This window comes from Collinsella sp. SGI.184, assembly GCF_050313415.1.
GTDB lineage: Bacteria > Actinomycetota > Coriobacteriia > Coriobacteriales > Coriobacteriaceae > Collinsella.
Genome location: NZ_JBNPLJ010000003.1, coordinates 1 through 57,098, shown reverse-complemented (window position 1 = coordinate 57,098; position 57,098 = coordinate 1). Strand labels below are relative to the sequence as shown.

General features: G+C 58.4%; 48 protein-coding genes. 22 read left to right on the top strand and 26 right to left on the bottom strand.

Features of this window, described 5'->3' with window-relative positions; translation table 11 throughout:
• Positions 1–318 precede the first annotated feature (318 nt).
• Positions 319–2,262 carry a hypothetical protein gene (locus ACQRAJ_RS01570; RefSeq protein WP_427747535.1) on the top strand — a complete coding sequence of 648 codons (1,944 nt, stop codon included), beginning with the start codon at positions 319–321 and terminating at the stop codon, positions 2,260–2,262.
• 558 nt (positions 2,263–2,820) lie between these two features.
• A complete protein-coding gene (locus ACQRAJ_RS01565) occupies positions 2,821–3,351 on the top strand; it encodes a flavodoxin family protein (RefSeq protein ID WP_427747534.1) in 531 nt (176 codons plus the stop codon).
• Between the two features lie 109 nt (positions 3,352–3,460).
• Here the strand turns inward: ACQRAJ_RS01565 and ACQRAJ_RS01560 are convergent, their stop codons facing one another.
• The 5 genes from ACQRAJ_RS01560 to ACQRAJ_RS01540 form a co-directional block, all read right to left on the bottom strand.
• Positions 3,461–4,555, bottom strand: a complete 1,095-nt coding sequence (locus tag ACQRAJ_RS01560) for an ATP-binding protein (protein ID WP_427747533.1) — start codon at positions 4,553–4,555, stop codon at positions 3,461–3,463.
• A 249-nt stretch (positions 4,556–4,804) separates the two neighbouring features.
• Positions 4,805–7,045 carry a DNA gyrase subunit A gene (locus ACQRAJ_RS01555; protein WP_427747532.1) on the bottom strand — a complete coding sequence of 747 codons (2,241 nt, stop codon included), beginning with the start codon at positions 7,043–7,045 and terminating at the stop codon, positions 4,805–4,807.
• Positions 7,046–7,090: 45 nt separating this feature from the next.
• Complete coding sequence (locus ACQRAJ_RS01550; RefSeq protein ID WP_427728388.1) at positions 7,091–9,088, bottom strand: DNA gyrase/topoisomerase IV subunit B; 1,998 nt, start codon at positions 9,086–9,088, stop codon at positions 7,091–7,093.
• A 254-nt stretch (positions 9,089–9,342) separates the two neighbouring features.
• Positions 9,343–13,701, bottom strand: coding sequence for a hypothetical protein (locus ACQRAJ_RS01545; RefSeq protein WP_427747531.1), 4,359 nt, complete (start codon positions 13,699–13,701; stop codon positions 9,343–9,345).
• Between the two features lie 155 nt (positions 13,702–13,856).
• Positions 13,857–14,861, bottom strand: a complete 1,005-nt coding sequence (locus tag ACQRAJ_RS01540) for a helix-turn-helix domain-containing protein (RefSeq protein ID WP_427728383.1) — start codon at positions 14,859–14,861, stop codon at positions 13,857–13,859.
• 297 nt (positions 14,862–15,158) lie between these two features.
• Here ACQRAJ_RS01540 and guaA point away from each other — a divergent pair, with 297 nt between their 5' ends.
• The 3 genes from guaA (at position 15,159) to ACQRAJ_RS01525 (ending at position 20,500) form a co-directional block, all read left to right on the top strand.
• Positions 15,159–16,139: a glutamine-hydrolyzing GMP synthase gene (gene guaA / locus ACQRAJ_RS01535; RefSeq protein ID WP_427728381.1), complete on the top strand. Its 981-nt coding sequence runs from the start codon at positions 15,159–15,161 to the stop codon at positions 16,137–16,139.
• Between the two features lie 279 nt (positions 16,140–16,418).
• Positions 16,419–17,003, top strand: a complete 585-nt coding sequence (locus tag ACQRAJ_RS01530) for a DUF5714 domain-containing protein (protein ID WP_427728379.1) — start codon at positions 16,419–16,421, stop codon at positions 17,001–17,003.
• A 242-nt stretch (positions 17,004–17,245) separates the two neighbouring features.
• Positions 17,246–20,500 (top strand): ATP-binding cassette domain-containing protein, encoded by a 3,255-nt coding sequence (locus ACQRAJ_RS01525; RefSeq protein ID WP_427747530.1) that lies wholly within the window; start codon positions 17,246–17,248, stop codon positions 20,498–20,500.
• A 491-nt stretch (positions 20,501–20,991) separates the two neighbouring features.
• On the opposite strand, the gene ACQRAJ_RS01520 is transcribed toward ACQRAJ_RS01525, so the two are convergent.
• On the bottom strand, positions 20,992–21,480 hold the full coding sequence (locus tag ACQRAJ_RS01520; RefSeq protein WP_427747529.1) for a hypothetical protein: 489 nt from the start codon (positions 21,478–21,480) through the stop codon (positions 20,992–20,994).
• A gap of 468 nt (positions 21,481–21,948) precedes the next feature.
• On the opposite strand from ACQRAJ_RS01520, the gene ACQRAJ_RS01515 reads away from it, so the two are divergent.
• Complete coding sequence (locus ACQRAJ_RS01515) at positions 21,949–22,902, top strand: tRNA dihydrouridine synthase (protein ID WP_427747528.1); 954 nt, start codon at positions 21,949–21,951, stop codon at positions 22,900–22,902.
• Between the two features lie 144 nt (positions 22,903–23,046).
• Here ACQRAJ_RS01515 and ACQRAJ_RS01510 read toward each other — a convergent pair whose 3' ends face one another.
• The 5 genes from ACQRAJ_RS01510 to ACQRAJ_RS01490 form a co-directional block, all read right to left on the bottom strand.
• Complete coding sequence (locus ACQRAJ_RS01510) at positions 23,047–23,313, bottom strand: ribbon-helix-helix protein, CopG family (protein WP_154516940.1); 267 nt, start codon at positions 23,311–23,313, stop codon at positions 23,047–23,049.
• A gap of 8 nt (positions 23,314–23,321) precedes the next feature.
• Positions 23,322–23,588, bottom strand: a complete 267-nt coding sequence (locus tag ACQRAJ_RS01505) for a hypothetical protein (protein ID WP_427728371.1) — start codon at positions 23,586–23,588, stop codon at positions 23,322–23,324.
• Between the two features lie 57 nt (positions 23,589–23,645).
• A complete protein-coding gene (locus ACQRAJ_RS01500; protein ID WP_427728369.1) occupies positions 23,646–24,932 on the bottom strand; it encodes a hypothetical protein in 1,287 nt (428 codons plus the stop codon).
• 361 nt (positions 24,933–25,293) lie between these two features.
• A complete protein-coding gene (locus tag ACQRAJ_RS01495) occupies positions 25,294–25,539 on the bottom strand; it encodes a glutaredoxin family protein (RefSeq protein WP_427747527.1) in 246 nt (81 codons plus the stop codon).
• Positions 25,540–25,590: 51 nt separating this feature from the next.
• Positions 25,591–26,418 (bottom strand): TipAS antibiotic-recognition domain-containing protein, encoded by an 828-nt coding sequence (locus ACQRAJ_RS01490; RefSeq protein WP_427728366.1) that lies wholly within the window; start codon positions 26,416–26,418, stop codon positions 25,591–25,593.
• A gap of 141 nt (positions 26,419–26,559) precedes the next feature.
• On the opposite strand from ACQRAJ_RS01490, the gene tsaA reads away from it, so the two are divergent.
• Positions 26,560–27,297: a tRNA (N6-threonylcarbamoyladenosine(37)-N6)-methyltransferase TrmO gene (tsaA, locus tag ACQRAJ_RS01485; RefSeq protein ID WP_229770708.1), complete on the top strand. Its 738-nt coding sequence runs from the start codon at positions 26,560–26,562 to the stop codon at positions 27,295–27,297.
• Positions 27,298–27,409: 112 nt separating this feature from the next.
• Complete coding sequence (locus tag ACQRAJ_RS01480; protein ID WP_427728362.1) at positions 27,410–28,621, top strand: MalY/PatB family protein; 1,212 nt, start codon at positions 27,410–27,412, stop codon at positions 28,619–28,621.
• 96 nt (positions 28,622–28,717) lie between these two features.
• Here the strand turns inward: ACQRAJ_RS01480 and ACQRAJ_RS01475 are convergent, their stop codons facing one another.
• Positions 28,718–29,197, bottom strand: coding sequence for a pyridoxamine 5'-phosphate oxidase family protein (locus ACQRAJ_RS01475; protein ID WP_154516961.1), 480 nt, complete (start codon positions 29,195–29,197; stop codon positions 28,718–28,720).
• Positions 29,198–29,454: 257 nt separating this feature from the next.
• Here ACQRAJ_RS01475 and ACQRAJ_RS01470 point away from each other — a divergent pair, with 257 nt between their 5' ends.
• From ACQRAJ_RS01470 to ACQRAJ_RS01460, 3 genes are all read left to right on the top strand, one after another.
• Positions 29,455–29,880 (top strand): potassium channel family protein, encoded by a 426-nt coding sequence (locus ACQRAJ_RS01470; RefSeq protein ID WP_154516963.1) that lies wholly within the window; start codon positions 29,455–29,457, stop codon positions 29,878–29,880.
• Positions 29,881–29,916: 36 nt separating this feature from the next.
• Positions 29,917–30,450, top strand: a complete 534-nt coding sequence (locus tag ACQRAJ_RS01465; RefSeq protein WP_427747526.1) for a TIGR00730 family Rossman fold protein — start codon at positions 29,917–29,919, stop codon at positions 30,448–30,450.
• A 125-nt stretch (positions 30,451–30,575) separates the two neighbouring features.
• Positions 30,576–31,880 (top strand): chloride channel protein, encoded by a 1,305-nt coding sequence (locus ACQRAJ_RS01460; RefSeq protein ID WP_427747525.1) that lies wholly within the window; start codon positions 30,576–30,578, stop codon positions 31,878–31,880.
• Between the two features lie 83 nt (positions 31,881–31,963).
• Here the strand turns inward: ACQRAJ_RS01460 and ACQRAJ_RS01455 are convergent, their stop codons facing one another.
• The 5 genes from ACQRAJ_RS01455 to ACQRAJ_RS01435 form a co-directional block, all read right to left on the bottom strand.
• Positions 31,964–32,701, bottom strand: a complete 738-nt coding sequence (locus tag ACQRAJ_RS01455; RefSeq protein ID WP_427747524.1) for an SAM-dependent methyltransferase — start codon at positions 32,699–32,701, stop codon at positions 31,964–31,966.
• A 257-nt stretch (positions 32,702–32,958) separates the two neighbouring features.
• Positions 32,959–33,834 carry an EamA family transporter gene (locus ACQRAJ_RS01450; RefSeq protein WP_370450619.1) on the bottom strand — a complete coding sequence of 292 codons (876 nt, stop codon included), beginning with the start codon at positions 33,832–33,834 and terminating at the stop codon, positions 32,959–32,961.
• Positions 33,835–34,284: 450 nt separating this feature from the next.
• On the bottom strand, positions 34,285–34,983 hold the full coding sequence (locus ACQRAJ_RS01445) for an ABC-2 transporter permease (protein ID WP_427747523.1): 699 nt from the start codon (positions 34,981–34,983) through the stop codon (positions 34,285–34,287).
• Positions 34,980–35,861 carry an ABC transporter ATP-binding protein gene (locus tag ACQRAJ_RS01440; RefSeq protein ID WP_427747522.1) on the bottom strand — a complete coding sequence of 294 codons (882 nt, stop codon included), beginning with the start codon at positions 35,859–35,861 and terminating at the stop codon, positions 34,980–34,982. The genes ACQRAJ_RS01445 and ACQRAJ_RS01440 overlap by 4 nt, the downstream gene beginning before the upstream one ends.
• A 23-nt stretch (positions 35,862–35,884) precedes the next feature.
• Positions 35,885–36,265 carry a GntR family transcriptional regulator gene (locus ACQRAJ_RS01435; protein WP_427747521.1) on the bottom strand — a complete coding sequence of 127 codons (381 nt, stop codon included), beginning with the start codon at positions 36,263–36,265 and terminating at the stop codon, positions 35,885–35,887.
• 471 nt (positions 36,266–36,736) lie between these two features.
• Here ACQRAJ_RS01435 and ACQRAJ_RS01430 point away from each other — a divergent pair, with 471 nt between their 5' ends.
• The 3 genes from ACQRAJ_RS01430 to ACQRAJ_RS01420 all read left to right on the top strand — a co-directional run bounded on the left by ACQRAJ_RS01430 (position 36,737) and on the right by ACQRAJ_RS01420 (position 39,919).
• On the top strand, positions 36,737–38,350 hold the full coding sequence (locus tag ACQRAJ_RS01430) for a peptide chain release factor 3 (RefSeq protein WP_427719358.1): 1,614 nt from the start codon (positions 36,737–36,739) through the stop codon (positions 38,348–38,350).
• 156 nt (positions 38,351–38,506) lie between these two features.
• Positions 38,507–39,229, top strand: a complete 723-nt coding sequence (locus ACQRAJ_RS01425; RefSeq protein ID WP_427728338.1) for a VUT family protein — start codon at positions 38,507–38,509, stop codon at positions 39,227–39,229.
• A 9-nt stretch (positions 39,230–39,238) separates the two neighbouring features.
• Positions 39,239–39,919, top strand: coding sequence for an SDR family NAD(P)-dependent oxidoreductase (locus tag ACQRAJ_RS01420; RefSeq protein WP_427747520.1), 681 nt, complete (start codon positions 39,239–39,241; stop codon positions 39,917–39,919).
• Positions 39,920–39,969: 50 nt separating this feature from the next.
• Here the strand turns inward: ACQRAJ_RS01420 and ACQRAJ_RS01415 are convergent, their stop codons facing one another.
• Positions 39,970–40,695 carry a uracil-DNA glycosylase gene (locus ACQRAJ_RS01415; protein WP_154516983.1) on the bottom strand — a complete coding sequence of 242 codons (726 nt, stop codon included), beginning with the start codon at positions 40,693–40,695 and terminating at the stop codon, positions 39,970–39,972.
• Between ACQRAJ_RS01415 and ACQRAJ_RS01410 the strand changes: the two genes are divergently transcribed.
• Positions 40,601–41,062: a LysR family transcriptional regulator substrate-binding protein gene (locus tag ACQRAJ_RS01410; RefSeq protein WP_427747519.1), complete on the top strand. Its 462-nt coding sequence runs from the start codon at positions 40,601–40,603 to the stop codon at positions 41,060–41,062. The two genes, ACQRAJ_RS01415 and ACQRAJ_RS01410, sit on opposite strands and share 95 nt — an antisense overlap.
• 27 nt (positions 41,063–41,089) lie before the next feature.
• Here ACQRAJ_RS01410 and ACQRAJ_RS01405 read toward each other — a convergent pair whose 3' ends face one another.
• The gene (locus ACQRAJ_RS01405; protein WP_427747518.1) at positions 41,090–42,472 is read right to left on the bottom strand and encodes an MATE family efflux transporter; all 1,383 of its coding nucleotides are present in this window, start codon (positions 42,470–42,472) and stop codon (positions 41,090–41,092) included.
• A 178-nt stretch (positions 42,473–42,650) separates the two neighbouring features.
• Here ACQRAJ_RS01405 and ACQRAJ_RS01400 point away from each other — a divergent pair, with 178 nt between their 5' ends.
• A complete protein-coding gene (locus ACQRAJ_RS01400) occupies positions 42,651–43,466 on the top strand; it encodes a putative RNA methyltransferase (protein WP_427747517.1) in 816 nt (271 codons plus the stop codon).
• 129 nt (positions 43,467–43,595) lie between these two features.
• On the opposite strand, the gene ACQRAJ_RS01395 is transcribed toward ACQRAJ_RS01400, so the two are convergent.
• Positions 43,596–43,997, bottom strand: coding sequence for a hypothetical protein (locus ACQRAJ_RS01395; protein ID WP_427747516.1), 402 nt, complete (start codon positions 43,995–43,997; stop codon positions 43,596–43,598).
• A gap of 440 nt (positions 43,998–44,437) precedes the next feature.
• Between ACQRAJ_RS01395 and ACQRAJ_RS01390 the strand changes: the two genes are divergently transcribed.
• Complete coding sequence (locus ACQRAJ_RS01390) at positions 44,438–45,142, top strand: class I SAM-dependent methyltransferase (RefSeq protein WP_427747515.1); 705 nt, start codon at positions 44,438–44,440, stop codon at positions 45,140–45,142.
• Positions 45,143–45,190: 48 nt separating this feature from the next.
• Here the strand turns inward: ACQRAJ_RS01390 and ACQRAJ_RS01385 are convergent, their stop codons facing one another.
• Positions 45,191–45,487: a hypothetical protein gene (locus ACQRAJ_RS01385; RefSeq protein ID WP_427747514.1), complete on the bottom strand. Its 297-nt coding sequence runs from the start codon at positions 45,485–45,487 to the stop codon at positions 45,191–45,193.
• Between the two features lie 77 nt (positions 45,488–45,564).
• Between ACQRAJ_RS01385 and ACQRAJ_RS01380 the strand changes: the two genes are divergently transcribed.
• Entirely contained in the window at positions 45,565–46,053 is a 489-nt protein-coding gene (locus ACQRAJ_RS01380; protein ID WP_154517003.1) for an N-acetyltransferase, read from the top strand.
• Between the two features lie 118 nt (positions 46,054–46,171).
• On the opposite strand, the gene mscL is transcribed toward ACQRAJ_RS01380, so the two are convergent.
• Positions 46,172–46,597 (bottom strand): large conductance mechanosensitive channel protein MscL, encoded by a 426-nt coding sequence (mscL, locus tag ACQRAJ_RS01375; protein ID WP_154517006.1) that lies wholly within the window; start codon positions 46,595–46,597, stop codon positions 46,172–46,174.
• Between the two features lie 245 nt (positions 46,598–46,842).
• On the opposite strand from mscL, the gene ACQRAJ_RS01370 reads away from it, so the two are divergent.
• From ACQRAJ_RS01370 to ACQRAJ_RS01360, 3 genes are all read left to right on the top strand, one after another.
• Complete coding sequence (locus ACQRAJ_RS01370; protein WP_427747513.1) at positions 46,843–48,846, top strand: GTP-binding protein; 2,004 nt, start codon at positions 46,843–46,845, stop codon at positions 48,844–48,846.
• A 93-nt stretch (positions 48,847–48,939) separates the two neighbouring features.
• On the top strand, positions 48,940–50,058 hold the full coding sequence (locus tag ACQRAJ_RS01365) for an AAA family ATPase (RefSeq protein ID WP_427747512.1): 1,119 nt from the start codon (positions 48,940–48,942) through the stop codon (positions 50,056–50,058).
• Positions 50,051–52,564, top strand: coding sequence for an excinuclease ABC subunit UvrA (locus tag ACQRAJ_RS01360; protein WP_427747511.1), 2,514 nt, complete (start codon positions 50,051–50,053; stop codon positions 52,562–52,564). Before ACQRAJ_RS01365 ends, ACQRAJ_RS01360 begins: the two co-directional genes overlap by 8 nt.
• 111 nt (positions 52,565–52,675) lie before the next feature.
• Here the strand turns inward: ACQRAJ_RS01360 and ACQRAJ_RS01355 are convergent, their stop codons facing one another.
• The 4 genes from ACQRAJ_RS01355 to ACQRAJ_RS01340 all read right to left on the bottom strand — a co-directional run bounded on the left by ACQRAJ_RS01355 (position 52,676) and on the right by ACQRAJ_RS01340 (position 55,741).
• Positions 52,676–53,275: a tRNA (cytidine(34)-2'-O)-methyltransferase gene (locus ACQRAJ_RS01355; protein WP_427728310.1), complete on the bottom strand. Its 600-nt coding sequence runs from the start codon at positions 53,273–53,275 to the stop codon at positions 52,676–52,678.
• A 98-nt stretch (positions 53,276–53,373) separates the two neighbouring features.
• Positions 53,374–54,504 carry a GTP-binding protein gene (locus ACQRAJ_RS01350; RefSeq protein WP_427747510.1) on the bottom strand — a complete coding sequence of 377 codons (1,131 nt, stop codon included), beginning with the start codon at positions 54,502–54,504 and terminating at the stop codon, positions 53,374–53,376.
• An 86-nt stretch (positions 54,505–54,590) separates the two neighbouring features.
• Positions 54,591–54,932, bottom strand: a complete 342-nt coding sequence (locus ACQRAJ_RS01345) for an arsenate reductase family protein (RefSeq protein WP_055252194.1) — start codon at positions 54,930–54,932, stop codon at positions 54,591–54,593.
• 185 nt (positions 54,933–55,117) lie between these two features.
• Positions 55,118–55,741, bottom strand: coding sequence for a flavodoxin family protein (locus tag ACQRAJ_RS01340; RefSeq protein WP_427728306.1), 624 nt, complete (start codon positions 55,739–55,741; stop codon positions 55,118–55,120).
• A gap of 258 nt (positions 55,742–55,999) precedes the next feature.
• Here ACQRAJ_RS01340 and ACQRAJ_RS01335 point away from each other — a divergent pair, with 258 nt between their 5' ends.
• Entirely contained in the window at positions 56,000–56,869 is an 870-nt protein-coding gene (locus ACQRAJ_RS01335) for a patatin-like phospholipase family protein (protein WP_427719865.1), read from the top strand.
• The last annotated feature ends 229 nt before the right edge of the window (positions 56,870–57,098 follow it).

The window sequence follows — 57,098 nt, the reverse complement described above, 5'->3', positions numbered from 1 at the left end:
TGCCCCTCCGTTTTCGTCAGTACCGGGCTGGGTGGTTGCCTTTCAGCCTGCATGCAAGGTGAGCTCGGGCCCAGCGCCGTCTTTTTATAAGCGCTTTGGCGAAAACGTCCTGCTTATCAGAAGGATTTAGTCCCAATTAAGAAAGGAGCGGAAAGAGAGCCATATGCAATAGCAATGATTTTGCTATTGCATCTTTTGCTTGCATTTGCCTTAATAAATCCAATATTAAAATAAGACGCAATCGTATCCTTTTACCAAATCTGAGCAAGCGCATGCATGTCCCAGCTCAGATTCAAAAGACTTTGAAAGCGAGATGCCATGAGCAAAAAATGCAGGGTGCTAACCTTTATCGCTGCAGTGACACTCTGTGCATTGACTATGCCGATATCGGCCTTCGCGGCAACCACATTCGAAGTTGGCAGCGGAGAACAATTCAAAGAAGCGGCAGGCAAAGTAAACGCTGCCGCCGAGGGTGAGTACATCATTGAACTCACCAACGATATTCAAACTGGGGAAGTTGTGTTCTCCTCTTCGTGTCCTGTAAGTATTGTTGGCAACGGACACACCGTGACGGTTAATCCGAACAACAGGATTGCCGTAAATCGGAATGCTCAATTGAACTTGGGCGCGGCAGACGGTAGTGACACGCTAATAATTAGCGGTGGAAACGTGCAGTGCGGCGATGGACCTGGCATGTTGTATATCGAAGGCACGTGCAATATGTACCACGGCGTTACCATTGCCGACCGTATAGGCAATAACTACTTTGGCGGCGGCGTAACCGTACGGGGCGGCACCTTCCATATGTACGGCGGCACTATCGATAACTGCGGCATTACCGGCGGATCCGTTTGCTATGGTGGAGGCGTTGCGGTTATCTATGGTGGCTCATTCATCATGGACAGCGGCGAAATCAAGAATTGCTTCGTCACTTCTCCCTACAAAGACGACTCGATCTATCCCATTATCACGTCTGTCGGCGGCGGCGTATTCGTTTCCGGCGGATCTTCGTTTGTCATGACGGGCGGAACCATTTCGAACAACAAGGCAAACGAAATGGGAGGCGGCGTTGCCGTTGTTGCATCGAGAACAGAAGTCAGCAGAGGATGGGGCAACCTCGAGAGCTCCGCGCAAATCCTTGGCGGTACCATCAGCTACAACGAAGCACACGACGGCGCAGGCGTGCTCGCTTCCGCGTATTTTTACACCGATGCAAGGAACCTGTGCGCTTCCACCCCGAGCGTAGGCGCCGCCGAAAAGCCGGGTCTGTTCCTTGAGAACACCACCATAACCGAAAACACAGCGAATCAGGACGAAGGCTACGGCGGCGGTGTGCTTGTAGTGAGGATGAAATCACCTGCCGCAGCAGAAATTAGCGACTGCACGATAACAAAGAACAGCGCCGCTAAAGGTGGCGGCGTTGCATCGTATCTTTACGACACCAGCTTGACCGTCGACGGATGCACCATCACCGGCAACATGGCGTCAAATTACGGCGGAGGCTTTGCCGCAGAATCGAATTCCCGCGAAGGCGCAGGCACCACCATCACCAACACCAAACTGTGCAACAACAGCGCGGGTAAGGCGGGTTCCGACGTCTACCTGAGCGGCTCTGTTGCAAAATTGTCAGCCGCAAAAGACATGAACGAGCCTTACCTGGGCAAACCCGATGACGTGACTAACAAAAAGATTGATGGTTGGTATCTTGACAACGAAGGTGCCCGCTACACAACGCAGACAAAAGATCAGCGTAGCGAGTACTCCAACTATGCCAACATCGGCTCCGATGGCAAGGTTTATCTGGTTGCCGCCGCAAATCCGTCTTTGGTAAAAATCACCTTCGCGAATGAAGACGGCACCATTATCTATAGCGAAACCTTGTACGAGATCGGCACGAAAGCAGACGAAATTGAGGTACCCACTCCTACGAAACCGTCTGACGACAAGTACGACTACGTGTTCGATTCGTGGGACAAGAAAATCACCGACGCGACAGAAGACGTTGTCTACAAAGCCAAGTTCAAAAAGGTGCCCAAGAACAATCCGGGCAATTCCGATGCCGGCAAACCCGACGCGGGCGCCCCAGGCAACAACACCCCTGGCGCGGGCGGATCTCAAGCTAACGGCAGCAACGCGAACACCGATAGCGCTATTCCTCCGGTGGGTGATCATACGGCAACAGTGCTTGGCGCTGCTCTGACCGGAACGGGTGTGCTTGCATTGGCAGCTGCAATCTGCGCGCGCAAAAGAAAGCGCATCTGATAAAACAAGGCGCTCTCTTTTCGCTTGCCGCAAGAAGTCGGTACCGCGTGGGTGCGAACTGCGGCCCAAACTTATACGGCTCAATAAATAAGCTGCAAAGGACTGGCCCCGGATTTTCTCCGGGGTCAGTCCCTTCAATTTGACCCGACTCCTCCGAGCGTTTCAGTGGGTTGCGTAGACGTCGAGGTCAGTCATCCCTAAAGGGCCCGAAGTCGAATCACGTCCGCTCAGATCCCGTCCTCGATATAGCCGAAGGCCTGTTCGGTCGGCTCGCTATCCAGGCGGTTGTCCTTGACGCCTATTCCGAAGGAGGCATGCGAGCGATATCAAGTCGTCGCGATTCCCAATGCTCATCTTGACCGCGTGCCATTTGGGCAGGCGGCGCATCTATGGCTCCCATGTTGGTTTTCGACGTTGTATAAGGCAATCGCAATCGTCTTGAGCTTCTTTAGGGAACTTGAACAAGAGATATGGCCTGCTGGCGATTGATTAACTCCATTCGTTTTGGTTACAAGAAAACATACTGCGCGCCTGCAGCATGAAGAAGAGGGAATCTATATGAATATCGTTGTATTGAGTGGCAGCCCGCGCAAGGGTGCCAATACCGACACCATGGTCGAGGCGTTTGCCGAGACCGCGCGTGAGGGCGGCCATACGGTCGAGATCATCCGCGTTGCCAGCAAGAAAATCGCCGGTTGCCTGGGGTGTCAGTATTGCTTCGCCCACGAGGGCACTTGCGTGCAGAAGGATGACATGGCCGATGTGATCGAGTCGTTGCAAGACGCCGATATGGTCGTCTTCGCCTCGCCTATCTACTGGTTCGATATCACCGCGCAGGAGAAGGCCGCCATCGACCGCCTGTACGCCTTCGGTGCTACGGGCTTCCCGTTCACCAAGACAGCCCTTTTGCTCGATAGCCACAGCGAGGGCGTCTATGATGCGACGATCGCTATGTACAAGTCGACCTGCGCGTACTGCAAGTGGGAGGACCAGGGCATTGTCACCATCAGCGGTATGACCGAGCGCGACAGCATGGCCTCCTCGCCCAAGTTGGAAGAGGTGCGAGAGCTCGCTCGCAAGCTCGCCTAAGGACAAGAAGAACGCATGGCAATCGGTGTTGGTGGAAAATGCTTGCTATCCTTACCAAGAGGAATGCTGATTACCATGCGTTGATGCTTCCGCGGACAATTCCGGCGTGCTAAAACGCCTTCTCGTTCAAGAATTCCCTGAACGCGGGAATGTCAAAGCCAACGAGACCACGCCCTCGCTCTCCGATGACGCCGTCCTCGAGGAGACGGCGTTTATATTGGCTTGCATAGTTGCCGGCAACGCCCATGCGTTTGGCTATCTCCGAGACCCTGCTGGGGCCAGAGTCGGGCAGCATCGCGAGCAAAAACTCAATGTCTTTATCGGAAAGCTCCCGATAGGTCGTTTCGAGAATTCGATCGCGCAGCTCCATACGGGCAAGCAGAGAACCCTGCTGGACATCAGGTGCGCTGATTTTGGGCGAGTTCTCCGAAACATCCCATGTGCGATATCCGACGAGCTGCATCATGTAGGGGAATCCGTCGACGGCCTTCACAGCATCCTCGAGCGCTTCTGGTGTGATTGAACGTCCTCCGGCCTCAACAGTTTTGCGAAACGCGTTTGCAATTTCAACGTCAGTGATTCGTCCTAACTGATGATATTGGGAACGCCTGAGGAACGAGACGGAATCGTTACGCAGCAACGCCGATACTTTGTAGGGCAGTCCTGCCATGAGTAGGGCAACTTTTTTACCTTCGCGTACAAAGTGCTGGTAAACAGAGGCAAATTGAAGCATTTCTTCGAGATCGACGGTGACTTCATCGATGGTGATGAGAAGTCCGATGTCATGTTTTTCGAGTTGCTTAAAGATACCATTCATGCGTGTGCGCCAGTTGCCCTGGGCCTCTTGAGCATATGTCCAATCGATGCCCATTGGACCAATTTGAACGCCGTTTATGCGCGCGTGACGCTGTGAGAGATAGCTATCTGCGGCTTCTTTGGTTCGCTCGATAATATCTTCGAGCATGCCTGGCATGGCGGAGACATTTGCTGCGATCCAGCCGTGTTCAAGCGCCGTTTCTGAAAGGAGCGAGAGAAGCGCCGTCTTGCCCGTTCCCCTTGCTCCCGTAATAATAGTCGACAGGTTGGGATCTCCCGGGCCGTTGATAAAGCCACGGTTGATGTCGCGCAGGATATGCTCGCGACCCGCTAGAAAGGGAGGGACGCTTCCAAATGTTGGGGTAAAGGGGTTCTTGCTGTACTCCATGGTAGCTCCTTTGCAAGTTTTGCTAATTTTTGCAAGTTTTGCTAACTTTTGCAAGTTTTGCTAACGACAGACCAAAGGGCATCGAAGCAGTGGCGCTGACATGTTGTTTTACGCAGAAAAATAAGCAGAAATCAATTTATCTGCGTTAAAAAATAGTTGAGAAGAAAAACGACGAGTCCCGGGCGCAATGCCGTTGCGTTCCGGGCCTCGTCGCTTTGCGAAGTGTCTAACGATCTCGTTGCCGTCGTCCTAGTCAAACAAACTCGGCATGTCGTTTTCTTTCATGAGGGCACCGGCAGAGGGGAGACTCTGCGCGGTGAACTTCTCTGCCGAGACGCCGGCGCCAAGGATCTCCTCGGTCGTGCCGACGGTGGTGACCGAGCGACCCTTCTTGGCGGTAAAGGCCTGGACGCCCTGCGTGTTGGTGGTCGTCTTGGTCTTGAGCAGCGACGTGTTGAAGTTCATCAGGCGGTAGTCGCTCGAGACCAGCGCGATGTCGCGGTCTTCCTTGAGCACCTGTGCATACAGCAGTTTGCTGCCGCCGTAGATGGCGTTCTTGAGGCGCTTGCGGTTGGTCTTGGTAACGTATCCGGCAAGTGCGACACGCACCACGCGGCCGTTCTCAAAGACAAACAGCACGTCGGCCTTGTAGTCCTCGGGGTCGATGACCCAGATCACGCTCTCGTCGGGTTCCATCTCGAGGTCGGTGGGCAAGTACGAGCCCAGCTGGGCCGACTTGGTGTCCTCAAACGCCGCAACCTTGCACTTGTATACCTGGCTCTTGTTGGTAAAGACCAGCAGTTCGTGGGTGTTGGAGGACGGGAACTCGATAAAGGGTTTGTCGCCGTCTTTGTACTTGAGCGCCGCAGCCTTCTTGAGCACGCGGTCGGTCATCTTCTTAAGGTAGCCATCGCGCGAGAGCATGATGGTCACCGGGTACTCCTCGACCTCGGGCTCCAGGCTTACCTCGATGACCTCGTGGGGCTCGATCCTGCCCGTGCGGCGCGGCATCACGTACTTCTTGTTGACCGCGGCCAGCTCGTCGCTGATGACCTTCTTGATGTTCTCTTCGCTGGAGAGGATCTCCTCTAGCTCGGCAATCTCGCCCTCAAGCTTAGCGATGTCCTTGGTACGGTTGAGGATGTACTCCTCGTTGATGTTGCGGAGCTTAAGCTCGGCAACAAACTCGGCCTGGGTCTCGTCGATGTCGAAACCCTTCATAAGGTTGGGCACGACCTCGGCCTCGAGCTTGGTGCCACGGATGATGGCGATGGCCTTGTCGATGTCGAGCAAGATCGCCTCGAGGCCGTGCAGCAGGTGCAGGCGCTCGGACTTTTTGCCCAAGTCAAAGTTAATGCGGCGACGCGTGGACTCAATACGCCACTTGACCCACTCGTGCAGGATCTGGCGTACGCCCATAACGCGGGGGTAACCATCGACCAACACGTTAAAGTTGCATGAGAACGAATCCTGCAGCGTAGTCGAGCGATAAAGCTTCGCCATGAGCTTGTCGGGGTCGACACCGCGCTTAAGATCGATGGCGATACGCAGGCCCGAGAGGTCGGTCTCGTCGCGGATGTCAGCGATCTCCTTGACCTTGCCCTCTTTGGAGAGCTTGACGATGCGATCGATGATGACATCGGTCTTGGTGGTGTAGGGGATCTCGTAGACCTCGATAATGCGCTCTTCGGGAATCCAGCGCCAGCGGGAGCGGATCTGGAAGCTGCCAAGGCCGGTCTCGATAATCTTTTCCATCTCCTCGCGGCGGTAGATAATCTCACCGCCGGTCGAGAAGTCGGGCATGGGCATGTACTCGAGCAGATCGCAGTTGGGATCCTGCAGGTAGTGCATGGTGGCGGTGCAGACCTCGTTGAGGTTGAAGCCGCAGATGTCAGACGCCATGGCGACGCCGATGCCCTTGTTGGCCGAGACAAGGATGTTGGGGAACGTGGTGGGCAACAGGCGCGGCTCCTTCATGGCGCCGTCGTAGCTGTCGACAAAGTCGACCGGGTCCTTGTCGATGTCCTTGAAGATCTCGGCACTGATGGGGGAGAGCTTGGCCTCGGTGTAACGTGAGGCGGCGTAGCTCAGGTCACCCGAATAGTACTTGCCAAAGTTGCCCTTCGACTCCACGAAGGGGGCGAGCAGCGCCTCGTTGCCGGTGGCCAGGCGCACCATCGTCTCGTAGATCGCGGCGTCGCCGTGCGGGTTGAGCTTCATGGTTTGGCCCACGATGTTAGCGCTCTTCTGGCGCTCACCTTTGAGCAAGCCCATCTTGTACATGGTGTAGAGCAGCTTGCGGTGCGAGGGCTTAAAGCCGTCGATCTCGGGGAACGCACGCGAGACGTTGACGCTCATGGCGTAGGGCATGTAGTTGACCTCGAGCGTCTGCGTGATCGGCTGATTGGTGACCTCGGAGTGCAGGCCGATGACGTTCTCGGCGTTGACCTGCTTTTTCTTTGGCTGGTTCTTCGTCTTCTTCTTTGCCACGATTTCCTCTTGAACTTCTTATGGGCCGTCGTTATCGATTTGCTGCTACTGCAGGTCCAGCTGGTCCAGGTATTCCTTGCCGTGCTCCGAGATATGGCGCTTGCGGCCCGCCTCGTCGCTGCCCAGCAGAAGGTTGAACATGGTCTCCATCTTGGTGACGTCTTCGGACTCCACCTTGATCAGACGACGCGTCTCGGGGTTCATGGTGGTGAGCCACATCATGTCCGGGTCGTTCTCACCAAGACCCTTGGAGCGGTTGATGGAGCACTTCTGGTCGCCGATCTCCTTAAGAATGCCGTTCTTCTCGAGCTCGGTGTAGGCAAAGTAGGTCTTTTCTTTGCAGTTGATCTCGTAGAGCGGCGACTCGGCGATATATACGTAGCCTTCGTCGATAAGCGTGGGCACCAGGCGATAGAGCATGGTGAGCACGAGCGTACGGATGTGATAACCGTCGACGTCGGCGTCCGTACAGATGATGACCTTGTTCCAGTTGAGGTTGTCCAAGTCGAAGGCGCCCAGGTTCTTGATGCGCTTGTCCTTGATCTCCACGCCGCAGCCCAGCACGCGCATGAGGTCCATGATGATGTCGGACTTAAAGATGCGCGGATAGTCCTCCTTTAGGCAGTTGAGGATTTTGCCTCGGACGGGCATAACGCCCTGGAACTCGGCATCGCGCGAGGTGCGAATGGCGCCTGCTGCCGAGTCGCCCTCTACGATGTAGAGCTCGCGACGGCTCTTATCCTTGGAGCGGCAGTCGATGAATTTCTGCACGCGGTTGGCCATGTCGGTCTTCTGCTGCAGGTTGGTCTTGATGCTCTGGCGCGTCTTCTCGGCATTCTCGCGCGAGCGCTTGTTGATGAGCACCTGCTCCATGATCTTGTTGGCGGCATCTTTGTTCTCGATCAAGTAGGTCGAGAGGCGCTCCTTAAAGAATGCCGTCATGGCCTGCTGGATAAAGCGGTTATTGATGGCCTTCTTGGTCTGGTTTTCGTAGGACGTCTGGGTGGAGAAGCAGTTGGTCACCAGCACCAGGCAGTCCTGGACGTCCTGCCACTTAATGCCGCTCTCGTTTTTGTTGTATTTGCCCTGTTGCTTAATGTAGGCATCGATGGCGCTGGTGAGGGCACTGCGGGCCGCCTTTTCGGGTGAGCCGCCGTTCTCGAGCCAGGAGGAGTTGTGGTAGTACTCCTGCATCGTGAAAGTGCGCGAGAAGCACATGCAAGCAGTGATTTTTACGTTGTAATCGGGCAGATCCTCGCGATCGCGACCGCGACGGTCGGCTTCGATAAAGAAGGGCTCGGTAAGGTAGTCGGTACCGACCTTCTCGAGCACGTAGTCCTCGATGCCCTTGGGATAGCAGAAGTCCTCTTCGGAAAACTCGCCGTCGTCGCCCTCGATGCGCAGCCGGAAGGTCACGTTGGCGTTGACCACGGCCTGGCGGCGCATGGTCTCGCGATACCAATCGTGGGGGATGCTGATGGAGGTAAAGACCTCAAGATCGGGGCGCCACTTGATGGTGGTGCCGGTGCGGTCCTCGTCGCTGGGCTCAACCTCGAGTGCTTTCTTTTTGGCGCCGACGACCTTGCCCTTCTTAAAGTGCAGGGAGTACTTGTTACCGTCGCGCCAAACCGTGACGTCCATGTACTCGGAGGCGTACTGGGTTGCGCACGAGCCCAGGCCGTTGGTGCCGAGCGAGAAGTCGTAGTCGCCGCCCTGGTTGTTGTTGTACTTGCCGCCGGCGTAAAGCTCGCAAAAGACGAGTTCCCAGTTAAAGCGCTTCTCGGAGGGGTTCCAGTCAAGCGGGCAGCCGCGGCCGTTGTCCTCCACCTGAATGGAGCCATCGCGAAAGGCGGTAAGGGTGATGAGCTTGCCGTAGCCCTGGCGCGCCTCGTCAACGGCGTTGGACAGGATCTCGAAGGCGGCATGCGCGCAGCCGTCGAGCCCGTCCGAGCCAAAGATGACGGCGGGGCGCAGGCGTACGCGCTCCTCGTCCTTGAGCTGACGAATACTGTCGTTACCATAGTTTGCGGTGTTTTTTGCCATGCTCGCTCTCTCGATGCTCCTTTGCTGCGTTTTAGTCATATAGATAGTCAAGGTAGCATAGCCCAGCCCTTGGGCGATTCCAACCAACACGAAATCCATCGAACAATCGTTCGGAGTTCGATGAGGATTCGTTTACTCGCACAAAACCGAGTCGGTATTGTGCGAGTAAGTTTGAATAGCGAACCGAAGTTGTAATGTCCGCATAGCGATGACGAATGAGCCGAGTCGGCGTCTCTCACAAAAGTAACTAGGAGCTAGCGGGGCCTATCCGAATTGACCTCATTGGCGGTATCGGCTTCGAGCGCCGTGCGGCGGGCGCTGTAGGCGACGAGGCCGGCGCCTGCCGCGGCGAGTGCTGCAGCGGCTGCCGTAAGGGGAGCGCATGTATCGCCCGTGCCCGCAAGCGCGCCCGCTTTTCCGGGGCGCTTGCTATTGTTGTGGTCCTTGCCGCTGCTGGAGCTGCTTCCGCCGGAGCCGCCGCCCTTGTCAGTACCGCCGCCACTCGAGCCGCCACCGTCGTCCGCCGTCATCGGTGCATCGTGAAGCCCCGTCGTATCCGCGCTGTCGCATACGCCGACCTGAACTTCTGAGCGTTCGCATGCCGCGTCGGGCACATGAAGCTCGTGCAGTACGGCACCCAGCGCCGAGTTTGCACCCGGCCGAATTTCCTCGAGCGTTACGGGATCGAGCGCCACCAGATTATGCGCCTTCGCATACAGCGTTACGCGTTTGCCCACTTCGTCGCTCCAGCTCTCGGGGATGGCAAAGCTCATGCGGAACTGTGCCGTGCAACCCGGTGCCAGCACGGCGTTGCCGTTGTCGGCTACCAGCGGGTGCGTTGCAAAACGTGCGCCCAGCGTCTCGAGCGCGTACTTCACGTGTGCCATGTCTTTGGCCGAAGCATCCTCGGCAAGCTCTGGATCGTAGATCGAAACCATGCGTGCGTTCAGTCCGAATCCGATGGATGCGCTGGAGAACGGCTGGCTGGAGCCCTCTCGGTACAGATCGATCGTGCCGGCGGTCAGCAAGGTGTTGCCGTCGTTTCGCACCGTGACCATGAAGGATTCGCCTGCTGCTCCGGGTACCACCGCGCCCGAGGTAGCGACCGCGCCCGTCGGAGTGGCACACGCCACCAAGGGCACTTCGATGCCGTGCAGCTCTGCCTCGCTCTTCTCCGCGCTCACAATGTGCGTGGCGAGTGCGGAGAGCATGCCTCCCGACGTCAAAAATGTCGTTATCTGATCGACGGGATGGTCCAGCTCGCACATCACGAACGGCTCCGTGAACAGATCGCCTGCCAAGGTGCTGGCGAAGATGCGGAAGTGCTTGCCCATCACTGCTACCGGGTTGCCTTCTTCGTCGTAGGTTTGTCCCACCTTGCCATCGGTGTTCTCTACATAGAGCACGCACCTGCCGTTGTTGCTTACGCTAAACGATGCCGGGCCACAGCCTGCGGCACCCACGGGCTGCGTTGCAAATGCCGATGCGCCTCGCGTCCAAGTAATATGCTGCAGTTGCTCGTTGACGGTTGCCAAAAAGCCCGAATGTTGTGGCCATGGCACCGCATGAGGTACCGTGGCGTCTGGTGACATAACGTCCCAGCACGCAATGGACTGGCCGATCACGGCGTACGATGCGCAGCCGCAACCGTCTGCGGTCTCGTACGCAACGGACACCACCATTTTGCCGTTGATATTCTCGGGCTTGCCCAGCTCGATACTCGACGGTGCTTGCGGAAAGCGGAGGACCTGACGGAACGTGAGACTGTCGCCCAAATCATCCGACCACAAGGTAAAACATTCCAGCGCAACCTCGGCCTCGCTGCCGAGCGCCTTTTCTGCGGTGGTTCCGCGGCGGTGGAGGTAGGCACCCGACAGGCGCCCGTCGACGAGCGTCTTGCCCACCGTGATACGCGGGCACTGCAGACAATGGTAGCCATCCTCCTGAAGGCGGCCGCGCGAGATGCTGCGCCACGACGTATACGACACCACGCGAACTTCGCTATTACTTATGCGCAGGCGCACGACGGACAGTATGCCGGCTGTGCTTGCCGTATCGAAAAGGGTGTTGTCACCGGCGGGGCGCTCGCCCGAGATCAGCAGCACGTAGGCGTCCTGGTTTCCTCTTCCGTCCGTATATTCCACCACGTCGAAGTCGTAATCGAATATGCCGTCGCGCTCCACGTCGCCCTCGCCAAACCCAAGGGGAAAGTCCACGGGAGTGGGAGCGGACCACGTGCCGTTTGCCTTTGTGTGCACCACCAGGCGCGAGCGGCCATTGTCGCCGTAGCGCACCGAGGCGATACGGAACAGACATTCTACGCCGGCAATCATTGCCAGCTTCATGTGGGCTTCGCTGAGCACGCCAGCAAACAGCACGTTGTCGCTCGAGGGTTTTATGCCGCCACGCTCGTCCTCCGATACACCAGCAGAATTGGCGTTGGGGTCCGCAGCGGCGTCCTTCGCCTGCCCGATATAGGTGTACTCATACATCGGCGCGGCGTTTTCTATCAGTGTATGGACGAAATGCTCGATCTGTCCCGTGTCGTCGCTTTCTGCATCCGCCTCGAGCTCAATGCGCGTGACCGCTTGATCCCAATCGCGCACGACAGGCGCGACGTTTACGGCAGTGGCCTTAACCTCGGCGCGTGCGAGCAGCTCGGCGTTGGTGACGATGGTGGCCGATGCGATAAATTGCGGCACGCCGCCTGCCTCGGCGTTGCCGGCCGTGCCGAAGCGGGCATCCAACGTGTAAGGCGTATCTCCACCCAATGCGAGCTCAGAGCGCTGGAGCACATACTGGTTGCCATTGTTCACCGACATATTCCACGAATCGAGGAGTGTGGGCCACGACCCCGACCAAGCCTTGGTGGTCCACTTGAACATTACGAACTGGAGTATCACATCGACATCGACGTCTGCACCTACGCGCAGTCGCGGAAGCTGGTGTCCATCTGCCTTCTCGTACCCAATGAACAGCGTGAGGGATGCGGCGCCGCGCACGGCAGACGAAGCGACGCCTGCAACGCCGGCGCCAAAGGTGACGGCAAGCCCGATCTGGATGGTGAACGAGCCCGAGGTGTTTGAATAGTCGAGCGAAATGTTTTTAAAAAACGCCGCGCCGCTGCCGTGCGTGTGGGCACCCACGGCGAGCGCCAGCTTCGCCAGCACCCAGGGGTTGACGTTTAGGAAAAACGGCACCGGTCCTAGGGTAAACTGCTCGGTCCAATTGAGGTCGGTTCTTACCTGGAAGAGGGCCTTAATATTGCCAAATGCGGGGTCGTTGTTGTCACCCCAGGTTTTGCCCACCCAGTCGTAGGCGAGCGATCCGTACAGCTGTGTGGCGATATCCATCGTAAAACGCGGCGTGCAGTGGTGACGAAGCAGCTTAGTGTTCCTTGGATCGGTGCCCGAACCGGCACTCATACTTTTGTACTGATTCCACTTCCCCTCCATCTCGTCGAGGTAGCGGTTTGCCTGCTTGGCGCCCGACTCGCGCGGTGACTTCTTCCAGTACTCCGGATCCGGATTGCCCGAATCGTTCATGTAGCCGACCGGTTTGTATCCTCCGCCAAACAGCACGTATCCGGCAAAAGAGAAATTGAACAAAATGGGGAACGAGGGCATCCAGCACGTGAACTTATTGCCGCCGATTCCGGGAAACGCCGCCGGGAAATCAAACGGAGTAATCTCTTGGTCCATGGTGGTGGGGACGATAGTGGTCGAGCCCGATTCTGCCTTTGCGGCCGGCGCGGTGACAACGGCCATGTGGGAGGAGAGTGTATAGGTCTTGCCCTGATAGTCGAGGACAAAGCGCAGCTTGCATCCTTCCTCCAGAAGGCCCGAAGCTGCATCGAGGAACGTGTCTTCGAGTGTGAACGTTGCCAGATTGTCCGAACCCGATGCACTGGCCTTGACTTGGCCAATTTGCGTGACGGTTTCGGATGAGCTGCTCGTGGCGGGCATTACCTTGTTGATGCACAGCGTTGCCTGTCCACCCTGTGGCAGATGTGCCTGCACGGTAAAGGCGTGCGTGTCGGGTTGGTCGTTTCCGGCGTCGTCCTTCGGCAGTGCCATGAACGTGGCGTCGGCGTACTGGATGTCCCACTCGTCGAACGTAAGCTGGCGAAAGTACGGCTCACCGTCGGAAAGCGGACGTGTGGGCGCGGTAATGGCGGTGCCGCCCTGGATGCGCGTGAGGGGGATCTCGACATCACGGTAGCCCGCCATGCTGATGGAGATGCCACCGTTAAAGTCGTACGCGTCGAGAAGCGTTGCCTGGTCCACGTAGCCTTCCGAAAGCGGCGCGACCTCAAAGATGGCCGTGCCCTCGTCGTCGGTAGTGGCGGAGATCTGCTTGCCCGCGGCATAACGCGACGCGAGCGTGACCTGGGCTCCCTTGATGGGCATATTCTTGTTGGCGACGTCGACCACGACCACACCAAACATGGTGCGTGAGAGAACGAGCACCTTGAAGGGGTCTTCTTCGTCGGCATAGGCCTCGGTGGGGGCGAATGGCAGTATGAAGGCGTTTGCGCTGCTCGGCACGCGAGGCAGCATGATGCCTGCCAGCGAGGATGCTCCGGCGATAAGTAGCGAACGACGATCAAGCATTCTGGGCTCCCATCCCGCAAATAACGGAGGAAATAATCCTATTTTGCGAGGAGGTGCCCCGTGGCGGTAGTGCCGTTCACGGGTCAAAATGTCCAAATTGATCGAGCGAAGCGCCGGGTTCCAGAACGCGTTCGATGCGCTTGGCAGCCCGGTCGCTAACGCAACATATGCGCGACCAGCTCGGCGCGAGTTCCGATACCAAGCTTGGCATACACTCCTGATAGGCGGTTTTTAACAGTGCCCGGCGATACTTCCATGTGGCGTGCGATTTCGGCGTTGGTCCATCCGCGGCAGGCGAGCATGGCCATGGTGAACTCCGTGGTCGTTAAATCGTCGGCCACGTCCTCGCCCGAATCGGGGTTGTGGATGCGCCGCCAGCCGTAGCTGAATCGATACGTAATCTCGATGATGCGTGCGAAATCGTCAGGGTATTGCGCTTTTAGGCACACCTCGATGAGCCCCTGTAAAAGGCCGTGGTGCGCGCCAATGAGCTCGATAAGGCCGTCGGGGCGCGCAATGTCCCAAGTGGCTCCGAAATGTGCCTTTGCGGCGTCGATGTCCTTGAGGCTCATGCATGCCATGGAAGCCGCCAGGTGCAGGAACAGTTCCGAGATGGGATAGCTTCCCTGTTTCATGATCAGGGCATTTTCCACCATGCCCAGGCTGCGGCCGTATTCGCCGCGCAGATACAAGGCGTGCGCCATCACGTAGCTGGCGAACAGGCGCAGGCCTTCGGGCAAATGCGCCGCAAGCGGATAAAACTCTTCGGCGGAATACGGGGAAGGCAAGTGCAGCAGGACGCTCGCGGCCGAGGCGAACAGGATATGCATGGCGTGGACGGCAGGCGATTCCTCGTCGGCCGGCGTATCGAGGATGCCAGTAAGGCACCGGCGGGCATCGGCGATACGGTTGAGCGACAGACTGGCGTATCCGCAGATAAAGCATGCGGAATAGCGCAGTGCGGGGTCGGTGGCGTCAAGATAAGGGCGCGCCGTCTTGGCAGCGAGGGTGGCCTGTCCGCGAAAGTACAGCGCTTCTGCCGTGGCAATGGCGCGCGAATCGGGGTCGGAAATGCCTGCAACCGCAGCGTCAATCTGCCCCGGCACAAAGGCGGTGCACATCAACGGCATGGGAACGCATGGGTAGCCATCGCAGTCCATCTTCCATCTCCCAACAGCTGGCAACAATAGCAGCAATTGTACTCCTGTTACTCGGGACTGGAATTTGCGGGTATGGCATACGATTACGCAGAACGTATAAAGGAAGAGTCTATTGGCGATGCTGCCAAGGTGGCTACCGAAGCCTAGCTGACCTCGACAATAGGAAAAATTGCCACCCCTGCAAAAAGCTTTGTCGCAGCGATGGGAAACACATCTTCTTCTGCATATAATGAGGTCATATGACGGTGCGTCTGCATACGAGCGACGCATTTCCATCGAACCGAAAAGGAGCTTTGCATGGATTCCAACAAGCGTCCCGACGACATGGTGCGTATCACCACTTCCGAACTTGCCCAGGTGTTCATCGATGAGCAGGTCGCTGCAATCCGCGAGCAGATCGGCGACAAGAAGGTCCTGCTGGCCCTTTCCGGTGGTGTCGACAGTTCGGTTGTCGCGGCCCTGCTCATCAAGGCCATCGGCAAGCAGCTTATCTGCGTGCACGTGAACCACGGCCTGATGCGTAAGGGCGAGAGCGAGCAAGTCGTCGACGTCTTCAAGAACCAGATGGACGCCAACCTGGTCTATGTGGACGCGACCGATCGCTTCTTGGATAAGCTCGTGGACGTCGAGGAGCCCGAGGCCAAGCGCAAAATCATCGGCGCCGAGTTCATTCGCGTGTTCGAGGAGGAGGCCCGCAAGGTTGGCGACGAGGTCAGCTTCCTCGCCCAGGGAACCATCTACCCCGACATCCTGGAGTCCCAGGATGGCGTGAAGGCCCACCACAACGTGGGTGGCCTGCCCGAGGACCTGCAGTTTGAGCTTTGCGAGCCCGTCAAGCTGCTGTACAAGGACGAGGTCCGCGTCGTGGGCCGCGAGCTCGGTCTGCCCGAGAACATGGTCGAGCGTCAGCCGTTCCCCGGTCCCGGCCTGGGCGTCCGCTGCCTTGGTGCCATCACCCGCGACCGTCTTGAGGCGCTGCGCGAAGCCGACGCCATCGTGCGCGAGGAGATCGACAAGGCAGGTCTGACCATCTGGCAGTACTTCGCCGTGGTGCCCGACTTCCGTGCCACCGGCGTGCGCGAGGGCAAGCGCGCCTACGACTGGCCCTGCATCATCCGCTGCATCAACACCGTCGACGTGATGACCGCCGAGGTGCCTGAGCTCGACTGGGCACTGCTCAAGCGTATTACCGCTCGCATCACAGCCGAGGTTCCCGGCATCTGCCGTGTGTGCTACGACCTCACGCCCAAGCCCGTCGGCACCGTTGAGTGGGAGTAAGCTTTTTGGGCTGCTTTGATCATAGTTCCATGAATGGGGAGGCCTCGCGCGATTGCGCGGGGCCTTCTTTTTCGAAAAGAGCTGCCGTCGTGGTGTTGCCACTGTCCATCGTGCTTGCCATCGCCTCTGGTGTTGCTCCTGAGCAGGGCTGGTTTGCGACGAGAACTAGCAGGGCTTGTTGGCGGCACGAGCGAAGCAGGTTGTTTCGCATTGAGCGCGCCGGGCAGAAGAAGGCCATAATGGAGCGTGCGCACAATTTGTTTTAGAGGAGGATGCCGCATGGCAAAAGACGAACAAACAGGCTGGATTGTTGAGATGCTCATGGCCAGTGTGTCGGTGGCGCCCGCGGCTCTTTTGGAAGAGGTTATGGCAGATGAGCGCTGCGTGGCTTTTGGCCCCATCCACCATTTTATTGTGGGCGCGGTGCTGCTTGCGTGCTGGCGCAACGCCGAAGCATCTGGGGAGCGAGATACGATGCTCAAAGACGATCTTGCCGATTTGATGTCTCGTTCGGATTGCGTGCCGGGGGCAACGTGTGCCCGCTGGGGCATGTGCGGGGCAGCTGCGTCTGCGGGCATGGCATATGCAATCGTGCGCGGCAATGCGCCGCTGCGCAGTGAAGGCTGGCAGGAGGGGCAGCTTATGGTTTCGGAGCTGCTTGCCGCCATCGCGCGCTCGGGAAGCCCACGGTGCTGCAAGCGAGATGCGCGCGTGGCGATTCGTGAGGCCGTTTCGTTTTTTAATGCGCTCGGCGGACCACAGCTTAAAGCATGGGAGAAGACGCCAGCCTGCGATAGCTATGCGGCCAATACAGTGTGCATGGGCGAAAAGTGCCCGTATCATCCGTCCTTTATCATCCAATAGGGAACCGGGTGCCCCAATAAGGGTTGGGCAGATGTGATAAAATGACAGTTCCCTTGTAACATTATCGACGGTATGCGCGGGATGGCGCGCCACGCGGCGTGCCGTCCCGTTCGTTTTTTGGTGCGGTTTGTTACATTCCTCACTGGCGCCGGTAAAAAATGGGGATAGAGTAGGACAAACGCGTCGAATACGAACGGCGGGGGAGAGCGGGCAAGGTGCCTGCGCAGGAGAGGTTGCCGTCCATGCTGGAGCTCAAAGGAATTTGCAAAAGGTACGTTACGCAGTCGTTTACGCAGGTGGCGCTCGACAGCGTGAGCCTGTCTTTTCGGGATAACGAGTTCGTGGCCATTCTGGGGCCCTCGGGTTCGGGTAAGACCACGATGCTCAACGTTATCGGCGGACTCGACCACTTTGACTCGGGTGACCTGCTGATCGACGGTATTTCGACCAAGGACTTTCACGATCGCGATTGGGATGCCTATCGCAACAACCGCATCGGCTTTGTGTTCCAAAGCTATAACCTCATTCCGCATCAGACCATTTTGGAAAACGTGGAGCTGGCGCTTGCGCTCACGGGCGTGGGGCACGCCGAGCGCCGCCAGCGTGCGCGCAAGGCGCTCGAGGCCGTTGGTCTGGGCGAGCACGTGAACAAGCGCCCGAGTCAGCTTTCGGGTGGACAGATGCAGCGCGTGGCCATCGCCCGCGCCCTGATTAATGATCCCGAGATTGTGTTGGCAGACGAGCCGACCGGCGCTTTGGATTCCACAACGTCCGTGCAGGTCATGGACTTGCTCAAGGACGTCGCGCGCGACCGTCTGGTTATCATGGTCACGCATAATCCCGATTTGGCGTACGAGTACGCCACGCGCATCGTCAACCTGGCGGACGGCAAGATTACCGACGATTCTGATCCTTTCGATGTCGCTGACGCCACGCGCCGCGAGGCCAAGCCTACGCGCAAAACCTCGATGAGCTTTGTGACGGCGCTGGGGCTTTCTGCCCGAAACCTTATGACCAAGAAGGGCCGTACGGCCATGACGGCCTTTGCGGGCTCGATTGGCATTATTGGCATCGCGGCGATTTTGGCGCTGTCCAATGGCGTAAACGGCTACATCAAAAAGGTCGAGGAGGATACGCTTTCGAGCTACCCGCTTACCATTTCCAAGCAGGATTACGACCTGTCGTCCATGATGGGCGAACAGGGGGCCACGGATGACGATACGTCCAAGAACGAGGGTTCGTCCGACGACGGCACCGACGGCAAGGCTCAGGGAACCAAAAAGATTCCCGTGGTCACGGCCGTAAAGGATATGTTTGCAAGTGTTAAGTCCAACGATATGACGAGCTTTAAGGCATGGCTCGATGCCGGCGGCGACGGTATCGACAAAGAGGTCAACGCCATCCAGTACGGTTACGGCGTGACGCCGGTTGTCTATCGTGCCGGCAAGGGCGATGAGAAGCCTGTCCGGCTGGTGCCCAACGCTATGACCGAGGCCATGAGCGGTGGTGCGAGCTCGGCGGCAACGGTGAGCATGGACTCCATGGGGACCTCGGTCTTCAACGAGATGATCGACGATCAGAGTCTGCTCGACAGCCAGTACGATGTCGTCGCCGGCCATTGGCCTACGTCTGCTCACGAAGCCGTAATGGTGCTTTCGAGTCGTGGAACGGTGGGCGACTATACGCTTTACAGCATCGGTGCGCTGGATATCGATGAGCTCAACGACCTGGTGAACAGTGCCATGGCCGCCGACGGTAAGATTGAGACGCCTGAGAGCGGCGCCGACTTTACTTACGACGATGCGCTGTCCACGACGTTTAAGGTGTTGTCGCCGGCCGATGCTTATCGCAAAAACGAAGAGACCGGCATGTGGACTGACATGTCCGGCGACGCCGACTTTATGACGGCCAAGGTTGCCGACGGTATTGACGTGCACATTGTGGGCGTGGTGCGACCTAACGAGACGGCCAATGCGAGCGCGTTGTCTCCGGGCATTGCCTATACGCATGCGTTGACTCGCCAGCTTATGGAGCGCGCCGCCGATTCGCAGATCGTGCAAGAGCAACTTGCCCACCCCGAGACGGATGTCTTTACGGGCAAAACTTTCGACGAACTGCAAGGCGAGGCCAAGCAAGGCGTGGATCTGGGCAGTATGTTCAGCGTGGACGAGGCGGCGCTCAAGAGCGCGTTCTCGTTCGATGCGTCTGCACTCTCGGGTGCTGCCGGTGGCATGGATCTTTCGGGCATCGATTTGTCGGGCCTGGATATTGACCTTTCGGGCGTTGGCAAAGACATCGACTTAAGCGACATCATGGCCAAAGCGCCGACCCCCGATTTTTCGGGCATCTTTGACGGTCTGGAGCTCACGCCCGAGCAAATGCAACAGGTGGGAACGCTTGCCAACCAACTATTTGAGGGCTTTTTGCAGTCTGATCAGTTTAGGGCGCTGTCACCCGAAGATCTCAAAGACGCGTCAAAGCTTGCTGCCGCATTCTCGACGTATCTCGAGAACGATGTTGTGGCGCAGCAGTGCCTGGCACAGCTCAAGGCGCTCGGCGGCGATGCCCTGGCCGAGCGCCTGCAACAGGCGATGACCGACTATGTCCAAAAGCAGTTGGCTCCGTATCTGCAGCAGGCTATGGATCAGGTGATGAAGGCGATCGGCGAGCAGGTGGCAACGACCGTGTCGACCCAGCTTAAGGCCGGCGCGGCAGGGCTCATGGACCAGATGGTGACGCAGATGTCTTCGAGTTTTGCCAACCTGGCGAGCGCCATGCGCGTGGATGCGAGCGCCTTTGCTCGTGCCATCCACTTCAACATGGACGCCGAGGACCTGAGCTCGCTCATGATGAGCTATGCCAAGGCGTCGAAGCTCACCTACGACAACAATCTGACCACGTTGGGCTACGCGGATGAAGCGGATCCCATCTCGGTCAAGATTTTCCCGCGCGACTTTGAGGCCAAGGAGCGCGTACTCGACCATATCGATGCGTACAACAAGCAGGTCAAAGCCGCCGGCCACGACGAGCAGGCAATCTCGTACACCGACTACATGGGCATCATCATGGGCTCGGTGACCGACATCGTGAATACCATCAGCTTGGTGCTCATCGCGTTCGTGAGCATCAGCCTGGTCGTGAGCTCCATCATGATCGGCATCATCACCTACATCAGCGTGCTGGAGCGCAAAAAGGAGATTGGCATCCTGCGCGCGATCGGCGCGTCGAAGCGCAACGTGGCAAACGTGTTCAACGCCGAGACCTTTATCGAGGGCCTCATCGCCGGTGTCTTTGCCATTGTCGTTGTGGTGCTCGTGAGTTTTCCGGTTAATGCCTGGGCGCTTGCTGCTAAACAGGTACCCAATCTGATGAGCCTGCCCGTGCAGGATGCGCTGGCGCTCATTGCAATTTCGGTGCTGCTGACGGTCGTTGCCGGCCTGCTGCCGGCCCGCAGTGCATCCAAGAAAGACCCCGTAGAAGCCCTGCGCTCCGAATAATGTGACAAAGGGACTGTCCCTTTGTCACATTGAGTGACATGTAATTCGAGGTCTAATACTTTTCCCGAGAAGTGAACGAGTCAAAATGGACCCCCGAAGCATCGACACTTATTGAAGGCGGTTTCCTGCGGTTTTGCCAGCCAAATCCTGCGGGTTTGGCGTCTAAGAATGTCGATGCTTCGGGGGTCCAAATACAGCCGTTCACTTCTCGGGAAAAGTATTAGACCTTGAGATATAGACGGCGTTTGCGAGCGTCAATTAGAGCGTAAGTTGCTAGTCCTCCTTTGCGGAGAGCATGAGCCTAATTTCCGGATGGGTGTACTTGTCGAACTCTTCTTTGGGCTCGGTGTCAAAGGTGTAGTACGACTTGATAGATTCGTCCTCCGTCTTGATGCTGATTTCTTCATATAGGGATCCGGCTAAAAATGCATGTTTAAATTCATCCGACAGGCTGCATGGCGTGAGGAGGCCCGGTGTGGCAACGGAAATGCCTAACCCGTTGAGCGGGGGGCGCAGAGTGTCGCGATATCCTGCTCGGTGCAGGCGAGGTTGTCTGCAAGGCTTGCCTCGGGGTCGATCTGACTGGTGTAATCGACGTCCGTGAGCATGCCATCTGCATCGAAAGAAAGGTAGACATAGGCTGCTTGAGCGCCGAGGTCATTATCACGCAGATAGCCGATAATGCGGTAGCCGTAGTCGCGATACGACTCGTATGGATCGTCTGCCGCGACGCGTTTGCACACGGGTTCCAAGGCATCTTGCGCGGCGAGCACGCCGGCGACCTCCGCGGAGCGGTCTTTGTTGGTTTGGGCTACCGCAAGCCTGCTCTGCAGCTCCTTCCACTGTTTGCCCTGCATCCCAAAGCGTGGTGCAAGGGCGCAATAGCAAAAGATGACGAGCTCGATTACGGTGAGTGCGATGGCGGTATATATGCCCGCGGGGTGGAATTCCTTTTGGTGGAACGCGATATCGTTGATCATTTGGAGCGGCAACATCAACAGGTATGCCGCGAACGACATGACGAGTGCGGTCGCTGCGATTTTGGGGTATGTGCAGTACCGCTGGATGCGTTTCTTTTCTTGCTCGGTGAGCAGCTACATGGGGCCTCGACACTCATCGTTTTTCGAGGGCGATGCGCACACGCTCTTGAGTATGTGAGTGGAGGGTGTCTGTTGTTCAGACATGGCGGTCAACAGCTTGCTGTTGGCGATCGCTTGATCGTGAACGTCCTCTTTTGGACAAGGAAAAAGTGGCGAGTGAGGGAGCTGCTGTGGGGCGGCCCTGCTTGCTGTTTGTGGGCGCCATTCACCTTCGTTGCACAGGGATGGTCGGAGGGCTGGTTGACATCAAGCAACCGCCTCCGCCTTGTGGGCCGCCTCAAGGACAAGGCATAATGCATGTGACAAAGGGGCGGTTCCTTTGCCGCATTGATTTGAGAGTAGATGTTGATGATTCTATCGTTGGCCCCCATGGAGGGGATTACCGGGCATGTGTTCCGTCGCGTGCATGCGGAGTGCTTCGGTGCGCTCGACTGCTATTACACGCCGTTTTTGCCGCCGCCGCGGGTGGGCAACCGCTTTGGCGGCAAGGCGTTTAAGGAAATCGATCCGGCTAACAACCAAGGGCTTAACGTGGTGCCTCAGCTGATGTCCAAGAACGCGGACGAGTTTGTGTGGGCGGCGCGCGTGCTCGCCGACATGGGCTACCGCGAGGTTAATCTCAACCTTGGCTGCCCCTCGGGTACGGTTGTTGCCAAGGGTAAAGGATCGGGCTTCTTGTGCAACCTCGATGAGCTCGAGGTGTTCTTGAGCGACGTGTGCGAGCGATCGCCCTTGCCGGTGTCGGTAAAAAGCAGGCTGGGGCTGGAGAGCGACGACGAATACGAGCGCGTGCTTGACCTGTACTGTCGCATGCCGTTGGCAGAACTGATCGTGCATCCGCGCGTACAGAAGGATCGCTATACGGGCTCGCCGCGCAAAGGGTTTTATGGCGAGACGTTGGAGCGGGCACCGTTTCCGGTGGCATACAACGGCGATATTTTTGATCTTGAGGACATGGATGCGCTGGTGGAGGCCTATCCCGGTACACGCCATGTGATGCTGGGGCGTGGCTTGCTTGCGAACCCCGCGCTGGCTCGCATGGTCAAGGGTGGCCCTGCTGCCACGGCAGCCGAACTGCAGCGCTTCCACGACACGCTGTTTGCGGCATATGCAGAAGAGATTGGCGGCAACGCGGTCTTTCGCATGAAGGAGTGGTGGTTCTACGCTAAATGCGCCTTCGCCGATCCTGCTACCGTTCACAAGCTCGTACGCAAGACTAAAAAGGTCGACGAATACCGCGCCGCCGTCGATCGCGTCTTTCGCGAGCAGCCACTTGCGCCCATAGCCCGCTTCCACGGTTAGCTAGTCATTGGGGACGTTCTTTAACGGCTAGTCATTTAAGAACGTCCCCAATGACTATGTTGCAAAAGCTATACGTCAGCATCCAAAGATGTCGAAAAATGTCGACTTTGGATGCTGGCGTACATGTTTGGATTCGGTGGGGGACTAGGCAATCATTGCGTCAAGGGTAATGAGTTCTCTGAGTCGCTCTGTGCGTGTTTGCCCATGGCGCTTTGCCTTCTCGTCAAACGCTTCAAGAACCGATTCACCCACACGTGCCGATAAAACAACGCTTGGCTCATCAGAGATCGACGGCCTTCCCAGCTTGATGGTGCGACCCTTCGGCCACTCATCTTTTTCGTATGCCTCCGCGGCTTTCTCCAACTCTCCGGGGGCAAATCCGATCATCTTTTCGAGTTGCTTAGCGTCCATAGCGCCTCCTATCGATTGATCCCGATTTCCCTGAGCACCTTGCGCGTAGGAGGGACAAGGGCGTGGTAAATGATATAGCCATCTCGATTGGAGCAATATCGAGCGATGAGCTCCATGAGACGGCTTCTTCCATCAAGTCCAACGAGAACGTAATCGATACCTCCGTTTTCAAGATCACGCCTGAACCATGCAAAAGCGGAGTTCCAGGCGCAGGTGATATCCGTCTCCGTCAGCCCGTGTTTGAGGGCGTGGGGGTGGATTGCGATGAGCTCCATAAGGGCCTCTCTTTTTGTATACAGTTTTGTAAACAAAAATGCAAGCAGTTAATAGGCTTAAGCGACTTGTTTTGATTGGACTTTTCGATGTAAAGCCGACATCGGAGGCTCTACTACTCCTTCGCTTTTTAGTTCGGTATGTGAACGTCCGTTGAACTCCCAGAGGGGAGCGTTTTCATAGATTATCGAGAGGAGCTTGGAGACTTCGGCTGTTTTCTTGCGTTCGTAAAACTCGGGCCGTACGACAATCAATAAGAAAGCTGCGTCTTCGGTAATTTGCTGTGCTGTCGGCATACCGTTGAGTCCAACGGAACGCAAAAGCTTTGTCATGATGAAATCGAACTCATCTTCTCTTGCATGGAGATCGGATGCCTTAATCTCAGGGTCTCTCAGGACGTACTGCTTGAGTCGTTCGACAGATCGACTGCACTTTATATGCCCGCAGATGACTTCGTCATAACTGAGCCTTTTGATTGGGAGACGTTCGTGACCGGCGAAGATGGCTGCCACTCTGATGCCAACGCGCCGTTCGCGCAGCGCGCGCATCTCACCGGTGTATTCGCTGCGTCGTTCATATTTTCGATAGGAGTATCCGTAGTCATCGTAGTAATAAGGGGCTTCATCGACAGCGTTATCGAGCTCAGGCGCTATGAGATAGAGTTTTCCATCTCTGGATATGACGCAGGGATTGTCGATTTGCCCCGATTCGTTCCTGATTTGCCAAATAGTTTCATTTATCTCAAATCTCGAGACTGGATTGGGGGCACAGGAGTTGTAGAGCTCAATAAGTTCATCGAGTGAAATGATTCCACAGGCATCTGTGTAGGCGCGGGCGAAGCGCCGTACTTCTTGATTTGATTCAAGCGCACGGCGCTCCCAAGCATCCAAAACGTCCTGCGGACTTCGATAGCGGGCATGACGATCGATGCGCGATGCGCTCCAACGGTTATCAGCGGCAACGTTCATCAGATCCAAGCGCAGATCTTTGTCGGCGATGCGAGCGAGCGACTGATAGTGTTCTAGATCAAGCTCCGGTCGAAAACTCATGTCTTCCGGAACAGTTCGTGCGAGCTTTATGCAACGCTTGAGATAGGTCGGGCCCAGGCTTGGGCTAAAGTGCTGCTTGAGGTGGCAAGCGATGGGCGAGAGTAGGCCATTTAGATTGGAAATGGGGTATCCGGCAATCTCTTGCTCGAGACGGCGCCCGATGAGCAGAGCCCCTTCCGAAGAGGCCTCATGGTCGGTGCCTTTCTGACCGAGGTGTTTGGCCTCGACAATCCTGCTGATATCCGAGCAGGTGTTTGAAATAATGTCGGGTGAAAGGGTTGGTATCTTTTTTGCCATAGCGATGCGCTCCTATGTGACTCACGGAAAAGAAACAGTCTGATTGTGAGTGCCGTTCTTTGATGGCGACGGCGAACAGGAGCGCAGCCTGTCTGAGATGGGCGAGTGCGGTAACCACCGATCTTACTTACCGAGCTCGCTCCAGCGTGTCATTGGGGACCTCCGCAGGAGCTCTCGACCAGTCTCATGCCTTGAGATGAGTATAACACAGAGAGCAAACATATGTTCTATAAATATGAGAAACCGAAGCCCTACCCACTCATTTAAGTGCGTCCCCAATGAGTACCTACGGTTAGCTAGTCATTGGGGACGTTCTTTAACGGCTAGTCATTTAAGAACGTCCCCAATGAGTACTCGCACGCTAGAGCAGGTTCTCCTGTACCCATGCGATGATGTCGCTCGATTCGTAGAGTGGTTTGCCGTCGATGAACAGACAGGGAACCTGGCGTTTTCCGCCGACGGCGATAAGCGTCTGCTCGGCTTCGGTATCGGTCGAGATATTGCGCTCAGGGATGGTCACACCGTTATCGGCAAGGAAACGCCTGACCTTCATGCAATACGGGCAGCCAGTCATAACGTACAGCGTGAGCTCATGTTTAGTAGCCATAGGTCTCCAATCGGTTGAGGTTTTGATTGAAATACCCAAAGCCGCCGCGGTCTATGCATGAGCTGACGACGACTCGATGGCCTGTACCAGAAACGCCGTGGCTCCGGTGCCGCAGGGCTTGTCGTAGTAGTCGATAAAGCGCTGGTCAGCAAGATAGCCGTGGGCGAGGCCCAGGTATGCTTCGTCTTGGGGCTTGTGCCCCCAGTTAAGGCCAATCCATCGACGGTGCATCGCGACAAGTTTGCGGGCCTCGCTTCCATCCGTATCGCCGTCGCCCATGGCAATCGAAAGCTGGCCCAGAATAGCGCGTTCAAGTTCCTTCATGTCGTTCCATGTCTCGGGGTCCATGTCCAGCAGTGCTTCGTTTGCTGCGTCGATCGCCTCGTCGCCATAGCGCGCCCGCGCCTCGGCACCGTAGCGCTTCTCGTTTTCCTGCACGGAGCGCCAGCGCTCCAGTTGCGGCAGGACGGCGCCCATGAGCGAGACGGCTTCGTCGAGCGACATGCCGGTGTTTTGCGCCAGCCGCGGGGCACAATCCTCGATCATCGCTTCCATGGTGGTGTCGTAGGTGTACTGGCCGTGGTCGTAGCACCACTTGCAGTAATGGTCGGTCGTGGCGCCCACAGCATCGGTGCCGCAGTCGTCGGGTGTGAGTATCATGCCGCAGCTCTGGCAATAGTGCTCGGGCATTTCGAGCAGGTGGGACAGCGGTTCTCCGGTTACGGCGGCAATGAGCTTCATCATGTCGATGCCCGGGGTGACTTCGCCGCGTTCCCAACGGCTGACGGCTTGGCGTGTGACGAAGAGCTTGGCGGCGAGCTGCTCTTGGGTAAGGTGATGGGCGCGGCGAATGGCAATGAGCTTTTCTGCAAAGGCCATAGCGACTCCTTTCTGCTGGTTGATGGCTTAAGCATACGCGGCGGCCGGCTCCCTTCCAAGCAACCGTTGGTTGCACGACGGGAGACCGCGGCGAAGAATTGCGCGCTGCACCCCACACCTCCATGCCGTACAATGACCGGCATGGAACCTATCGCACACATACATACCGACCTGCCGCAGAAGTTCGGCATTCCGCGCAACAGCTTTTTGGCGCCCCACCTGCAGGGACGCATCGTCTTTGAGCCGGAATTTGCCTCCAACGCAGCAGTTGAGGGTCTGGACTCCTTCTCTCACCTATGGCTGCTGTGGCGCTTCGAAAACGGAACGCCCGGCGGCACGGCTAAGGATATAGCTGCCGATGCCAAGACGCAGGACAGGTCCGGCACCAACGTCAAGTGGTCGAAGACTGTGCGCCCGCCGCGTCTGGGCGGAGCCGAACGCGTGGGCGTGTTTGCCACGCGGAGTCCGTTTCGCCCCAATCCCATCGGTCTTACCTGCGTCAAGCTCAGCCGCGTTGAGCGCACCGACGACGGCCCCATCATCCATGTGCTGGGGGCCGACCTGCGTGACGGCACGCCCATCTACGACATTAAGCCCTACATCCCGTTTGCGGACTGCCACCCGGATGCGACCGGCGGCTGGATTGAGGGCGCTCCGTGGCAAGAGCTCGATGTTGAGTTCCCGCAAGCGCTTCAAGACATGGTCCCGCCCGCAAAGCTCCCCGGCCTGGTCGAGGTTCTTCGCCAAGATCCGCGCCGCGCGGGCAGCAAGCACGAGCCAAACCGCGTTTACCACTTGGCTTACGCCGGACTCGACATATCGTTTACGGTTGACGGGGCCAGGTTGACAGTAACCGCCATCAACGACGCGCGAGACTAGCCAGCTATTCGTCCGCACCCGTCAAATTAAGCACCAAACCCCATGCCAAAATCGTCTACGCTGGTGGACAATAACGCCTACCGAATCATTCCGCTCTGCACGGGGGCTCAGCATGAAATACGACTTCACTTCAATCATCGACCGCCACGGCATGGACTCCATCGCCGTTGACTCTTGGGGTGAGATCCCCGGTATGGCTCCGAACGCACCCGACGAGGGCTTCGACCGCATTCCCATGTGGGTGGCGGACATGAACTTCGCCACGGTGCCTACAGTCCAGGAGCACATCATTCAGCGCGCCCAGCACCCCATGTTTGGTTACTTCAATCCGCGTTCCGAGTACTTCGACCGCATCATCGAATGGCAGAGCCGCCGTAATGGCGTCGAGGGCCTGGCGCCTGAGCATATCGGCTACGAAAACGGCGTGCTGGGCGGTGTCGTGTCGACGCTGCGCGCGTATGTCCAGCCGGGCGATGCGGTGTTGGTCCACAGCCCCACCTACATCGGCTTCACCAAGTCCATCGAGGCCGCGGGCTATCGCATTGTCCACAGCCCGCTTCAGCTCGACGACCAGAGCGTGTGGCGCATGGACTTTGAGGACATGGAGCGCAAACTCGCCCAAAATCACATCCATGCCGCAGTGTTCTGCTCGCCGCACAATCCCTGCGGCCGCGTATGGGAGCGCGACGAGATCGAGCGCGCCATGGACATTTATCGCAAGCACGATTGCGTGGTGATCTCGGACGAGATTTGGTCCGATATCATTCTGCCGGGACACAAGCACATCCCGACGCAGTCGGTGAGCGAGGATGCCCGCATGCGCACGGTTGCCCTCTATGCGCCGAGCAAGACGTTTAACCTGGCGGGTCTGGTCGGCAGCTACCACATTGTCTACAACGAGACGCTGCGCGACCGCATGTGCGCTGTGTCTAACAAGACCCATTACAACGAGATGAATGTCCTTTCGATGCATGCGCTTATCGGTGCCTACCAACCGCAGGGCTACGAGTGGGTGGACGAACTCAACCAGGTGCTTGCCGACAATATCGAGTACTTCTGCGATTACGTGGACGAGCATTTTGAGGGTGTGTCCTATTCGCGTCCGCAGGGCACGTACATGGTGTTTCTGGACTGCACCGAGTGGTGCCGCGAGCATGGCCGTGATATTCAGTGGTTGCTCGACGAGGGGGCACGCGTGGGCGTGGGGTATCAGGATGGACGTCCGTTCCATGGCCCCTGCCACATTCGCGTGAATCTGGCGCTGCCGCTTTCGCGCGTAAGGGAAGCGTGCGACCGCCTAGACCGTTACGTTTTTGGGGTATAGGGATCGCACGATTCAGGTACTGCGGCTTGCGCCCGCGTCCTCAACGTGCGTGGGCGCATAGGGCGCAGAGGGTTGCGAGCGCGTTTTCCACGTTTGCTACTTTTCTTGAATTTGCTTGCCGCAAAGGTGTTCAACCGTAATTTCATACAGCTGGACGCCCCTGATACTTTGCTTGATCTCCTCTTCGACCTCTTCGGCAGAAGGATAGTACTTGAGGGCAAACTGTCGGACTTTGTCTTCGACAAACGCCGGGTCATCGTTCACGAGGCGGCAACGGCCAAAAACCACAGTGCTCTGAACATAGGGTGCCCAGTCGTCGTCTTTGTACCAATCGTTGCCATAGACGGTAAAGCAGACTTTGTCGCTGCGTTTGAGTGCATCGACCTTATGCCCCGCCTTGGCTCCATGAAAGTAAATTTTGTCGTGCTCGGGGTCAAAGTAGTAGTTAACGGGAATGGCGTAAGGATAGCCGTCGTCTCCGTTGACGGCAAAAATGCCGCGTTTGCAATTAACAAGCAGCTCTCGTGCCTCTTGATCGGTGATAGCACGCTTCTTTCTACGAAGAGGTCTAAACATCGTGGGTTTCCTTTCTTTCCGCGTGTTGCGTGCACGGCGGTGGGTGGTATGTCTATATCAAGATACTAGTTCAGGCTGCGCGGCCGACGGGAACATCCTATTTGTCGCGGATTGAAACGCACTTTTTGTTGTGGAAGGATTGTCCCTCACAACTCGTCGTCTAGGGGCATTCTCGATGGCTGGTTCCGTTTGCGGGGGAGGCGTGGGACAATACCGACCAAAAGCGATTGCTTGTCCTGAAAAAAAGGGGGGTCTCGATGAAAAAGCTGAGGACGCTGGCCGATGTGTTGCGTCAAGCCGGTTTCGTGCGCATCACGGGCCTTTTTCTCGTCTTTTATCTTCTGTGTTCAATGGCTGTTTGGCTCTCTGAGCCAACAACTCTTACGTTTGGCGATGGCCTTTGGTTTAGCTTTGAGACCGTATCGACGATCGGCTTTGGCGACATTCCGGCCGAAACGCCGGTCGCCCGTGTCATCACGGTCGTCCTGAGCGTTATCAGCATTTTTTACATTGCCATGCTCACGGGCGTGGCGGTGAGCTACTGCAATATGCTCATCAAGATGCATCAAAAGGACACTATGGCGCGCTTTATGGATGATCTTGAGCATTTGGAAGAGCTCGATCGTGACGAGCTCGCCGATCTGTCGCGCCGCGTGCGCGAATATCGCCGGCGCCAGCGCTAAAACGGGCGCCGCGCGTCACCATGAGGGGGACTGAATTTGAATATCACCGTGTATCTGGGTGCCAGTATCGGCAATGACCCGGCGTTTCTGCCTGCGGTGCAGGAGCTGGGCAACTGGATTGGCGCCAACGGGCACGCGCTCGTGTACGGCGGATCCAAATCGGGCCTGATGGGCGCGCTCGCCGATAGCGTGCTTAATGCCGGCGGGCACGTGACGGGTGTGGAGCCGAGCTTTTTTATCGAGGCCGAGTTTCAACATGACGGTATCGACGACCTCATCGTGACGAGCGATATGGCGGAGCGTAAGGCAAAGATGATCGAGCTCGGCGATGCGTTCATTGCCTTTCCCGGTGGGACGGGCACGCTCGAGGAGATCGCCGAGGTTATGTCCGCGGTGTCGTTGGGGCACCTGAGTGCTCCGTGCATCCTGTATAACCTGGACGGTTACTACAACGACCTCAAGGCGCTGCTCGTACACATGATTGATAAGGGCCTATCAAGCCCACGGCGCCAGCAAGGCATTTACTTTGCCGAGGATCTGTACGAAATCGCATCAATTATCAACGGATAAGCCCCGAGCCTGTCCCGCTGCGGCCCCCGGTGGCTCCGTTTGCAGCGCAGACGGTTGGCTTGTCTGGGCCACACTCGCTCTACAATAAAACGTATCTATGTCGACTTTGACCGCGGGAGGACCCGATGGATAAGCTCGCTAAACCTACAAACCGCGCGCTGTTTTTAGTTAGCGTTGCCGTGACCGGTGCGTTCGCAGGTGCCGCGGTCTGGCTGTTCTTTTTTGTGATGGAGCATGGCATCGACTATCTATGGACCGAGATTCCGCACGCACTGGGCGTCGCTTCGCCCGAGCTCGCCAGCGGCCCGTTTGGCTTTCTGCCGTACCCGTTTTTTGTCTGCCTGCTGGGCGGCCTGTTAATCGGTCTGTACGAAAAGATGACAGACACCAAGACCGATAACCTCAATCAGGTGATGGCTAAGGTCAAGCAAGATGGGCGCTACCCGTACGACAATCTGGGCAAGCTTTCGCTTGCGGCATTGCTGCCGCTGTTGTTTGGCGGAAGTATTGGACCGGAGGCCGGCCTGACCGGCGTTATCGCGGGCCTGTGCAGCTGGGTCGGCGACCGCATGCGTCGCTTTGGCGCCGAGTTTAGGGAGCTCACGCTGCTAGGTACCCAGGCTGCCCTGACGGCGCTCTTTACCGCGCCTGTCTTTGGCTTTGTGGCGCCGCTCGCCGGTAGCGCCGACGGCCAGGGCGAAGATGCCGACGATGAGTCCGCGTCCGACGAGATCACCATCAAGCTGCCCAAGGCGCAAAAGACCGTGGTCTATGGCATTGCGATTGCCGGCGGTCTGGGCACTTACCTGTTGCTTGGCCAGCTCGTGGGCGGCGGCATGGGCATGCCCAGGTTCGAGTCCGCCGAGGTGGGCAACCTGGAGCTTGCCTGGCTCATTCCGCTGGCGTTGCTCGGCACCGTTTGCGGTTGGCTGTACTTTGTCTCCGAGCATGCAAGCGAGGCGCTGTCCCATGCAATAGGGGAGCGTCCTGTCGTCAAGGCCATGTTAGCCGGTCTGGCGCTCGCCATCTGTGGCACGCTCCTGCCCTACACCATGTTTGCCGGCGAGACGCAAGCCGACGTGCTCATGGAAACCTATCTGACCATTCCCGCCGGCGTGCTTATCGCGACCGGTCTTGTCAAGGCTATGCTGACCCCCGCCCTCATCAATATGGGCTGGCGTGGCGGTCACTTCTTCCCGGTTATCTTCTCGGGCGTAAGCCTGGGCTATGGCCTTGCCATCCTCACCGGCGCCGATCCGGTCTTTTGCGTCGCCGTCTGCACGGCCTCGACGATGGGCGCCGTCATGCGCCAACCCGTTATGGTCGTGGGCCTGCTGCTCATGTGCTTCCCGCTCAAGGGCATCGTCTGCATGATCATCGCCGCAGCCATCGCCGCCGGCATTCCGCTGCCCAAGCCGCTGCGCAAGTAGCATATTGCGCTTTGCGTTTGTTCAGAACTCGTTTTGAAGAAGCCGCGCGAGGCCATTTGTTTACGGCCTCGCGCGGCTAATGTTTAGAGCTTCCTCAGCACAATGGCGATGGTGTTGAGGTATTCGAGCGCACCGGCTTCAACGGCAGCGCGGTCGCCTGCTGCGTACTCGTTGTCGCAGGCGAGCCAGTCTTTCCATGCTTCGTCCGTGCAGAGCATAGGCTGCATCGAGACAATCTCGACGCCGGGGGTCGGCTCGATCATGGCGCGCCACCAGGCTATGTCGTGCATATAGTCGAGCTGCTCGGGTGTCCAGGATTTGAGCAGGCAAACGGGCAGGTTGTCGTGGCAGTCGCGAACCATGCCGGGGATGCTTAAGTAGAGCATCCCGCCTTGCTTTACGTAGGGGAGTAGGCGCTCACCAAGATAGTGTGGGTCACGGCCGTAGTAGTTGTACGAGTCGATACTTACGACCGCATCAAAATAGTCGTGCTCAAACGGCAGCCCCTGCGAGGCGTCTGCCTTAACAGGGTGAATCGTGTCGCGCGAGATACCGAGCGAATCGAAGAACGCACGGTTTTCGACGGGGTCGCTCCACAGATCGACAGCGTAGGTGTCAAACCCGTATTCGCGGGCGAGTAGGGCGCTGGTGATACCGGTGCCCGATCCAAGGTCGCAGACGCGGACGCCGCAGGGGATATGCACATCGCGAAGCAGCTCTTCGCAGAGCTTGAGGGGATTGGGGCCCATAATCTTAGAGCGTACGAGTGTCGCGCCGAAGCTAGTTGCTTTTGGGAAGGATTGAGATTCCTGGGTTTGCATTGTTCTTTCCTATCAGGTGCAAAAATGGCAGATGACGGAGGCGGAACGGCGCAACAAACCACGGCCGTTGGACGGCCGTTTTCGTGGTTCTATGCGATTGACCGTTCCCTAAAGAACAATGACCAAAAAGACATCCCCTTGGATGATCGAGACTGAGCCGAGGCCCGTGACGTTTATATTGTAAAACGTCACGGGCGTGCCGGGATATGCCGTTTGTCACGGATTTGCGAGCGTCTAGATCTCGCTTGGCATCGGCGCTATTTCCAAATCGCGAGCGCGGCGGTGCCCAGGACGATGAAGGCGAGACCGATGGCGCTGCGCCGTGAGAGTTTTTCGTTGAATGCCAGGCGCGCAAATAGTACCGATACGACAATCGATAGTTTGTCGATCTGCACCACGACGCTCACCTGGCCTGTGGCGATGGCGTAGTAGCACAGCAGCCACGATGCGCCAGTCGCAATGCCCGATGCCGCGAGAAATACGAGTTCGTAGCGGTCTACGTGCACGGCTTGGTCCATCTTGCCTTTAGCTGCCACGATTGCCCATGCCATAACCAGTACCACACAGGTACGGATTGCCGTGGCCAGGTTGGACTCGACGCCTTCGATGCCAACCTTGGCAAGGATGGACGTGAGCGCCGCGAACACGGCGGCGCCGAGGGCGTAAGCGAGCCAGGTCCGGTCTTGCTGCCGCTCGGATCCGGCAAACTGCTTCTTCTCGATCATTAAAAACGTGCCGAGGGTGATGACAGCGGTTCCCACGAGCTTAACCGCAAGGTTGCTCGTCTCGCCAAAAAGCACGATGGCGATCAGTGCAGCGAGTACGGTGCTCATCTTGTCGACCGGTACGACCTTATTGACGTCTCCGATGCCCAACGCCTTAAAGTAACAGATCCACGAAGCACCGGTAGCGAGTCCCGAGAGGACGAGAAAGAGCCAAGATCTGGGCTCGATGCTGCCGATGGTTCCAATGGATCCAGAAATGCCCGCCATTGCCCAGGCGAAAACGAGCACCACGCAGGTGCGAATGGCCGTCGCGACATCGGAGTCGGTCTGCTTGATGCCGCATTTGGCCAGGACTGATGTGACGCCGGCAAAGAAAGCCGACACAAATGCTGCTGCGACCCACGACACGGGTGAAATGCCTCCCCAAAGAACGACCGCGCCAGATTTACGGCGCTCGTCCGATGATACCGTCCCGCCATGAAGCTTTGATATCGCTGTGGTGAGATAGGGGCCATAGTTCGAGAGGGCATTTGGTTAAGGCTCGAATCGAAGGTGAATGGTTTTCCGCGAAGTGAACGAGTAAATCTGGACCCCTGGAACATGCACACTTTTTTCGAACAAAACTGCAGGATTCTTAGACAAAAACCGCAGGAATTGAGTCCTTAAAAATGTCGATGCTACAGGGCACTGTTTTTACTCGTTCACTTCTCGGAAAAGTATTCACCTTCGATATGCTGACGGTGTCTTTTTGGTTGCCAAGAACTAGACGGCCTGCTGTGAAGGGCGGTGGTGACGCTATGCCGCCTCGTTTCATTGAAAAAATAAGCGGGGTACCACCTAAGCTTTTTTAGCCGTCGATTACAGATCGCGTACTCGATAAACCTTGGTGCTGACAGCGCAGCTGATTACACATAGTGCGAGCGCCAGTACTGCAGTTCCTGCACACAGACAGCCAAGGACGGTGGGATCGGGATTCGCCCCGGCAATCGACATAAGCCAGTTGCTGATGGGGTTGGAGGAGCTCAACGTGGCCATGGCAAGGCACCCGAGCAGGGCAAACAGGCCAACGGATAGGCGCAGCGCCTCCATGTGTCCAAATCGAAAGAACAGCGGCTGCGACAAAAACACCATCATGAGGGAGATAAGCATCGATGCTGCCGAGGCAATTGCGATTTCAAAGACCGTCTGTCCGGTCGAAGGAATGCCCGCGCTGTTGAAGAGCGGGATGGAGGCGATGCTCAAAAGCGTGGCGGCGCACGTCATGACGGCCGAGAAGACAACGATGCTCAGGTAGCGTGCGCAGATGATGTCTTTGCGCGTGAGGGGCAGCGTTGCCCTATAGCGCTCCCATCCGTTTTGATTGTCGAAGCCGGCCAGCGAGCTCATGATCATGATAGGCGACATGGCGCTGAGCGCGCAGGCGCCGGCACTCATGCCGAAGTCGCCACCTGACGTGTTGGCGAGGGTCAGCACAACGAATATGAACAGGCCGACGCCCGCTATGCTTGGGACAAGCGTGCGAACGATGGCGAGCTCGGACATAAAGGCGCGTTTCATTTCGAAGCCCCTTTCAGCGTGAGGCGTAGATAATCGTCAATGGTTGCCCGATCGCAGGGAATCTCGGGGAAGGCCTCGAGCGTTTCGCGACGGTTGGGCACGAGCACGTCCACGCTATAAGCGTGGTGGGCGGCACGGGCGCCTTCGACGCAAGCCATAAGCTTGGCGGCCTGCGCTTGGGTACAGTGGGCGATGCCGGCGCGGTCGGTAATGTCCTCGCGCGGCAGGTCAAACACAATCGAGCCGTTATCGATGCAGATGATGCGGTCGGCAGCGCGATCGAGGTCGGACGTAATGTGGCTCGAGAGCAGCACGCTGCGCTGGCCGTCGGCGACAAAGGCAAGCAGCTCATCAAGCAGCTCCTCGCGTGCCATGGGATCAAGACCCGCGGTGGCTTCGTCCAAAACGAGCAGCTTGGCCTTGTGGCTGAGCGCACAGGCAAGCTGCAGCTTCATGCCCATGCCGCGGGAGAGGTCCTTGACCTTCGCCTTGGGATCCAAGCCAAATCGGTCGATGAGGCTGGCGAAGGTGTCGTGGCTCCAGGTGGGGTACGCCGGGCTTACGAGTGCCTCAACTTCGGTCACCTTGAGTGTGGAAGGGAAGGGGCATGTGTCCAGCACGAGGCCGACACGAGTGCGCAGACAACGCTGCGCTTCACCGGGCGCGTCGGCGCCGCAGTGCTGCCCAAACAGGTGCACCTCGCCGGCATCGAGCTTTATAAGCCCGAGAGCGGCGCGAATGGTCGTTGTCTTGCCGGCGCCGTTTGCGCCCACAAAGCCAACAATCTGGCCGGGCTCCACGGCGAGCGTGACATCGCGTAGTGAAAAGCGGTCGCTTACAGCGCGTGAGATGCCTTTGAGTTCAAGCAAGTTTTGCATGGTATAGCCTTTCTTGCAGATGGCTACTGCATGGTTTCGGGGGCTACCAGGTCGAGCATTTCGTGCAGTTTGTCGCGCGTGACGCCCAAGGCTTCGGCTTGGCTCGCCGCTTTCGCAAGCAGGTCTTCGATATGGCATAGCTGGTTTTCGCGCAAGAGCTCCTGGTTGCCCTCGGCGACAAAACAGCCCTTGCCCTGCACGGTGCAGATAAACCCGAGTTGCTCTAGGTCGGCGTAGGCGCGCTTGGTGGTGATGACGCTCACACCCAGGTCGCTCGCGAGTGCACGGATGCTGGGGAGTTTGGCTCCCGCAGCGAGCGTGCCCGATAAGATCTGAGCTTTGACTTGCGAGGTTATCTGCTCGTAGATGGGGTTGTCGCTCGAATTGGATAGGATGATGTCCACAGCGGCTCCTTAGCTGTTGGGCTACACGTGTATATAACCGGTAAGCACAGTATATATACACTATGCACAGTTATGCAAGAGGTAAATAGGGATTGTCCGCTCGTTCATTCATCTCAATCTGTAACATCTGGAACCGATTTGGACGGCTACCTGTTACAGATTGAGATTTTGCTGGTGGGCCCCACCTGGTTGTCTCAATCTGTAACAACTGGAGAAGTTTTTGGCTGCTAGATGTTACAGATCGAGATCTTTCTGGGACGCCCACCTGTTTGTCTAAATCTGTAACAGGTAGAGGTTCAAAAACCGTCTAGATGTTACAGATCGAGACAAACTGCTGCGGAGTGCCGTCATCGACTGCTACACAGGCCCCAACTGATAAATTTGTCCTGATAGGTGCCCTAGAGTGAGATTTCGCGGCTACAATAGTGCGGTTACAACGACGTAATGCACTCAATGCAAGAAAGGATCCGCATGGCAAGCCTGTCGGATGAAATCTCGTCGCGCCGCACATTCGCGATCATCAGCCACCCGGATGCCGGTAAGACCACGCTTACCGAGAAGCTGCTGCTCTATACCGGCAGCATCCAGACCGCCGGCTCGGTCAAGGGCAAGAGCTCGGCCAAGCATGCCGTCTCGGACTGGATGGACATCGAGAAGGAGCGCGGCATTTCCGTCACCTCCTCGGTGCTGCAGTTCACTTACAACGGCGCCTGCGTCAACATCCTCGATACCCCCGGTCACCAGGACTTTTCGGAGGATACCTACCGTACCCTTATGGCCGCTGACGCCGCAGTCATGGTCATCGACGGCGCCAAGGGCGTCGAGGCCCAGACCAAGAAGCTCTTTAAGGTCTGTACGCTGCGCCACATTCCCATCTTCACCTTTGTGAACAAGCTCGACCACGAGGCTCGCGATCCGTTTGAGCTCATGGAAGAGATCGAGAATGTCCTGGGCATCAATACGTATCCCATGAACTGGCCGATCGGCAGCGGCCGCAATTTCCGCGGCGTGTTCGATCGTCAGACCCGTCGCGTCATTGCCTTTGAGGGCGACGGTCACGCCAACGCCACCAAGAAGGTCGCTGAGGTCGAGGCCGAGCTGGGCGATTCTTCCATGGATGAGCTCATCGGCGAGGAGAACCATAAGAACCTGATGGACGACATCGAGCTGCTCGATGGCGCCGGCGACGAGCTCGACTTGGATGCCGTGGCCTGCGGCAAGCTGAGCCCGGCGTTCTTTGGCTCGGCGCTTACCAACTTTGGCGTGGAACCCTTCCTTAAGGAGTTTCTGCGTCTAGCCCCGACGCCGCGTGCCTATACCGATACGCTTACCAGTGAACCGGTCGATCCCTGCCGCGACGACTTTAGCGGCTTTGTGTTTAAGATCCAGGCCAACATGGACAAGAACCACCGCGACCGCATCGCCTTTGTGCGCATTTGCTCGGGTAAGTTCGAGCGCGGCATGGATGCCTTCCACGTGCAGGGCAACCGCAAGCTTAAGCTTGCCACGGGCACGTCGATGATGGCCGACGACCGCGCCATCGTGGACGAGGCGTACGCGGGCGATATCGTGGGCCTGTTCGACCCGGGTATCTTTAGTGTCGGCGACACCGTGTGCTCCGGCAAGCGCCATGTGCAGTACCCACAGATCCCGACGTTTGCCCCCGAGATGTTCGCTCGCATTACGCAGGTCGACACGCTCAAGCGCAAACAGTTCGTCAAGGGCATGGAGGAGCTTGCCCAGGAGGGCGCCATCCAGATCTTCCGCGAGCTGGGTGCCGGCATGGAGAGCGTCATCGTGGGCGTGGTCGGCGTGCTACAGTTTGAGGTGCTCGAGCGCCGCCTCAAGGCCGAGTACCGTGTTGAGGTTCGTCGCCAGCCGCTGCCCTATACGGACATTCGCTGGATCCAGAACGACCCCGACACCATCGATATCCCGGGCCTTTCGCTCACGCGCGACACGCTGCGCGTCGAGGACATGCGCGGTGGCAAGCTGTTGCTGTTTACGAGCCCGTGGAACGTGGATTGGGCAACCGACCACAACCCCGACCTTATCCTGTCGGAGTTTGGCAACGTAGTCTTTTAACGCATCGGCGCGGTGGCCCTGTGGGGCTGCCGCGCTGCCTGCTTGCCTGATGCCGCATGAGCGGCTATCATGCCCACCGTCGCCTCAAGACCGGGGCGTCCGAGCAGTTCGGGTCCGATATCCTGCTCGTTAAACCTAAAACCAAAGGAGTACATAATGATCAAGAAGGTCATGGAGGACTACAAGGTCCTGTTGCGGAGCATTCCCGCGGCAACGGTTTCGCTGTTTTTCGTGAGCGTCATCATGATGAACCTGCTGGCCAACAAAGAGCTCATCAGCCTGCCGTATCTGGCACTCGATTGCGGCTTTGTGGTGAGCTGGGTCTCGTTTTTGTGCCAGGACATGATCTGCAAGCGCTTTGGCGCCAAGGCATCCATCAAAATCTCTATCCTCGCACTGGCGGTCAACCTTGCCGTGAGCCTGTGCTTTTGGGCGTGCTCGCTCACACCCGGTATGTGGGGCGCCTACTACGACACGGGCATGATCGAGGTCAACACCGCCCTTAACGCCACCATCGGCGGCACCTGGTACGTGGTGCTGGGCTCTTCGCTGGCAATGTTCGTTTCTGCCGTGGTTAACTCCACGCTCAACCAGTCGCTCGGCCGTATGCTCAAAAAGAATAACTTTGCGAGCTTCGCCTTCCGCTCCTATGTGTCCACGGGTGTTGGCCAGTTTATCGACAACCTGGTCTTTGCCATTGTGGTGAGCCACACGTTCTTTGGTTGGACCTGGGTGCAGGTCCTTATGTGCTCGCTGACCGGCGCTGTCGCCGAGCTGCTGTGCGAGGTCTTCCTGAGCCCCGTGGGCTACAAGGTCGTGCGCGGCTGGGAGCGTGAGAATGTGGGCGCCGAGTACCTTGAGCGTCACGCAACCGCCTAAGGAGCAAGTATGCGGGTTTTGATTACGGGCGCTTCGGGCGGTATCGGAGCCGCGTGCGTGCGGCGCTTTTTGGACGAGGGCCACGAGGTCGTGGGCTTTGATCTGCTGCCGGCGGTGATCGAACACGAGCGCTACCGCCATCTGATTGTTGATGTCCGCGAGCCGGGCTCGTTTCCAGGCGACCTTGAACCCCAAGTGATCGTGAACGTTGCGGGTACGCAGGATTCGGTCGACGATATCGCCGCCAACCTGTGTGGCACCATCAACGTGACCGAGCGCTACGCCTTTGTGGGGGAGGGGCTTGCTGCCAAGCCGGCGCCCGCTATCAAATCCGTGGTCAATGTGGGGTCGGCGAGCGGGCATACGGGATCGGAGTTTCCCGCCTATGCTGCCAGCAAGGGCGGCGTTATCGCCTACACCAAGAACCTTGCAAACCGCCTGGCACCGCAGGCCATCGCCAACAGTGTGGACCCGGGTGGCGTTATCACGCCGCTCAACCGTTGCGTGATGGAAGACGAGCACCTGTGGAACCAGATTATGGAGCTCACGCCGCTTAAACGCTGGGCAACCGCCCAAGAGATTGCCGAGTGGATCTACTTTGTGGGCGTGACCAACCGGTTTATGACCGGGCAGAGCCTGCTCATTGATGGTGGCGAGGCCGGCCGCACACAATTTATTTGGCCCGAATAGGAAACGCGCCCGATGGAAAGCCGTCGGGCGCGTTTTTGATATATCGATTTTTAGCCGAGACAAGTCCAGTTGACGGGGGTCGAGCCGTGCTGTTCGAGTAGCCGATTGGCTGCCGAGAAGGGTCGCGACCCCATAAAAGCGGGGAGTTCTGCCGTGGCACGGTTGGCCGAAAGCGGCGAGGGGTGCGTGGAGGCAAGGCAGAACTTGCCGGTTGTTTTGCCCGCGTCGATTGCGGCGAGCTTGCCCTCAACCATCTGCTGGGCAAAGCGGCCCCATGCCAAAAAGACTACCGGTTGGGGTAGCTGGCAGCAGCGTTCGATAACGTAGTCGGTGAGCGTACTCCAGCCCAGCTTGGCGTGTGAGTTCGCGGCATGCTCGCGCACGGTAAGCGTAGTGTTGAGGAGCAGGACGCCCTGTTGTGCCCATGGCGTCAGATCTCCCGTGGCGGGAATGGGACAACTCAGATCGGCTTTGAGTTCCTTATAGATGTTGCGCAGGCTTGGCGGCAACTTGGTTTGCGTCGCGGGGACCGAGAACGATAACCCCATGGCCTGGTTGGGCCCGTGATAGGGATCTTGGCCCAAGATGACAACTTTGACCTGGTCGGCCGGCGTGTAGGCGAGGGCATTGAGGATGTCGTCTTGTGCCGGGTAGATGGTCTGCTCGGCACGCAAAAGGGCGATGCGCTCGAGCAGCTGGTTCGTAGTGTCACGTACCGGCTGCGGCGCATCGTCCAACCAAGTTGCTATGTTGCGGTCGCGAGTTGCGGTGTCCATGGAGCTCCTTTATGGCAAATGCTACGTTGGCATCTATTGTAAAGGCGCACCGGTTGCCTTTATGCCGCGGCTGTATGAGGGGCGGGGTCTACGAGACGTGCTCGATGCATTCGCGGCGCATGGCCTGTCGCCGCACGTGACGAGCGAGGTCACCGACGACTACACCATTATGGCGATGGTGGAGGAGGGCCTGGGCGTGAGCATGCTGTATCGCCGTACCGTTGAGGGCATGCAGGCCGATATTCGCGTACGTCCCATCGTGCACGCCCCCTCACGCGACGTAGTGGCGGCCTGGCGCAGCTGGGACACCATGCCTATCGCCACGAGGCGCTTTATCGACTATATGAGCTCGCATATTGTCAATTAATGACTGGCGTGGCGTTGAGTGCGGTGTTTAGCAGGCTGTCGCTTTGGCTTGGGTAGCGCGATGGGTGCGTGCCGGGTGGCAGAGTAGTACCGCCACGACCATAAAGAACGCCGTGGTGCCCAGGCTGATGGGGTAGACCATCATGATGTTCGCAAAGGTGCGGAAGTGCGGGAACACGCAGAATACCCAATAGAAGCGGATGCCGCAGACGCAGATCATGGTGATAAGGGCGGGTATGAGCGAGATACCAAAGCCGCGCAGGTAGCCGGACATGTTCTCGTAGAACATGCTAAAGGCATACGCAGGGAAGATCGAGCACACGCGGATATAGCCGATCGAGACGATGTTGGGATCGCTGTTGAACAACGACAAGATCTCGCGCCCCAGGCCGACAATAACAATAATCGTGGTGAGCGCGACGATACCGCCTTCGACCAGGCAGACCTTAAGGGTCTTGGTGCAGCGGTCGATCTGGCGGGCACCGTGGTTTTGCCCCACAAAGGTGGTGCAAGCCTGGCTAAAGCTGTTGAGCAGGTTGTAGCACACGTACTCCAGGCTCATGGCGGCGCTCGAGGCCGCCATGACCTCGGTGCCCAGGCTGTTGATGGCGGACTGGATGATGATGTTGGCGACGGCAAAGACGGCGCTTTGGATGCCGGCGGGCAGGCCGATCTTGACGATGCGCTTGAGGGCGACGGGGTCGATAGCAAGGTCGCGCGGGGTGACGCGGACGACGGAGTCGGTCTTGAGCAGGCGGATAAAGAGTGTAGCGGCGCTGACGGTGTAGGCGATGACGGTGGCGATGGCGACACCCGCGACGCCCCAGTGGAGTACGGGGACAAAGATGAGGTCCAGGCCAATGTTGAGGACGGTGGACACGGCAAGCGCTTGCAGCGGCATGCGGGTGATGCCGACGGAGCGGAAGATCGCGGCCTCAAAGTTGTAGAGCAAGATTGAGGGCATGCTGAGCAAAAAGACGCGTAGATAGAGCGAAGCGAGCGGCATGGTCTCGGCGGGAACGTTGAGCGCGGCGAGCATGGGCTCGGCAAAGATCTCGCCCAGAGCGATGACGACAAAGCCCACGAGCGCCATTAAAATCGAGGTATGGACGGCGCGTTTGACCATATTCTGATCGTTGCGGCCGATAGCGTTGGCGATGACCACGTTGGAGCCAAGCGACATGCCAATAAACAGGTTGAGCATAAGGCTGGTAAGCGGAACATTGGAGCCGACTGCCGCCATGGCGAGGGTTCCCTGGTCGCCCGAGAAGTTACCGATAATGACCGTGGCGATGAGGTTTGACAGCTGCTCCAAGATGCTCGTGGCGGCCACGGGCAAGGCGAACAGGGGGATATTGCGCCACAGCGAGCCGGTGGTCATGTCGATGTGCTTAGATGCGGTATCAGCCATACGCTCTCAATTTCTAACGTGCTATTTCGTGCTTATTTGCGCAGACGATGATACTCCTAATCACCTAGTCATTGGGGGCGTTCTTAAACGACTAGTCATTCAAGAACGTCCCCAATGACTAGGTGGGGAAGGCGTGCGACAATGGTGTACGTTGTGTTGTTCGCGCTAAGGAGTTGCCATGTTGTTGTGTCCCGTTTGCCATGAGCCGTTGGTAGACGACGAGCGCGGTGCTGCATGCGCGGGCGGACACCGGTTTGACCGTGCGCGCGAGGGTTATCTATATCTGCTACGTTCGTCCAAGAGCGGCGACTCCATGGGCGATCCCAAGTCGCAGGCACGCAGCCGTCGTGACTTTTTGAACCGTGGCTACTATGCGCCGCTGCGCGATGCAATGGTCGAGCTGGTGCGCAAACGGGTTTCTGGGCGTGCTGCGTCTACAGGCGGTCCCATGACGCTGCTCGATATTTGCTGCGGTGAGGGTTACTACACCAGCGCCATGGGCGCGGTGCCGGGCGTGGACGCTTATGGCTTTGACCTGGGCAAAGAAATGGTACGCCTGGCCACCAAGCGCGGCGATGCGACCTATTTTGTGGCCAACATGAAAGACATCCCAGTGGCCGATGGCGCCTTCGATATGGTGACCGAGCTCTTTGCTCCCTTTAACGAGCGCGAGTTTGCCCGCGTGTTGGCGCCGGAGGGTTCGCTCTACACCGTGGTGCCGGGTGCCCGTCATCTCTTTGGGCTCAAGGAGGTGCTCTACGACACGCCGTACCTCAACGACGAAAAGCTTCCGAAGACGATGGAGCTTAAACTGGTCGGCACACAGCGGGTGTCCGCGAATATTACGCTCCAGACCCAGGCCGACATCGAGGCGGTGTTCCAGATGACGCCGTACTACTACCGCACACGCCCTACCGACAAAGAGCGCCTGGCAAACCTGGACACCCTTAAAACCGACATCGACTTCATCATTGCCGAGTACCGCCACAGCTAACCAACCTGCCAAAAAGGGACAGGTTTATTTTGGCAGGTTTTATCTGGGCAAATGTAAAGGGCCGACCGCGTTACTGCGCGATCGGCCCATGTTAGTTGCTTGGCTGCAGGGGTTATGAGAAGCGAGTGCCTACAGGCGGTCCTTGTTCTCGGCCTTAACGGCGTGCGCCTGCTGAACAAAGAACAGGTCGTAGACCACGATGACAAAGGCACCGATATTGACGGCGCTGCCGCCGAGTGCGGGAAGCGTGAGCACGGCCTGCACAATCGTGGCGATTGCGGCAACGATGCCGAGCTTAAACGCGCTATCCACCTGCGAGGGCTTGTTGGCGCCCTTGATGCCCGCAACACCTGCGGAAAGATCGACAATGCCCTTGACGACAAGCACGACCGCGGCGAGCATGGCGTTCGACCCGTACGTGGAATCGAGGCTGCCCCTGGCGATACCGATGCCGGCGATGACGAGGCTGGCGATGCCCAAAACAAAGTAGACGAGGGCAAGGATTTTGAGAGTCTTGCGAGCGGAGCTCATGGCTGGTCCTTTCGATACGAGTACGCCGATCTGGCGTAGCCCATGTGTTGCACATATGGTGAAGCACATTGTAGTTCAACGCAGCGATGCGTGCGCCTGAAAGCGCTTTGAGCCCGCGCAGCCCAATCCGACCTTTCAAAAAGGAAAGCTGGACGTAAGCCAAATCGATGGCAGCTCATGTGCGGCGCTGCGATGATGAGACCGTAACAAGGAGCCGTTCTTAAGGAGGAGCCATGATGTACGGAGCAGGGCGAGTGCATGAGCCGCGGTCGTTGGGAAGGCGCATGGGCGATTCTGTGATCGCTGCCGTGTGCACGGGATTGATGGCGGTGCTTTGCATTGGGATGCTGTGGGCCATGTCGCATGTGGGACAATAGCGGACGGTTGGGTGCTGGCATAAACGGCGCTCACGTATTCATTTTGCTTGTTAAGGAGTACCCATGGGCGTCGTCGATCCCTTTTCTGTTGCTCGGGCCGCGGGGCTTGAGCTGACCGGGAAGTCCGCGGGCCTCACGCTCACCGACGGCACGATGGAGTTGCGTGCCGATTTTGACCGCATGCTGCCACGGCTCAAACAGGGTCGTCTGCAGCAAGAGCTGTTGGTAAAGGCTGCGCGCGCAAAAGGCGTCGAGTGCCCATGGGCGATTGATGCCACGGCAGGCTTTGGCGAGGATTCGCTGCTGCTGGCGGCTGCGGGCTTTACCGTCGATCTGTATGAGCAGGATTGCGTGATCGCGGCGCTCCTCAAGGATGCCTTGGATCGCGCGGCAGATAATCCGGCGCTTGCGACTGCCGTGGCACGCATGCGCTTACATGCGGGCGAGGACAGCATTGCAGGCCTTCACCATATAACTGAGTTAATCGGGCAGGGCGAGCTCACCGCTCCCGACGTGGTGTATCTGGACCCCATGTTTCCCGAGCGCACAAAGAGCGCGGCGGTTAAAAAGAAGTTTCAACTCTTGCATCATCTGGAACAGCCGTGTGCCGATGAGGAGACGCTGGTCGAAGCTGCGCTTGCGGTGCGCCCGCGCAAGGTCGTTATCAAGCGGCCGATGAAGGGGCCGCTGCTTGCCGGCGTTAAGCCGAGCTATCAACTTGCGGGCAAGGCCGTTCGTTACGATGTTTTGGTGCCGCCGCGCCCGTAGCTTGCGTGCGATGGTTGGCGCTCCGTCAGTGTCGTGCCGATGCGGGGCCTATTTCCAAGGGTGCGACGTCAGGTGCCAGCCGCCGCAGTATTCGCATTTGTAGCAGGCCAAACCACGCCGCCCGCGGTTTTCGCAGTCGGCCATAACGGCCTCGGCCTCGGCGCGTGTGTCGTAACGGTTTTTGCGCTCGCACGACTTGTAGCGCCAGGCTTCATCGCGCTCGGCGTTCAGGGCGTCGCGGCGCTCGTCCTCGCGCGCAAACAGGTCGCTCATAGCGCCACCGGTGGCAGCGCCCAAAAACTCGCTTTTGGCCTTTGACCAGGCGGCTCGCTTTTTGCTTCCCATCTGCTTCTCGCCCCTCTTCAAACGCTGGTATCATTGCTCAATCAAAGTGATACCAATAAACGTGAGGTCGCCGCGTGATGATCAGAAAAACCCTCGATACCGACATTCCCGCCGTCATGGCTATCTATGACGCGGCCCGTGCCTTTATGCGCGCGCATGGCAACGCCACGCAGTGGCCCGAGGGCACGCCTTCTGCCGAGCAGCTGGCTGCCGATATCGCCGCCGGTGGTAGCTATGTGTTCGAAGTCGACGGCCGCGTGGTGGCGACGTTTGCCTTTTTACCGGGCCCGGACGAGTGCTATGACGTAATTGAGGACGGGCAATGGCGTAGCGACACTCCGTACGCCGTGCTGCACCGTGTGGCGTCCGACGGCACCGTGCACGGTATCGCGGCTGCGATGTTCGCCTTTGCCAAAGAGCGTGCCGACCATCTGCGTATCGATACGCATCGGGACAACCTGCCCATGCAGGGCGCGAGTATTAAAGCGGGGTTTGAGCGTGCCGGCGTCGTGTATGTTTCGGACGGCACGCCGCGTGTTGCATTTGACTGGCTGCGCGAGGCATAAGAGCGGGGGCGCGTATCTACGCTCCGTGTAAGCGAAAATGGCCCCGGGTGGGGCCATTTTTAATCGCTGCGCTGTTTTACAAGGTGGTAGATGTCGCTCGCTGTCGGCTCTAAGGCACCTACGCTCGGGGCAGCTCGCTTCCGCAGTGGCAACACTTGGTCGCGCCTTCGTGCACCTCTTCCAGGCAATACGGACAGACGGGCGCCGGTGCGGCTTCCTCGGCGGTGGCACCGGCGAGCCTGTCGCCGATCTCCTGCGCCTTGTTGAATGCCTTGACGATGGCAAAGACGATTGCCGCCACAATCAAAAAATTGATGCACGAGCCGATAAAGGCGCCAAAGTCGATATTAGTGCCCGGCACCACCAGCCCCGAGATCTCGGTAGCGCTACCGCCGGCAATCACGGAGATAAGCGGGTTGATGATGTTATCGGTAAGTGAGGTCACGATGGCGGTGAATGCGCCGCCGATAATCACGCCGACGGCCATGTCCATCACGTTGCCGCGATTGATGAATTCCTTGAACTCGTTGAGCAATGTCTTCATGGTGATTCCTCGCTGTTGTGGGGTTCGCGTTGTTGCCGCCCCGGATGAGCTCGGGCAGGCAAAAAGGGGAGGTGCCGGCTTTCGCAAGGCGCGAACCTACGAAAATCGCCGCACGGCAACGCGGGGCGATGAGCTCGGTCGGGGGATAGGGCCCGCTTCGCCCGCCGGCCCGTAAATTGTATCATCCAGTGTGGAACGAGAGCGCCCGTTTCCGCGTGCGACGGGCTTGCAATAAGAGGAGAGCCATGTCGAAGCAAGCGGTCGTTGGAATCTTGGCGCATGTCGATGCTGGCAAGACCACGCTGGCCGAGGCCATGTTGTTCAATGCGGGTCGCATTCGTAAGCGCGGCCGCGTGGACGATGGCGATTCGCATCTGGACACTAACGCGATCGAGCGCGAGCGCGGCATTACGATTTTCTCGTCGCAGGCCGTGCTCGACCACGGTGATACCCGCGTCATGCTCGTGGATGCACCGGGGCATGTCGATTTTTCTGCCGAGGCGGAGCGCACGCTGCGCGCACTCGACTACGCGATTTTAGTTGTGGGCGCCAACGACGGCGTGCAGGGGCACACCGAAACCCTGTGGCGCCTGCTTGCACGCTATGACATTCCGACGTTCATCTATATCAACAAAATCGATTTGGAGAATCCCGGCCGCGATGTTTTGCTGGCACAACTTGGGCGGCGTCTTTCCGAAGGCTGCCTGGATGCCAACGAACTGCTGGAGGGCGGCGCCGTTCAGGAGGACGCTGCAGCGTTGGACGAGGCGGCGCTCGAGGAGTTTCTTGAGGCAGGTGAGCTTTCCGTCGCAACGCTGTCGCGCATGGTTGCCGAGCGCAAGCTCTTTCCCTGCTTTGCCGGCTCGGCGCTCAAGGACCAGGGCGTGAGCGAGCTGCTGGATGGCATATGCGTGCTGATGCGCGAACAGATATGGCTTCCGGAGTTTGCCGCACGCGTCTATCGTGTCAGCCGCGGGGATCGAGGCGAGCGCTTGGCATGGGTTAAAGTGACCGGCGGCACGCTGTGTGCAAAACAGATGATCAGCGGACGTTCCGGTGCCGAGGTATGGGAGCAGAAGGTCGATCAGGTGCGCATCTATAACGGCGAAAAGTATGAGCTTGCCCAAGAAGTTGCTGCTGGCGGTATTTGTGCCGTGACGGGTCTTGCGCACGTTCGCCCAGGGGACGCCTTGGGTGCGGAGCCCGTGTGTGATGCGCCCGTCATCGCTCCGGTCCTCACCTATACGGTGCTTCCGGGCGAACACGATGTCCATGCGGTGTTTAAAGCGCTGACTGAGTTGGCGGACGAAGACCCCATGCTCGGCGTAAGCTGGAATACTCATCTGGAGCAGATTCACCTGCAGCTGATGGGCGCCGTGCAACTCGAGGTCGTGCAGCGGGTGTTGGCCGATCGCTTTGGCCTTTCGATTTCGTTTGAGCCCGGCGGCATTCTCTATAAGGAGACCATTTCGCAGCCGGTCGAGGGCGTGGGCCACTTTGAGCCGCTGCGCCACTATGCCGAGGTGCATCTGCGCCTAGAGCCGTTGCCGGCGGGTTCGGGCGTGCAGTTTGGCACCGTGACTTCGACCGACGAGCTCGATCTTAACTGGCAACGCCTGGCGCTCACAAACGCCATGGAGCGAGATCACCTGGGCGTGCTGACCGGCTCGCCCATCACCGATGTGCGCATTACGCTCACAGGTGGCCGTGCGCATGCCAAACACACCGAGGGCGGCGACTTTCGCCAGGCCACGTACCGCGCGATTCGCCAGGGGCTCATGCAGGCGCGTGAGGCCGGCGCGGCGGTGCTGTTGGAGCCGTGGTATCGCTTTGAGCTCGAGGTGCCGGGGGAGTGTGTGGGCAGGGCGTTGTCAGACGCCACGCGTATGGGAGCCGACTACGAGCCGCCGACGATGGCGGGCGAACGGGCAAAGCTTGTGGGTCGCGTGCCGGCATCCGAGGTGCAGGATTATGCGCTGGAGGTGGCCGCTTACACGAGCGGTCGCGGGCATCTGTACCTGGAGTTTGCCGGCTATGCGGCATGCCATGATGCCGAGCGCGTCATCGAGACTGTCGCCTATGAGCCCGAGGCCGATCTACCCAACACGCCCGACTCGATCTTTTGCTCTCACGGCGCTGGCTACACGGTCAAGTGGTACGACGTCCCCGAGGCAGCCCACGTAAAGGTCGATCCCGCCACCTTCCGCCCCTGGCGAGCGGCGGACGTCGAGTTTTTCGGCCATAGGTGATAGAGGGTCAGTCTCTTTGTCGCATCCTGTTGGTATAACTCGGTATAAGTTGGTATAACTGTTACCAGGGTTTGCCAATCCGAGGAGGCCGACATGAATCCAAATCCCTTTAAGCCCACGGCTGGCAAGCGGCCTCCGATACTCATCGGCCGCGAGTCGGTCATCGAAGATTTCGAGGAAGGGCTCGATAACGGCGCCGGAGCGCCGGGCAGGCTCATGCTCATTACGGGAAACCGCGGCTGTGGCAAAACAGTTCTCTTGCGGGAGCTGCAGCGTTTAGCTAGCGAGCGCGGATGGGCGGTTGTCTCCGATTCCGCCTCGCTTGGCCTATGCGACCGCTTGGCCGACGCGCTTCGCTCGAATAAACCCGTTGTGACGTCAATGGAGTTTGGTCCGTCGTTTGGCCGAATGTCGGTCGAGGCGGCGCGGGCAAAAGGCGAGACGTTGCGCGGGTTAGTCAACGAACGCCTCAAGAAACTCGGGCCGGGAAAGGGCTTACTGTTTGCGATTGACGAGGCCCAATCGGCATCTATCGAGGAGCTGGCGGCGCTGGCCGTTCTCTATCAGCAGGTGCTCGGAGACCAGGATGCTACGGGCTTGCCCGATAGCGACCAGCGCGGTCTTGCGCTGGTTTTTGCCGGCTTGCCCAGCATGGTTGATGACTTGCTCGAAGAGCCGAGCGTAACGTTTTTGCGCCGCGCCCAGCAGCGTACGCTGGGGGCGATTTCTTTGCCCAAAGTGCGCGATTCATATATCCAGACGGTCAAAGGCACTGGTCTTTGCGTTGATGCGGAGACGGCGGACCTTGCGGCGCGCAAGAGCATGGGGTATCCCTATATGGTTCAGCTGGTGGGATATTACATGTGGAGGTCTGCTGTCCGGCGTGACTCGCGGGTCATTGAAGTGTGCGATGTCGAGGCTGGCTACGCCGATGCCATCTCCGAGTTCTATGAAGCAGTCGACGCCCCTTTGTATTACGGGTTGCGCAGTCCGCAGCGCCTCTTTATCGAGGCCATGGCGGCTGATGGGGGCAAGCCGACGCGCATGGCTGACATCATTGAGCGCTGCGACCGCACCCAAAGCTGGGCGAGTAAATATCGCGCAAGCCTGATTCGCGAGCGCGTCATCGAGGCTGCCGGATACGGCCTCGTCCGGTTTACCGTGCCCATGCTGGGCGAGTACATCCGCGACCGCGTTTTATGGCATGAGTAGGGTGATAAAGGTGACGGAACAGAAGATGAGCCCGCAGGCTATAGAGGTACGTGGCGCGCGTGTGCACAACCTCAAGGACATCGATATCGATATTCCGCTGGGAAAGCTCGTGGGTATTGCTGGCGTATCGGGTTCGGGCAAGAGTTCGCTGGCACTGGGCGTTCTTTACGCCGAGGGCTCGCGTCGCTACCTGGAGGCGCTTAGCACCTATACTCGCCGCCGTCTGACGCAGGCCGAACATGCCCAGGTGGACGAGGTGCTGCACGTACCGGCGGCGCTCGCATTGCATCAGCGCCCCAGCGTGCCGGGTGTGCGCTCGACCTTTGGTACCATGACCGAGCTCAACAATAGCCTGCGTCTGCTCTTTAGCCGTTGCGCCCATCACGTGTGCCCGCACTGCGGGGCGCGCGTGGAGCCGAGCCTTAACGTGGCCGCGGGCCTGTCGCTCACGTGCCCCGAGTGCGGCCGTGAGTTCTACGCGCCGGGTGCCGAGGACCTTGCCTTTAACAGCAGCGGCGCGTGTCCCACCTGCGGCGGCACCGGTGTCATGCGCGAGGTGGACGAGGCGAGCCTGGTGCCCGACGAGTCCAAGACTATCAACGAAGGCGCGGTGCTTCCTTGGGGCATGCTCATGTGGGATCTGATGAAGCAGGTGGCAGGCGAGATGGGTGTGCGTACCGACGTGCCGTTTAACCAGCTCACGCCTCAAGAGCGCGACATCGTGTTTCACGGCCCGGCGGTTAAGAAGCACATTCTCTACGTTCCCAAAAACGGCGAGGGCGCTACGCCGCTCGACTTCACCTATTACAATGCCGTCTATACCGTCGAGAACGCGCTCGCCAAGGTTAAGGACGACAAGGGCTTAAAACGCGTGGCGCGCTTTTTGCGCGAGGGGCCATGTCGTGACTGTGGCGGCACGCGCCTCTCCGAGGCTGCGCGCCAGCCCCAGGTGCGCGGTATCAATCTGGCGCAGGCCGCGGCCATGACGCTGGGCGAGGCGATTGAGTGGGTGCGCGGGGTGCCCGCATCCTTGCCGGCCGAGATGCGGCCCATGGCGATGGATATCTGCGATTCGTTTTTGAGCGCGGCCCGTCGCCTGGTCGATCTGGGTCTCGACTATCTTTCGCTCGATCGCGCCGGCGCCACGCTCTCCACGGGCGAGCGTCAGCGCGTGCAGCTCGCCCGCGTGGTGCGCAACCGATCGACGGGCGTGCTCTATGTGTTGGACGAGCCTTCGATTGGCTTGCATCCTGCCAATGTTGATGGTCTGGTAGGCGTGATGCGCGATCTGGTTGATGACGGCAACACCGTGGTTGTTGTCGACCACGATACACGTGTGCTGGTGGAAGCCGACTATCTGGTCGAGATGGGCCCCGTTGCCGGAGCTGGCGGCGGTAATGTGATTGCCGCTGGCACGGTGGACGAGGTCGAACAATCGCAGGGCAGCCGCATCGCCCCGTTTTTGCGCGCAGACCCCAAGCGTATGCGCCCGCAGGTGACTGACGACGAACTGTTCGACCAGGGCCACATCCGCATGGCAACCGATGCCATCCATACCGTCAAACCGCTCGAAGTCGATATACCGCGCGGTCGCCTTGTCGCGGTGACGGGCGTTTCGGGTTCGGGTAAGACGACGTTGGTGCTCGAGACACTCATCCCGGCGCTTAAGGCCCAGGCAGCTGGCGAGCGCCTGCCAAGCCATGTGCGCTGGGTCGACGCCGAGGGTATCGCACGCGCAAACCTGATTGACGCCACACCTATCGGCGCCAACGTGCGCTCGACGGTAGCGACCTATGCCGACATCCATGATGAGCTGCGCCGCGCCTTCGCCCGTACGCCCGAAGCCAAGGCAGCCGGCTACAAGGCGGGTGCCTTTAGCTACAACACTGGCACCTTGCGCTGCCCTACATGCGATGGCACGGGCTCGATATCGCTCGACGTGCAATTTTTGCCCGACGTCGAGATCATCTGCCCAGCATGTCGAGGCTCGCGTTATGCAGACGCGGCTTCGCATATCCATCGCGAGGGCAAGGACGGGAGCAAGCTTACGTTGCCGCAGCTCATGGACATGAGCGTGGACGAGGCTCTCGACGCCACGGTGGGGCTCAAGAAGGTTCAGGCGCGCTTGCTGACCTTGCACGACCTGGGCTTGGGCTATCTTACACTCGGTGAGCCCACGCCGGCGCTTTCGGGCGGCGAGGCGCAGCGTTTAAAGCTTGCGAGCGAGATGGGCCGCGTGCAGGACGATGCCGTATTCGTATTCGACGAGCCCACGATCGGCCTGCATCCGCTCGATGTTCAGGTGCTGCTGAACGTGTTTGACGGCCTCGTCGCCAAGGGCGCCACGGTTATCGTGATCGAGCACGATCTCGACCTTATCCGCAATGCCGATTATGTGATCGACATGGGGCCGGGCGGTGGCGATGCGGGCGGGCAAGTCGTCTGCGCCGGCACTCCGGGGGATATCGCTGCTTGCTCCAAGAGCATTACTGGCCGCTATCTATAGGCAATGAGGCAAAGGGACAGCCCTTTGTCGCTTTGATGCCAAAACCAATTTCTCAAGGGTTAGAGGGTTTGAAAGTCTACCATTTCTGCCCCGTCCCCTAATGGCAGGTTTTTACATACCGGCAAAGCCTGTCTGGCGCAGGGCTTCGTAGAGGACGATGGCGGCGCTGTTGGAGAGGTTGAGTGCGCTGATGCGGTAGTCGTCCGGATTGACGAAGTTGCCGCAGATATCCTGCCGAAGGATGGCCTCATGGCCGTTCTCGGTATGTCCGAGCGATTCCTCGTGGGCTTCCCAGGCCTCGGCGTTGTCGAGTGAGTCACAATCGCGCAGCATGGGGATGCGCTCGCAACGCTCGGGCGCTGCGGCGAGCAGCCCTTCGGGAATCCCCGAGCTTTCGCTGCCAAAGACCAAATAGTCGCCGTCACGGTAAGTGCTTTGCGCATAGGTTCGGCGTGCCTTTTTGGTCAGCAGATGCAAGCGGTCGTCGGCGGGGGAGAGGTCATTGCGCGCAAGGAAATCCTCCCAGCTGGCATAGGTCGTCACGTCCAAGTTTTGCCAGTAGCCCAGGCCGGCGCGACGCACCGTTTTGTCGTCGAGCGAAAAGCCCAGTGGCTCCACCAGATGCAGGCGGGCGCCGGTAACCACGCAGGTACGGCCGATATTACCCGTATTGGCCGGAATCTCGGGAGCATACAGCACGATATTGAACATGAATCTCCTTGGCATAGAACGAAAAACCACCACGAAGGGGCAGTCACCTTCGTGGTGGTTTGATGGTTACGTGGGCGGAAAACGCCCACTTGGATAACCTAAGCGCGGTGCCAGTCGGTCAGGCAGGCATCGAGGGCGGCGATGAGCGCATCCTTGTCCATGTGACGGCCGATGATGCACAGGCTCGTCATGCGGTCGCCCGTCTCGTCGTCCCAAATCTGCATGATCTCGGGGTTCTCGTCGATGATCTTCTGCTTCTCGCCCTCGGGCGCCGAGTCAACGAACAAGCCGTTCTCCATCAGGCGCATCTGGCGGCCGGCCTGCTCGAACATGTAGCACATGTCCGGATCGCCGGTCTGCCACAGCGGACCCTTGACGCGAATGACCTCGTCGGGCCACTCCTGCTCAACAAAATCGGTGAACTTCTGCAGGTCAAACGGCTTACGGCGCGAGTACACAAAGGTCTCGATGTCGTACTCGAGCACCTCGGGGTCGTCGTGCTCCTCGGGATGCTCCATGGCCTCGATCCAGGCGGCGGAGTTGTAGGCGCGCATAAAGTCGAAGCGATCGGTATCGAGCAGCTCCTCCATGGGGACCTCGCCGTTTTGAGCCTCGACAATCACGGCGTCCTTCTGCAGGCTGCGCACGATGGCCTTGAGCTCGGCGATCTGCTCAGGGCTCACGGTATCGGTCTTGTTGAGGATCAGCGTGGAGCAAAACTCGATCTGCTGGATGAGCAGGCTCTCGATGTCGTCCTCGTCGATATCCTCGGCCAGCAGGTCGCGACCGCCGTTGAACTCGTCGTACATGCGGGCGCAGTCGACCACGGCAACGATGTTGTCGAGCGCGAGCTTGGGTTCGCCGCCCACTTTGGCCTCGTCGCAGAAGCTCGAGATGGTGTAGGCGATGGGGATGGGCTCGCAAATACCGGAGGCCTCGATGATGATGTAGTCGAAATTGCCCGAATCGGCAATGCCCTGCAGCTGGTTGGCCAGGTCGTCCGAAAGCGTGCAGCAGATGCAGCCGTTGGTGAGCGGGATGAGGTCGTCGGTCTCGGAAAGGCCACCGTCGGCGATAAGGCTGGCGTCGACGTTGATCTCGCCGATATCGTTGACGATCACGGCGGCGCGGATGCCGCCGTCGTTGGCGAGGATATGGTTGAGCAGCGTGGTCTTGCCGGCACCGAGGTATCCGGTAAGCATGATGATCTTCACGGGCTTGTTGGGCATGTGCCCTCCTTTGTTAGATATGGCTTACAGCTGAATCTTATGCCAAACGCCTGCTCTTATACCCACGCGCCGGCAAATAACACAGGCTACTCCCAGGCTCCCCATACATCGGGGCAATAACCGACGGTGGCCTTTTTGCCGTTGCGCACGATGGGCTCGGCCAGTACCTGCTGATTCTCGAGCAGCTTATCAAAGCGCTGGCTGGGAGTGAGGTGCTGGATAAGTGCGAGTGTCTCCTCGTCCTTGGCTTTGGGGTTGAGCAGCTTGTCGATGCCGCCGACCGCCTGCATCACGCTCGTGAGCTCGCCTTTGCTCATCTCCTTTTCCTTAAGGTCAATAAACTGCACCTTAATGCGGCGCTCCTTAAAATAGCGCTGGGCCTTCTTGGTGTCGAAAGACTTTTTGGTGCCGAAGATTTGCACGTTCATGTATCTGTTCCGCCGTTCTAACGAACGGCGGTCACCTCGACGCTGCAAAGCCATCTGATGGGCAATCTGCCTTTCAATCGTCGGGCGCGGGCAACAGCCCAGCGCCCTCCTCTTTCAAGGCACCTTGCCTCATCAGCTGGCTTTTTGCTGACATTGATAGAACATCGAGGTGACCACCGCTGGACTTATCGAATGAAGTTGGTGCGCTCGCGATCGGCTTCGGGCGCGCTGATGCCGGCGGCCTGTCCTGCTTCGATACATTGCAGGAGCCAGGCCATGTTCTTGCCGATGTTGCGCATGGTGGCAAGGCCCTCGGCATCCCCATCGGCGTCGCCGGGCACGCGACCAAAGACGTTGTTCCAGTACGTGGAGGCGACCACGGGCATCTGGTTAATGGTGAAGTACTTGTTGAGCACATCGAAGGTGGTCGACGTGCCACCGCGACGGGCGACAGCGACCGCGGCGCCGGGTTTGTGCGCAAAGGCGTGCCCGCCCGCATAGAAGGCGCGATCGAGGGCCGAAAGGATGCGTCCGCTGGGGTGCGCATAGTAGACGGGTGAGCCAAAGACAAAGCCGTCTGCCTGCTCAGCGGCAGCGATGAGCTCGTTCACCACGTCGTCGTCAAAGGTGCAGCGACCCCCAAGCTTGCCACACTGGCCGCAACCGATACAATCGCGAATGGGCTTGGCGCCCAGCTGAAACACCTCGGTATCAATGCCTTCGGCATTGAGCTGCTCGGCGACTTCGGCGAGTGCGCGGGCGGTGTTGCCGTTTGCCTTGGGACTGCCATTGACCAAAAGAACCTTCATCACAAACTCCCTCTGCTGTCGGTGACTTCTGCTGAGAATTATCTCACGTTGCGTGCGATGACGTTGGCATGGTGCGGGCGATGTTTATCCCGCAACGTTCTTAAGGGCGTTCATGCCTAAGGCCATCTAGGGGCATTGCGGTACGGCATGGGGAATGCATTGGGAAACGTTCGATAAATGCTTATAAACACGTTTCTGACGGCATACGTTGACAGATATACTTGTTGAGTTCAAAAGCATGGGAACGGAGATGGTTGCATGGCACAGCCGGAGACATCACACACAGTGGGGCTTGCGCTCGAGGGAGGCGGCTACCGCGGTATGTATACGGCGGGCGTGCTCGACGTTTGGATGGAGCACGGTTTGACCTGCGATCATATGGTGGGTGTCTCGGCGGGCGCGGCGTTTGGCTACAACTTTAAATCGCGCCAGATCGGCCGCGCCATTCGCTACAACAAAGCCTATTGTGCCGACAAGCGCTATGCGAGCGTGACCAGCTGGCTGCGAACCGGCGATATGTTCAATGCCGATTTTGCCTATCACGAGGTGCCTATCGAGCGCGATCCCATCGACTTGGAGGCGTATCGCGCCTGCCCCATGCGATTTACGTGCGTGTGTACCGATATCGAGACGGGCAAGGCCGTCTATCACGATCTGCCGTATGGCGACGAGCGCGATATCGAGTGGATTCGGGCATCGTCGGCGATTCCCGTGGCGACCAAGCCCGTCTGGATTGATGGACATCGATATCTGGATGGCGGTGTGGCCGATTCTATTCCCAGCGCATGGCTGTTTGCGCAGGGGTATGACCGTAACATCGTGGTGCTGACGCAGCCGGCGGGCTTTGTGAAACAACCCAATAGCTTGATGCCTATGCTGCGCCGCGTGTTTCGCCGCTATCCAGAGTTTGTCGCGGCGCTTGAGCACCGGCACGAGGTTTATAACGCCACGCTCGATGACCTGACGCGTCGCGAGGCCGGCGACGAGGTTTTTGTGGTGCGTCCGAGCGAATCGGTGAAGGTGCCATCGCTGTGTCGTGAGCCAGAGGAGCTCGAACGTATCTACCAGGTCGGTCGGCGTGATGCGGAGGCCACGTTGCCCGCACTAGAGGTGTATCTGGCAGGGTAGAGCCACGGTCGCTGACTCGGCGGAAAATGCATCTCAGAATGAGCCTTCGAAATGGGGCATAGTTTCCCATGGAGACCGCTCGGGAAAGCGTGCCCCACTTTTCGGCCGTAGTTTGGGACACAGTTTCCCGTTGGGCGGATTTCGGAAAGCATGTCCCGGAATTTGCGCCCAGAACGGGATACAGTTTCCCAGACGGCGGATTCCGGAAAGTGCATCCCGGAATCTACGT

Bases quoted from the DNA above. Each gene is read 5' to 3' on its own strand.
- ACQRAJ_RS01570 (WP_427747535.1), top strand. From the start codon at position 319: ATGAGCAAAAAATGCAGGGTGCTAACCTTTATCGCTGCAGTGACACTC.
- ACQRAJ_RS01565 (WP_427747534.1), top strand. From the start codon at position 2,821: ATGAATATCGTTGTATTGAGTGGCAGCCCGCGCAAGGGTGCCAATACC.
- ACQRAJ_RS01560 (WP_427747533.1), bottom strand. From the start codon at position 4,555: ATGGAGTACAGCAAGAACCCCTTTACCCCAACATTTGGAAGCGTCCCT.
- ACQRAJ_RS01550 (WP_427728388.1), bottom strand. From the start codon at position 9,088: ATGGCAAAAAACACCGCAAACTATGGTAACGACAGTATTCGTCAGCTC.
- ACQRAJ_RS01545 (WP_427747531.1), bottom strand. From the start codon at position 13,701: ATGCTTGATCGTCGTTCGCTACTTATCGCCGGAGCATCCTCGCTGGCA.
- ACQRAJ_RS01540 (WP_427728383.1), bottom strand. From the start codon at position 14,861: ATGGACTGCGATGGCTACCCATGCGTTCCCATGCCGTTGATGTGCACC.
- guaA (WP_427728381.1), top strand. From the start codon at position 15,159: ATGGATTCCAACAAGCGTCCCGACGACATGGTGCGTATCACCACTTCC.
- ACQRAJ_RS01530 (WP_427728379.1), top strand. From the start codon at position 16,419: ATGGCAAAAGACGAACAAACAGGCTGGATTGTTGAGATGCTCATGGCC.
- ACQRAJ_RS01525 (WP_427747530.1), top strand. From the start codon at position 17,246: ATGCTGGAGCTCAAAGGAATTTGCAAAAGGTACGTTACGCAGTCGTTT.
- ACQRAJ_RS01520 (WP_427747529.1), bottom strand. From the start codon at position 21,480: ATGATCAACGATATCGCGTTCCACCAAAAGGAATTCCACCCCGCGGGC.
- ACQRAJ_RS01515 (WP_427747528.1), top strand. From the start codon at position 21,949: ATGATTCTATCGTTGGCCCCCATGGAGGGGATTACCGGGCATGTGTTC.
- ACQRAJ_RS01510 (WP_154516940.1), bottom strand. From the start codon at position 23,313: ATGGACGCTAAGCAACTCGAAAAGATGATCGGATTTGCCCCCGGAGAG.
- ACQRAJ_RS01505 (WP_427728371.1), bottom strand. From the start codon at position 23,588: ATGGAGCTCATCGCAATCCACCCCCACGCCCTCAAACACGGGCTGACG.
- ACQRAJ_RS01500 (WP_427728369.1), bottom strand. From the start codon at position 24,932: ATGGCAAAAAAGATACCAACCCTTTCACCCGACATTATTTCAAACACC.
- ACQRAJ_RS01495 (WP_427747527.1), bottom strand. From the start codon at position 25,539: ATGGCTACTAAACATGAGCTCACGCTGTACGTTATGACTGGCTGCCCG.
- ACQRAJ_RS01490 (WP_427728366.1), bottom strand. From the start codon at position 26,418: ATGGCCTTTGCAGAAAAGCTCATTGCCATTCGCCGCGCCCATCACCTT.
- tsaA (WP_229770708.1), top strand. From the start codon at position 26,560: ATGGAACCTATCGCACACATACATACCGACCTGCCGCAGAAGTTCGGC.
- ACQRAJ_RS01480 (WP_427728362.1), top strand. From the start codon at position 27,410: ATGAAATACGACTTCACTTCAATCATCGACCGCCACGGCATGGACTCC.
- ACQRAJ_RS01475 (WP_154516961.1), bottom strand. From the start codon at position 29,197: ATGTTTAGACCTCTTCGTAGAAAGAAGCGTGCTATCACCGATCAAGAG.
- ACQRAJ_RS01470 (WP_154516963.1), top strand. From the start codon at position 29,455: ATGAAAAAGCTGAGGACGCTGGCCGATGTGTTGCGTCAAGCCGGTTTC.
- ACQRAJ_RS01460 (WP_427747525.1), top strand. From the start codon at position 30,576: ATGGATAAGCTCGCTAAACCTACAAACCGCGCGCTGTTTTTAGTTAGC.
- ACQRAJ_RS01455 (WP_427747524.1), bottom strand. From the start codon at position 32,701: ATGCAAACCCAGGAATCTCAATCCTTCCCAAAAGCAACTAGCTTCGGC.
- ACQRAJ_RS01445 (WP_427747523.1), bottom strand. From the start codon at position 34,983: ATGAAACGCGCCTTTATGTCCGAGCTCGCCATCGTTCGCACGCTTGTC.
- ACQRAJ_RS01440 (WP_427747522.1), bottom strand. From the start codon at position 35,861: ATGCAAAACTTGCTTGAACTCAAAGGCATCTCACGCGCTGTAAGCGAC.
- ACQRAJ_RS01430 (WP_427719358.1), top strand. From the start codon at position 36,737: ATGGCAAGCCTGTCGGATGAAATCTCGTCGCGCCGCACATTCGCGATC.
- ACQRAJ_RS01425 (WP_427728338.1), top strand. From the start codon at position 38,507: ATGATCAAGAAGGTCATGGAGGACTACAAGGTCCTGTTGCGGAGCATT.
- ACQRAJ_RS01420 (WP_427747520.1), top strand. From the start codon at position 39,239: ATGCGGGTTTTGATTACGGGCGCTTCGGGCGGTATCGGAGCCGCGTGC.
- ACQRAJ_RS01410 (WP_427747519.1), top strand. From the start codon at position 40,601: ATGCGCTCGAGCAGCTGGTTCGTAGTGTCACGTACCGGCTGCGGCGCA.
- ACQRAJ_RS01415 (WP_154516983.1), bottom strand. From the start codon at position 40,695: ATGGACACCGCAACTCGCGACCGCAACATAGCAACTTGGTTGGACGAT.
- ACQRAJ_RS01405 (WP_427747518.1), bottom strand. From the start codon at position 42,472: ATGGCTGATACCGCATCTAAGCACATCGACATGACCACCGGCTCGCTG.
- ACQRAJ_RS01400 (WP_427747517.1), top strand. From the start codon at position 42,651: ATGTTGTTGTGTCCCGTTTGCCATGAGCCGTTGGTAGACGACGAGCGC.
- ACQRAJ_RS01395 (WP_427747516.1), bottom strand. From the start codon at position 43,997: ATGAGCTCCGCTCGCAAGACTCTCAAAATCCTTGCCCTCGTCTACTTT.
- ACQRAJ_RS01390 (WP_427747515.1), top strand. From the start codon at position 44,438: ATGGGCGTCGTCGATCCCTTTTCTGTTGCTCGGGCCGCGGGGCTTGAG.
- ACQRAJ_RS01385 (WP_427747514.1), bottom strand. From the start codon at position 45,487: ATGGGAAGCAAAAAGCGAGCCGCCTGGTCAAAGGCCAAAAGCGAGTTT.
- ACQRAJ_RS01380 (WP_154517003.1), top strand. From the start codon at position 45,565: ATGATCAGAAAAACCCTCGATACCGACATTCCCGCCGTCATGGCTATC.
- mscL (WP_154517006.1), bottom strand. From the start codon at position 46,597: ATGAAGACATTGCTCAACGAGTTCAAGGAATTCATCAATCGCGGCAAC.
- ACQRAJ_RS01370 (WP_427747513.1), top strand. From the start codon at position 46,843: ATGTCGAAGCAAGCGGTCGTTGGAATCTTGGCGCATGTCGATGCTGGC.
- ACQRAJ_RS01365 (WP_427747512.1), top strand. From the start codon at position 48,940: ATGAATCCAAATCCCTTTAAGCCCACGGCTGGCAAGCGGCCTCCGATA.
- ACQRAJ_RS01360 (WP_427747511.1), top strand. From the start codon at position 50,051: ATGAGTAGGGTGATAAAGGTGACGGAACAGAAGATGAGCCCGCAGGCT.
- ACQRAJ_RS01355 (WP_427728310.1), bottom strand. From the start codon at position 53,275: ATGTTCAATATCGTGCTGTATGCTCCCGAGATTCCGGCCAATACGGGT.
- ACQRAJ_RS01350 (WP_427747510.1), bottom strand. From the start codon at position 54,504: ATGCCCAACAAGCCCGTGAAGATCATCATGCTTACCGGATACCTCGGT.
- ACQRAJ_RS01345 (WP_055252194.1), bottom strand. From the start codon at position 54,932: ATGAACGTGCAAATCTTCGGCACCAAAAAGTCTTTCGACACCAAGAAG.
- ACQRAJ_RS01340 (WP_427728306.1), bottom strand. From the start codon at position 55,741: ATGAAGGTTCTTTTGGTCAATGGCAGTCCCAAGGCAAACGGCAACACC.
- ACQRAJ_RS01335 (WP_427719865.1), top strand. From the start codon at position 56,000: ATGGCACAGCCGGAGACATCACACACAGTGGGGCTTGCGCTCGAGGGA.